This window comes from Nocardiopsis sp. NPDC055824 (assembly GCF_053616335.1).
In genome coordinates this window covers 1-40830 of sequence record NZ_JBSHDN010000039.1, presented here as the reverse complement: position 1 = coordinate 40830, position 40830 = coordinate 1, and the positions used below count along the sequence as shown (strand labels likewise).

Genomic DNA, 40830 nt, shown 5'->3' with positions numbered 1-40830 from the left:
GTGGTCACCAACCTGATGACGCAGACGGTGGAGCAACTGGCGGAGGCGGGGCGGCACCGGGGGTGTTCCGTCGTCCCTGGGACCGCTGACTACTCGGCGGAGCCCTCGGTGGACTCCTGCGCCGGGGCCTCGGCCGGGGCCTCAGCCGGAGCCTCGGACTCGATCGCGGCCTCGACCTCGGGCTTCGGGGTCTCGACCGGGGCCTCGGTCAGCTCCTTGTCGACCTCGGGGGCGTCCGCGTCCGCGGCCGGGGCGGCCTCGGTCTCGGTCTTGCCCTCCAGGAGCTCGCGCTCCCACTCGGCCAGGGGCTCCTCGGCGGCCTTCTGCTCGCCCGTGCCCTCGGAGGCGCCGGAACGGGCCATGAGGCCGTCGGCCACGGCGTCGGCGATCACGCGGGTCAGCAGGCTGACCGAGCGGATGGCGTCGTCGTTGCCCGGGATCGGGTAGTCGACCTCGTCCGGGTCGCAGTTGGTGTCGAGGATCGCGACGACCGGGATGTTCAGCTTGCGAGCCTCGCTGATCGCGATGTGCTCCTTCTTGGTGTCCACGATCCAGACCGCGCTGGGCACGCGGGACATGTCGCGGATACCGCCGAGGGTGCGCTCCAGCTTCTCCTTCTCACGGCGAAGGTTGAGGAGCTCCTTCTTCGTGAGCGCGGAGCCGGCGACGTCGTCGAAGTCGATCTCCTCCAGCTCCTTGAGGCGCTGGAGCCGCTTGTGGACGGTGGAGAAGTTGGTGAGCATGCCGCCCAGCCAGCGCTGGTTGACGAAGGGCATGCCGACACGACGAGCCTGCTCGTCGATGGCCTCCTGCGCCTGCTTCTTGGTACCGACGAACAGGACGGTGCCGCCGTGGGCGACCGTCTGCTTGACGAACTCGTAGGCGCGGTCGATGTGCGCCAGCGACTTCTGGAGGTCGATGATGTAGATGCCGTTGCGCTCCGTGAGGATGAAGCGCTTCATCTTCGGGTTCCAGCGACGGGTCTGGTGCCCGAAGTGGACGCCGCTCTCCAGGAGCTGGCGAGTCGTCACGACTGTGGCCATGACTGGTCCTCCTTGCGGTGGCGGAGAGAGTCTCTCCGCCGTCGGTTGTGCCTGACGCCCCGGCCGCACCGCCATCCCGCCGAAACGGGGTGGACCGTAGGTACGACCCCTCCGTGAGGAGGCGCGTGGACGTGCGTATTGTGATCGGCCCGACGGGCCACGGACGATTCTATCCTCAGCCGGGCACACACCGGACCTGTGCTGCGCCTACGAGTGACCCCGCGCCCCCGTCCGGCGCCCCGGGGCCGGGGTTGTCCACAGTTGCCGGCAAGCCCCTGGCGGCCCCCGTCCCCCTCCCCGACCCTGGAGGCATGGACCTCTCCCGCCTCCTGCTCCCGCTGCTGTTCGCCTCGCTCCTGTGGTCGCCCGCCTCCCCCGCGGCGGGGGACACCGGCTGGCGCTGGCCCCTCTCCCCGGCCCCCGGGGTGCTGCGCCCCTTCGACCCTCCCGAGCAGCGCTGGCTCCCGGGGCACCTGGGCGCGGACCTGGCCGCCGAGCCCGGGCAGGAGGTGTACGCCGCGGGTTCCGGCCGGGTGCGCTTCGCCGGCACGGTGGCCGGGACACCCCTGGTCAGCGTCGCCCACGGGGACCTCCGCACCACCTACCTCCCGGTGGAGTCCGACCTGGCGCGCGGCGACCCGGTCTCCGCCGGGGACCTCCTCGGCGTCCTGGCCGCCGCCCCACCCCACTGCCGTGACCGCCCCTGCCTGCACTGGGGCCTGCTCCGCGGCGACGACTACCTCGACCCGCTCGGCCTGCTCGGCCTCGGCGAGGTCCGGCTCCTTCCCCTCGGTCCGGCCCGGGCCGGACCCCCGCCGGCCCGGTGGCCCCGTGCGGCCGGCGCCCTTCACTCCTGCCGCCTCCGCTCCGGCGGTGCGGCCCCGGGGACACGGGTCGGGCGCGGGCGCGCGTCCCGGAGGCGCTCCCGGCCCGGCGGGCGCGGAGTGGCGGATTTCGCACCGGCCGGCGCCCCTGGGCCCCTGGAAGGAGGCGGTCCCGCGAGTCGGCCGGAGGCGAAGGAGCGCGGCAGCCGTCCCGCACCCGCCGGTGGGCCCCGGGGAGGCGCGCCCCGGAGACGGGCAGAGGGCTCTCCGCCCGCACGCGGGTGCGGCCGATCGGTGTCCTGGCCGGCATCGCGCACCACGACGCCCTCCGCCCGCGCGCGGATGCGATCGCCGGGGTGATGAGGGCGGGCACGGCCGGGACGCAGCCTCCGCCCGCACGCGGGTGCGGCCGGCGGACACGGTGGTCCGCTCAGGCGCGGGGGTGGGCCCGGCGGTAGGTGTCGCGCAGGCGCTCCACGGACACGTGCGTGTAGATCTGCGTGCTGCGCGGGCTGGCGTGGCCCAGGAACTCCTGCACGCTGCGCAGGTCGGCCCCGCCGTTGAGCAGGTGCGTGGCGGCGCTGTGCCGCAGTCCGTGCGGGGCCCCGTCCGCGCCGGCGGCGCGCAGGTACGCGTGCACGTCCTCACGGGCCTGGCGCACCCCCAGCCGGCCGCCGCGCGCGCCGACGAACAGCGCGGCGCCGACGGCGGCCGAGGCCATCTCCGGCCGTCCGCCGGACAGCCACGCGTCGAGGGCGTCCAGCGCGGGAGCGCCCACGGGGACCGTGCGCTCCTTCGCGCCCTTGCCCAGGACGCGCACCGTGTCGCGTTCGCGGTCCACGTCGGCCAGGTCGAGGGCGCACAGCTCGGCGACCCGCACGCCGGTGGCGTACAGCACCTCCACCACCGCCCGGCGGCGCAGGTCGAGGGGGGCGTCCCCCGGGGGCCGGGAGAGGGCCGCGGCGGCCTGCCCCTCGTCCAGCACCGCTGGCAGGGACCGCCGCTGGGAGGGGCCGGACAGGCGCGGGCCGGGATCGGCCGCCAGCACCCCCTCGCGGTGCAGGTACCGGGTGAGGGCGCGCACGGCCGCCACGCGGCGGGAGACGGTGGCTCGGCTCGCCCCCGCGTCGCGGGACCGGGACAGCCAACCGCGCACCAGGAGCACGTCCAGGTCCTCGACCCGGTACCCGTTCTCCTCCAGGAAGGCCAGCAGGGAGCGCAGGTCGGCGAGGTATCCGCGCACGGTGTGGGGTGAGCGGCCCAGCTCACCGGACAGGTGGGCGGCGAAGCGGTCCAGCACGCTCACTCCCGGGGCAGGCAGGCCACGCCCTCGATCTCCACCAGGTACCTCGGGTTGACCAGGCCGCTCACCTCCACCAGGGTCCCGGCCGGGCGGTGCTCCCCGGGAAGGCAGTCGACCAGGGCGCTGCGGAACTCGTCGAGGTCGGCGATGTGGCGGAGGTAGTAGGTGAGTTTCACCAGGTGTCCCAGGTCCGCCCCGTGGCGGGCCAGGACGCGCTCCATGTTGCGGAAGACCTGCCGGGTCTGTCCCTCGACCCCTCCGGCGACGTCCCCGTCGGGGGCCTCGGGGGTCTGTCCGGAGACGAACAGCAGCGGGCCGTCCGCGAGCACGACGTCACTGTACGGTTTGGCCATGGCGGAACCCTACCCGCCATCGCGCCCCGCTATCCGTGCCCGGTTCGGCGCCCGCCGAGCCGCCCCGCGCTGCGGCGCCGCAGCGGGGCCCCGCCCGGCGGCGGCCCCGAGCGGCAGGCCCCGGTCGGCGGGTAGCCCGTGGGGCGGGCTGCCCCACACCGCAGAAGGGCCGTGCGGCGCGAGGGTCCCCACCACAGGCCCCGCACGGCAGGCCCCGCGCGGCAGCCGCCCCCTACGGTCGAAGGCTCTCCCCGCTGCGGGGCACGGAGCCGCGGCCTCCTCCGTCAGCGCGGCAGCCGCCATCCGGCCCGGCACCGTTCGACCAGCCCCGCCGCGGCCAGCAGCCCCAGGGAGCGCATCGCGACGTCCAGGGAGGTCCCGCTCGCAGCGGCGACCACCGCGGGACCGGCCCCCGCCCGGGGTACCGCTTCCAGCACCCGGGCGCTCTCCGCGTCGAGGTGGGCCGAGACCCGCACCGGTCCGCTCTCCGGAGGCAGCTCCCCCACCGCGCCGACCTGGGCGACGACGTCGTCGGCGCAGGTGACACAGCCCGCCTGCCAGTCGCGGAGGAGGACGTGGCAGCCCACCGACATGGCGGAGGTGACCGGACCGGGCACCGCCATGAGCACCCGGTGGAGTTCGACGGCGTGCGAGGCGGTGTTGAGCGCGCCGCTGCGCCTGCCCGCCTCCACGACCACCGTTCCCGGGGTGAGCGCCGCGATCAGCCGGTTGCGGATCAGGAAGTCCTTGGCCCGGGGCGTGGCGCCGACCGGCCTCTCGCTCACCAGCACCCCGGTCCGCGCGATGTCCGCGAACATGCCCGCGTGGCCGCGCGGATAGTCCACGTCCAGCCCGCAGGCCAGTACCACCACGGTGCTCCCGTTGGCGTGGGCGGCCCGGTGCGCGGCGCCGTCGATCCCGTACGCGCCGCCGGAGACCACGACCACGTCCTGCTCCGCCAGCTCGTAGGCCATCTCCGCCGCCACGTGCTCGCCGTAGGCCGTGGCAGAGCGCGCGCCCACCACGGCCACCGAGCGCAGGCACAGGTTGCGCAGGTCCCCGCCGCCGCGTACCCACAGTCCGTGCGAGCGGCGACCGCCGGGGAGGTCGAGGCCGTCCAGCCGGCCGGGCCACTCGGGGTCGCCCGGCGCCACGAACCGGATCCCGGCCGCCGCGGACTCACCGAGCAGCCCGTCGGGGTCGACCCGGGCGGCGGCCGCGCTCCACCCGTCCCAGCGGCGGCGCAGCCGGGCCCACGCCTCCGGGTCGGGGTCCTCGTCCTCCTCCACCGGCACGGACGGCGGGGGCTCCCCCGCCACCAGCCCCGCCCACACCCCGGCCGCACCGTGCTCGGCGAGCATCGCCCCCAGCCACAGGTCCCCCGGCGGCGCGACCGCCGTCAGACAGGCCCGCGCCCGGGCGTCGGCCTCCCCCTGCCAGTCCCGTACGGTCACCGTGCTCCCCTTCCACCCGTGTCCGCTGCGCCCCTCCGGAGCGCACCGGCCCGCACCCCGGGGCGCGGATCGCCGCCCCGCCTCACCATGCCCGCCCGGTCCACAGCGCGAAGGCATAGGCGGTCTCCTCCTCCCCCGGGCGGTCCCGCTCCGCGAGATCGGCCAGCGTCCACGCGACCCGCAGGGCCCGGTCGACCCCGCGGGCGCTGATCTGCCCGGCGTCCATGGCCCGTCCGAGGACGCGCAGCGCGGCGGGCTCGACCGGGAAGTCCCGGCGCAGCCGCGCGCCGGGGATCGCCGCGTTGGTGGTCCAGGGCGTGTGCGCCAGCCGTGCGAGCGCGCGGGCGCGCGCCCTCTCCACCCTGGCGGCGACCACGGCGGAGGACTCCGCGAACGCGCGGTCGGCGAGCAGCTCGGCCCTCGTCACGGGTTGCAGGTCGACCTTGAGGTCGATCCGGTCCAGCAGCGGCCCGGACAGCCGGGAGAAGTACCTGCGCCGCTCCCCCGGCGGGCAGGTGCACATGCTGCCCGGCCTGGCGCAGGGACAGGGGTTGGCGGCCATCACGAGCTGGAACCTGGCGGGGAAGGTCACCGTGGAGGAGGCGCGGGCCAGCACCACCTCCCCCCGCTCCAGCGGCTCGCGCAGGGAGTCCAGCACCCCCCTCCCGAACTGGGGCGCCTCGTCCACGAACAGCACTCCCCGGTGGGCCTTGGACACCCAGCCCGGCCCGGGGTGGCCGCTGCCCCCGCCGATGATCGACGCCCGGGAGGAGGTGTGGTGCGGGGCGGCGAACGGGGGCCGGGTGACCAGGGGCGAGCCCCGGGGGAGCATCCCGGCGACCGAGTGGATGGCGGTGGCCTCCAGCGCCTCGGAGGGGCGCAGTCCGGGCAGGACGGTCGGCAGGCGCTCGGCGAGCAGGCTCTTGCCCGTGCCCGGGGAGCCGAGCATCATGAGGTTGTGCCCGCCCGCCGCGGCGACCTCCACCGCCCGGCGCGCCACCGGCTGGCCCAGCACGTCGGCCAGGTCCGGCCCGGGGTCGTCCGGCTCCCGGGCACAGGGCGCCTCCGGCCCGGCGGCCTCCTCCAGGAAGAACGCCCCGCGCAACCACTGGCACAGGTCCATCAGGCTGCCCACCGCGGTCACCTCCACGTCGGGGACCAGGCGGGCCTCGGCCGCGTTGCCGCGCGCCACGACGAACCCGCGGTAGCCCTGCTCGGTGGCGGAGACCATCGCCGGAAGGACGCCGAGCACCGGGCGCGCCCTCCCGTCGAGTCCGAGCTCGCCGATGAGGACGGTGCCCGCCAGGCGGTCCGGCGGCACCGCGCCCGTGGCGCACAGCACGGCGGCGGCGATGGCGAGGTCGAAGAGGCTGCCCGCCTTGGGGAGGCTGGCCGGGGACAGGCTGATGGTGATCTGACCGCTGGGCCACTCCTCGCCGCTGTTGGCCACGGCCGCGCGGATGCGGTCCCGGGCCTCCCGCAGCGCGGCGTCGGGGAGCCCCACGAGCGTCACCCCGGGGTCGCCGCCGCCCAGGTGCACCTCCACCTCGACGATGTGCCCCTGGACCCCCAGCAGGGTGATGCAGTGGGCGCGGGCGAGGGTCATCACGTCATCCCCCGCTCGTGGGAGACGAACACGCGCCCGCCGGTGATCAGGACGCAGACGCCGTCCACCCGCAGCGACGCGGCCGGGACCCGGTGCCGGGCCGCCCACGCCCTCCCGAGGCGGCGCAGACGGCGCCGCTTGTCGGGTGTGATGGCGTCCACGGGGTGCCCGTACCGCACGGAGGTCCGGGTCTTGACCTCGGCGACGACCAGGACCGGTCCGTCGCGGGCCACGATGTCGATCTCCCCCGACGGCGACCGCCAGTTGCGGTCCACCACCCGCATGCCCGCGCTCCGCAGGAAGACCGCGGCGAGGTCCTCCCCGCGTCCGCCCAGTGCCCTCCGGTATCCGGCCCACCTGTCCACGGTCGACCACCTCCCGTTACAACGGTGGGTGATCGCCGTCCGGCGCGCCAGGGGGAGTTCGTTCCTGTGGACGAACCGGCCGCTGCCCCGGGCACGAGGGCCGCGACGGGGAGCCGCCCCGGGGACCGGTCATGCCCGGGGCACGGTTCGGGTCAGGGCAGCTCGGGACCGCCCCGGCCGCCGTCCGCGGGAGGCATCTCCAGGTCGGACTTCTGGATCTCCTCGACGTTGACGTCCTTGAACGTCACCACGCGCACGTTGCGGACGAACCGCGCCGGGCGGTACATGTCCCAGACCCAGGCGTCCTCCATCACGACCTCGAAGTACATCTCCCCGTTCTCGGTCGAACGCGGCTGGAGGTCGACGTTGTTGGTCAGGTAGAACCTGCGCTCGGTCTCCACGACGTAGCTGAACAGCCCGACGACGTCCCGGTACTCGCGATAGAGCTGGAGCTCCATCTCGGCCTCGTACTTCTCCAGGTCCTCAGAACTCATCCACGCGCTCGCTTTCGTCGCACTCTCCGGTCGTGGTGTGCCGGTCTCCTCATCACGTGTACACCGCCACCGCCCCGGTTGTTCCCCGCGTGGGAGGACCCACGCGTCGGGGGGACATCAAGACGCTCCGAGATCCATCATGCGTCACGGAACGGACTTCTGGGCCCCGTGGAACAGATTTCCTTCGACGGATCGGTCACCGGAACCCTCCGGAGGTCCCGATCCGTCTTCGGACCGGGACCCGTCACGGCGTCACCCGGCCGCGGCGTCGACGGCCTCGAAGCTCTCCGGAACGCCCAGACCGCCGACCTGGTTGAACGGCCAGATGATGACGAACGCCCGGCCCACCACGTGGTCGATCGGGACGGCGCCGCCACCGGGGTTGTTCTGGTTGAGGCGGGAGTCGTAGGAGATCGCCCTGTGGTCCCCCATCAGCCACAGGTGCCCCTCGGGCACCTCGACCGGGCCGAACTCGGTGTGGCTGGCCACGCTTCCCGGGTACAGGTAGGCGTCCTCCTCCAGGGGGACGCCGTTGACCAGGATGCGGTTCTGCTCGTCGCAGCACTCCACGGTGTCGCCGGGGAGCCCGATGACCCGCTTGATGTACTCCTTGCCCGTGGGCGCGGCGCCCAACTGCTGCTGCACCCAGCTGAAGGCGCCGGCGACGGGGTTGGTCGGCTCGGGCACGGTCACGGTGTTCGGGTCGTCCCACGACCCGTTGCCGTTGAAGACGACGACCTCGCCGCGCTCGATGTCGCGGATCTGGTAGACGACCTTGTTCACGAGCACCCGGTCGCCGACGAGCAGCGTGTTCTCCATCGATGTGGAGGGGATGTAGAACGCCTGCATCACCCAGGTCCTGATCACGAACGCCAACACCACGGCGATCACGATCAGGATGGGGAGTTCCTTCCAGAACGACCCCTTCTTCTCACTGCTCTGGGACTTGCTCATCTCGGCGTCCGCCTTCTCCTCCGGCTCCTGACCAACGGCTTCGGAGACACCACTGGCTCCCGAGTCCTCAGGGACTCGGGAGCCAGTGGCGGAGCTTCGCTCCTCCGGGCCGGGCCGGGCGGAATCCTCGTCCTGGACCCCGTCCGCGCCGGGATCCCTCTCGTCTTTGCTCATCGAGCCGAAGCCTATCCTGCCTCCCGTGCGGGAAGAGGGCCGTTCGGCTCCGAAAGGGAGCGGAAGACTACTTGGAGACGGGCTCGCGGCGCTCGCGGATGCGGGCGGCCTTGCCGCGCAGGTCGCGCAGGTAGTACAGCTTGGCGCGACGCACGCGGCCGCGGGCGGCGACCTCGTACTTCTCGATGGCCGGGGTGTGGATCGGGAAGGTGCGCTCCACGCCCACGCCGTAGCTCACCTTGCGGATGGTGAAGGTCTCGCGGTTGCCCGAGCCCTGACGGCGGATGACGACGCCCTTGAAGACCTGGACACGGGTGCGGGTGCCCTCCGTCACGCGGACGTGGACGTTGAGCGTGTCACCCGGGCGGAACTCGGGGACGTCGGTGCGGAGCTGAGCCTTCTCGAGCTCCTGGATGGCGGTGTGCATCTCGCGATTCCTCATCGATAGCGCTCCGCGCCCTGTCCCCGGCGTGGTGCGGGGAGGGTTGCGCGGGCGAGGGCCCGTACGGGTCTGGACATTCGGACCACCCGGTGACCGTCACAGAGGCCGACGTCGTGCCGCCGGCATGCGGATGCCATGGGTCACCAAGGGGGAACCCACCCAGTTTGCCACATGTCAGGTGGCTTCCCGAACGGCCTCCTCGGCGAGGACCTCCCGGTCACGCCGGTCGAGGGCCTCCTCCGGCATGGCGCCGACCAGGTCCGGCCGGTTGCGCGCGGTCTTGCGGAGCGCCTGGTCGCGGCGCCAGCGGTCCACGGCCCCGTGGTTGCCGGACAGCAGCACGGGCGGCACCTCCTGGTCCCGCCACATGACGGGCTTGGTGTACACCGGCCCCTCGACCAGGTTCTCCATGCCGCCGGAGGCGAAGGAGTCCTGGACCGCCGACTCGGTGTTGCCGAGAACACCCGGCAGCAGGCGGGTGATCGCCTCGACCATCACCAGCGTCGCGGACTCGCCCCCGTTGAGGACGTAGTCGCCGATGCTGACCTCCTCGACCGGCATCCGCAGGGCGGCGTCCGCGGCCACCCGGGAGTCGATGCCCTCGTAGCGCCCGCACCCGAAGACCAGCCTCTCCTCCCCCGCCAGGCGCTCGGCGTCCGCCTGCCGGAAGGGGCGGCCGCTGGGTGTGGGCAGGATCAGGCGGGCCGGGGCCCCGGCCACGACCTCGTCGAGCGCCTCACCCCAGGGTTCGGGCTTCATGACCATGCCGGGGCCTCCCCCGTAGGGGGTGTCGTCCACGGTGTTGTGCCTGTCGTGCGTCCAGGAGCGCAGGTCGTGGACCCGCACGTCGAGGAGGCCCGAGGCGCGTGCCCTCCCGATCAGGGAGAGGTCCAGGGGGGCGAAGTAGTCGGGGAAGATGCTGATGATGTCGATGCGCACTGCGCGCCCCTTCAGTCGGCGAGGTCGAGCAGGCCGGGCGGCGGGTCGATGACGATCCGGCCCCCGGCCACGTCGACCTCGGGCACCAGTGCGGCGACGAAGGGCACCAGCACCTCGCCGCCGCCGGGGGTGGCGACGACCAGGACGTCCTGGGCGTGGTGGAGCACGTCGTCGACCGTGCCGACGGCCTCGCCCCCGGTGGTCACCGCGGCCAGGCCGATGAGTTCGTGGTCGTGGAACTCGTCGGGGTCGTCCAGGGGGGCGATGTCCCGTGAGTCCACGAACAGCAGGGTGCCGCGCAGCGCCTCGGCGGAGTCGCGGTCGGCGATCCCCTTGAAGCGCACCAGCAGCCGGTCGCTGTGGCGACGGCTGGACGCGACGGTGAGCGGTCCGGCTCCGGCCGGGTCGGTCTCCATCACGGTGCCGTCGGCGAAGCGGGCCGCCGGGTCGTCCGTCCGCACGTCGACGGCGACGTCGCCCCGGATACCGTGCGCGCGGCCGATCCGGCCCACAACGAGTCGCATGGGAGGTTCCGTCCTTCCGCCCGTCCCACCGTGGAGACGGGAAAACTGTGCCCGGGGCAGGTGCCCCGGGCACAACTACGGGGCGCCGACCGGTCGTGGTCGGCGCCCCAAGAGGCGCGTCAGCGCACTTCGTGCAGGTCCAGCAGGTCCACTCGGACGTAGCGGCCCCCGGCGAGGGAGCCGATCACGGTCCGGAGTGCCTTGGCGGTGCGGCCGTTGCGACCGATCACCTTGCCGAGGTCGTCGGGATGGACCCGGACCTCCAGGACTTTGCCCTTGCGGAGCCGCTTGGCTCTCACCTGGACGTCGTCGGAGTTCGCAACGATCCCCTTCACGAGGTGCTCAAGCGCCTCTTCCAGCACGTCAGGCCTCGCCCTCGGACTTCTCGGCCTCGGCGGTCTCGGCGGGCTTGTCGGCCGCCTTCTCCGCCTTCTTCTCGGTCTTCTTGGCCTTGGTCTTGCCCTCGCCGCCGGGGAGCACGAGCTCCTTCAGCGCGGCCTGGAAGGCGGCTTCCTTGGCCTCGGGGTCCTTGGCCTCGGCGACCTGGAGCGGAGCCGGGGCGGGAAGGCCCTTGAACTTCTGCCAGTCGCCGGTCTTGCGCAGGAGGACCTTGACCGCGTCGGAGGGCTGGGCCCCCACGGACAGCCAGTACTGCGCCCGCTCGGAGTCGACCTCGATGAGGCTCGGGTGCTCCTTGGGGTGGTACTTGCCGATCTCCTCGATCGCCTTGCCGTCACGCTTGGTGCGGGCGTCGGCGACGATGATGCGGTACTGGGGCGTACGGATCTTGCCCATACGCTTGAGCTTCAGTTTGACAGCCACTGGAGTGGTCTTCTCCCGATGAACGGTGTTCGGCGCCCGGCGGCGAAACCACGTGGGGTTGCAGTACCCGCCAAGGCAAGACGTGGGTGGCGGGTTAGTTAGAGGGCTGACCCGTCCACCGTTAGTCGACTACTCATTGTGCCAGACGCGAGCGTGTTCCTCGGACAGGACACAGGCGCCCGCGTGGCCCCGCCGACGCGAACGGCCCGCCCCCTCGCCGGGGACGGGCCGCCTGTGGTCTCCGCTACTGCTTGGGCAGCTTGAAGTTGGACAGGTCCGGCATGTTGGGTCCGCCGAAACCGGGCGGGAGCGTGGGCTGCCCGCCGCCGCCTCCGCCGAGGCCCGGGGGCAGCTGCGGCATCTGCTGGCCGCCCTCCTCCTGGCGCTTCTGGCGCTCGGCCGCGCGCTCGGCCTCCTGCTGGCGGGCCTTCATCGGGTTGCCGCTGCGCTGCTTGCCCTTCTTGGCCTTCTTGGCCTGGGCCTTGGCCTTCTTGCGGTTGCCGCCGCCGACCCCGGGCATCCCGGGCATGCCCGGCATCCCGCCGTTCTTCATCTTGCGCATCATCTTCTGCGCCTCGAAGAAGCGGGTGACCAGGCCGTTGACGTCGCTGACCTGCGTACCCGAGCCGTTGGCGATGCGCAGCCGGCGCGAGCCGTTGATCGACTTGGGGTTGGCCCGCTCGCCCGGCGTCATCGACTGGATGATCGCCTGGATGCGGTCCAGGTCCTTGTCGTCGATGTTGTCGATCTGGTCGCGCATCTGCCCCATGCCGGGCATCATGCCGAGCAGGTTCCCGATCGGGCCGAGCTTGCGGACCATCGACATCTGCTGGAGGAAGTCGTCCAGCGTGAAGTCGTCGTCCGAGGCCATGGTCGAGGCCATCTTCTCGACCTCGGCCTCGTCGAACGTGCGCTGCGCCTGTTCGATGAGCGTGAGGACGTCACCCATGTCCAGGATGCGCGACGCCATCCGGTCCGGGTGGAAGAGGTCGAAGTCCTCCAGCTTCTCGCCGGTGGACGCGAACATGATCGGACGGCCCGTGATGTGCCGGATGGACAGGGCCGCACCGCCGCGGGCGTCACCGTCGAGCTTGGTGAGCGCGACCGCGTCGTAGCCGACGCCGTCGAGGAAGGCCTGGGCGGTGTTGACCGCGTCCTGGCCGATCATCGCGTCGACGACGAAGAGGATCTCGTCGGGGCTGACGGCGTCGCGGATGTCGGCGGCCTGCTGCATCATCTCGGTGTCCACACCGAGGCGGCCCGCGGTGTCGATGATGACGACGTTGTGGTTGTTGCGGCGCGCGTGCTCGACGGAGGCCCGGGCGACCTCGACCGGGTCGCCCACGCCGTTGCCGGGCTCGGGAGCGAACACCGGGGTCCCGGCGCGCTCACCGACCACCTGGAGCTGGGTGACGGCGTTGGGGCGCTGGAGGTCGGCGGCGACCAGCAGCGGCGTGTTGCGGTCCGCCGACAGCCACTTGGCGAGCTTGCCCGCCAGGGTGGTCTTACCGGCGCCCTGGAGGCCGGCGAGCATGATCACGGTGGGCGGGTTCTTGGCGAACCGCACCTGCCGGGTCTCGCCGCCGAGGATCTCGACGAGTTCCTCGTTGACGATCTTGATGACCTGCTGCGCCGGGTTGAGGGCCTTGGAGACCTCCTCGCCGCGGGCGCGCTCCTTGATCCGCGAGATGAACTCGCGGACCACCGGCAGCGCGACGTCCGCCTCGAGCAGCGCGAGACGGATCTCCCGCGCGGTCGCGTTGATGTCCTCCTCGGACAGCCGCCCCTTGCCGCGCAGCGAGGAGAAGACCGATGTCAGCCGGTCGGAAAGCGTCTCGAACACGAGTTTGGCCAGTCCTTCGTCTCGTAAGTGGTTTCCCAGCCTACCCGCCCACCGCCGCCGGACAGTAGTCCGAGGCCGCGGGGCCGGGAACGGGGTGAGGGCGGGGCCCGTGCGCCCCGCCCTCCCTGTCGTCGCCTGTCTCCGCCACCGCGCCCGTACCCGGCCGCCGGTCCGCGGACCGGCGGGGGCGCGGGGCGCTAGTTGCCCCCGTCCTCCGCGGACTCCTCCTCGGAGGGGGCGGCGCCGCCGGCCAGCGTGGCCTCGCGCTGCTCGGCGAGGGCCGCCAGCATCTCCTCCTGCTGGCCGCCGGTCAGGCCGCGGGTGGAGAGCTGGGCCTCACCGTCGATGGTGTAGGTCTGCTGGGTGGAGCTGACGATGTTGTAGTCGGCGCTGCACGAGAGGTCCAGGGTCGCGCCCGCCTCCAGGGTGCCGCCGTCGTCGCAGGTCTGCTCGCCGATGTCGGCGTTGGTGAAGGTCACGTCCATGCGGACGGTCACCTCGCCGCTGCCGTCGCCGCCCGCGTCCCGCACCGTTCCCGACCAGGTGCAGTTGGGCCCGTCCTCGCAGTTCATCTCGGGGTTGCCGTCCCAGCCCACCTCGATCCGGGCGTCCCGGGACCCGGTCAGGTCGTCCTCGGCCGTGGTGATGATGCCGTCGTAGAGCTCCTCGACGGCTGCGGTGTCGGCCTCGGCCAGGTCCAGCCGGACCTGGGGGCCGGTCTCGGCGCCCTCGGGGACGAGCTCCTCGACGGCGATGCGCTGGACCTGCTCGGTCTCCGCGTTGATCCAGACCTGGTTGCGCTCGCCGGCGAGGTCGATCCGGTAGGTGAGCGTGCCGTCCAGGTTCTCCTCGACGGCCTCCTCCGAGTCCAGCTCGATCGCGGCCAGGGTCGCGGAGAGCTCCGGCGGGGCCAGGGTGGTGCTGGGGTTGAGCCCGGCCTGGGCCGCCGAGGAGCGCACCCAGTTCTCGTTGAAGTCGTCGAAGTCCGGACCGAAGACGCCCTGGTCGAGCCAGAAGTCCTCGACCGCGCGGATGAAGAGCTTGCCGTCGGCGGCGAGCACGTCCGCCTCGACGCTGTTGGCCCGGATGGTCCCGCTCGTCGCGCCGGTGTCGGCGACGGTGAGCGAGGCGTCACGGACCTCGGAGGAGCCGACGGTCTCCGCGACCTGCCCGGTGGCGGTGAGCGCCGGGTAGGCGGCCAGGTCCGCCAGCGCGCTCTCCAGGAGGGGCGCCGCGGCCACCGGCTCGGCGGGTTCGGGACTGGGCTCCTCCTCGCCCCCGCCGGGGCGCAGGCTGCTCAGGTCGATGGAGCACGCCGTCAAGCCGAGAACGGCGATCGCGCTCGTCGCGGCAAGCGCGGAGCGCCTGGCCCTGCGACCCCTGAAGTGACTAACCGGCGCCATCTTGCCTCCTGACCCCGACCTGTGGGGCACTGTACGAATCAGCGTGAGTTTCCGGGTGGGCGGCGGGACGACCGGCCCGAGACCCGTCATTGGCGTGGGACGCGGATGCGCGGCGCCTGGTTTCAACCCGGCGCCGCCCGAAGGGCGCCGATACGCACCTGTGATTCGGCCGGCGTCCCCGGCCGGGCGCACCCGTCCCGCGGCATGACAGCCGCACCGCTCAGAGGGTACCGAACCAACACGCAGGCCACGGCCAATACCGGCCTATGAATGCCCATATATGCCACGAAGCACTATAGAAAACAGAAACGGGACCGACGGGGATCTCTCCCCGCCGGTCCCTGGCACCTCACCGCGTCAACGGTGCAGGGCCTCCGGCCTCCACGCTGAGGACTAGGCCTTGACCTGCGGTGAGGCCGCCTCCCCGCCCGGAGGCGTCGGCGGGGAGACAGCTTCTGCCTCGATCTCGTCGAGCTCCTCGAAGGCGTAGGCCGACTCGGCGTGCAGCTCGTGGTCCAGGCCGTTGGTCTCGACCTCCTCGGTGATGCGGAACCCGACGACGAGGTCGATGACCTTGGCGATGACCCAGGTGACGACGAAGGAGTAGATCATGACGCCGACGACCGCGACGACCTGGACGGCCAGGAGGCCGATGCCACCGCCGTAGAGCAGGCCGTCCGAGCCGCCGACCACACCCGCGGCCACGAGTCCGAGGACCACCGACCCGATGATGCCGCCGACCATGTGGATGCCCACGACGTCGAGCGCGTCGTCGTACTTGAACTTGAACTTCCAGCTGATGGCGTAGGCGCACACGGCGCCGGACAGCGCGCCGACGGCGATCGCGCCGAGGGGGGTGACGTTCGCGGCGGCCGGGGTGATGGCCACCAGGCCGGCGATGGCGCCGGAGGCGAAGCCCAGGGCGCTGACCTTGCCGTAGCGCAGGCGCTCGACGAGCATCCAGGCCCCGGTGGCGGCGGCCGTGGCGACCTGCGTGTTGACCAGGGCCAGGGCTGCGGTCTCGTTGGCGGCGTAGGCGGAGCCGGCGTTGAAGCCGAACCAGCCGAACCACAGGAGCGCCGCGCCGAGCAGCACGAACGGAAGGTTGTGGGGACGCATCGACTCGGAGCCGAAGCCCTTGCGGCGGCCGAGGACGAAGGTCAGGGCCAGCGCCGCAGCGCCGGCGTTGATGTGGACCGCGGTGCCGCCGGCGAAGTCGATGACCTCGTAGCCGCCGATGGTCAGGCCGCCGATCCAGCCGTCGCCCCAGACCCAGTGGGCGACGGGGAAGTAGACGAGCAGGGCCCAGACCGGGGCGAACAGCATCCAGGCGCCGAACTTGGCGCGGTCCGCGATCGCGCCGCTGATGAGGGCCACGGTGATCACCGCGAACATCATCTGGAAGCCGGCGTCGACGAGCAGCGGGTAGCCGCCCTCGCCGTCGGCCGCGGGCTCGATCTCGCCGATCAGGTTGCTGAGCCCGACGTAGTCGAAGCCACCGATGAACGCGTTGAGCGGACCGCCGTCGGAGTAGGTGAGCGAGTGGCCCACCACGACCCAGAGGACGCTGACGATCGCGATGCTCGCGAAGCTCATCAGCATCATGTTCAGGACGCTCTTGGCCCGTGACATGCCTCCGTAGAAGAAGGCCAGGCCCGGGGTCATGAGCATCACGAGCGCTGCGCTGATGAGCAGCCACGCCGTGTTGCCGGTGTCAATCATTACGTCGCCTCCGTAGGACGGGCGGGGGATTGTGTCTGTGAGGGCGGCGGTCAGCGAGCGCATCATCGGGCCCGATGCAGATCACCACGCAGGCAACTGTCCGACCGGGGTGTTTCTCCCCGGGACCCGACGTGTTGCGCAGGGGTAAAAGGACAGCCAGAAGTGTTAACGCACCATGAACCGAACCCCCAGCACGCCCGAACGCACGTGCACCGGCACAGAGCGACCCCCGTCACATCAGCCGAGGGAGACCAAATGGTCACTCTCGGTCATATCTCACGCCCGTGAGGACGGCGCCGTCAAGTAGGCGGCGTTCGGTGTTTCACCGGCGTGTCGATCGCATGAAACGGGCCGTCGCGGCGCCGGTGTCCGGGTACGGCCGGGTCCGCGCCGTGTGGACACGGCTGTGGCCGGGCACCCGGTCGGGTGGCCGGCCACGCTCGCGGATCCGCCCCGGCGACGGGGGAGCCGCCTCAGCCCAGGATGGCGTCCACGAAGACCTCGGGGTCGAAGGGCGCCAGGTCGTCCGGCCCCTCCCCGAGCCCGACCAGCTTGACCGGCACGCCCAGCTCGCGCTGGACCTGCACGATGATGCCGCCCTTGGCGGTGCCGTCCAGCTTGGTCAGCGCGATGCCCGTGACGTTCACGACCTCGCCGAACACCCGGGCCTGGCGCAGGCCGTTCTGCCCGGTCGTCGCGTCGAGGACCAGGAGCACCTCGTCGACCTGCGACTTCTTCTCCACGACCCGCTTGACCTTGCCCAGCTCGTCCATCAGGCCGGTCTTGGTGTGCAGGCGCCCGGCGGTGTCGATGATGACCGTGTCGGCACCCTCCTCGATGCCGCGCGAGACGGCGTCGAAGGCCACGCTCGCCGGGTCCGCGCCCTCCTCCTTGCGCACGACCGGGGCCCCCACGCGGCTGCCCCACGTCTGGAGCTGCTCGGTGGCGGCGGCGCGGAAGGTGTCGGCGGCGCCGAGCACGACGCTGCGCCCGTCGCCGACCAGGACCCGGGCCAGCTTGCCGGTGGTCGTGGTCTTCCCGGTGCCGTTGACCCCGACCACCATGATCACGGCGGGGCGGCCGTTGTGGGGTTCGGTGCGCACGGTGCGGTCGGCGTCCGTGCGGATGTGCGCGAGGAGCTCCTCGCGCAGCAGCGCCCGCACCTCGTCGTGGCCGCGGCTGCCGAGCACCTTGACGCGGGTGCGCAGGCTCTCCACGATCTGGGAGGCGGAGGCCACGCCGATGTCGGCGGTGATGAGGGTGTCCTCGATCTCCTCCCAGGCGTCGTCGTCCAGGGTGTCGGAGGAGAGGAGGTTGAGCAGTCCCTGCCCGAAGGAGCTCTGCGACCGGGCCAGCCGCGCGCGCAGGCGCACCATGCGCCCCGCGGAGGGCGGCGGGGTCTCCAGCTCCGGCGCGGCGGGCTCGGCGGCCGGGGCCTCCGGCGGGGCCTGCGAGGGAGGCGTGCGGACGGTTCCGGAGTCCCTGTCCCGGTCCTCCTCGACGGCGGTCGCCCCGGCGGCCCCCGTGGTCTCGGGTCCGGGTTCCTCCTTGCCCGGCTTGACCGGGCGTTGGGTCCTGACCAGGAAGAACCCGCCGACGGCCAGGAGCACGACGGCGATGACGATGGCGGCGATCAAGGTGATGTCCATAGCGTGCACCAGTCTCCCAGAGTGTTCGACGCGTTCGCGTCACGGCCGGGTGGCGTGCCGGGAACGAACGGTGCGCGGGGTCCGCGGCCGGTGTCCGCGAGTGCCCGCGCCGTCGCGCCTCAGGTACTGCGGTGGCGCGTGGTGCGCAGGATGAGAACGAAGAAGGGCGCGCCGAGAAAAGCGGTCACCACGCCGATGGGGAGCTCGGCCGGGGACACCAGGGTCCTGGCCACGATGTCCACCAGGACGAGGAAGGCCCCGCCGAACAGCACGGTCACCGGCAGGATCGCCCGGTAGTTGGACCCCACCAGCCGGCGCACCACGTGCGGGACGACGATCCCGACGAAGCCGATCAGCCCGCTCACCGACACCGCGGCGGCCGTGGCCAGCGACGCCGCGCCGATCACCACGATGCGCACCGCCGCCGGGTTCAGGCCCAGGCTGACCGCCTTGTCGTCGCCGAGGGCGAGCATGTCGAGCAGGTAGCCGCACAGCAGGAGGACGGCCAGGCCGACCACCGCGTAGGGGGCGATCAGCCGGACGTCGTTCCACCCGTCGCGGCCCAGCCCGCCGAGCAGCCAGGCGTAGATGCGCTGGAGCTGGTCGACGCCCATCTGCTGGACCAGGGTCTGGGCGGCGGAGAGGAAGGACGACACGGCCACGCCCGCGAGGACGAGGGAGGCCGTGCCACCGCCCCCCGCGGTGGACCCGAGCAGGTAGGCGGCCGCCACGCCGAGCAGCGCCCCGACGAAGGCGGCGACGGGGACCAGGGCGCGCGGCGAGCCGCCGAGCTCCTGCCCGAACACCATGACCAGGGTCGCGCCGAGCCCGGCCCCGGCGGCGGCGCCGAGGAGGAAGGGGTCGGCGAGGGGGTTGCGGAACACGCCCTGGTAGGCGCCGCCCGCCGTGGCCAGGAGGGCACCGACGATCGCGCCCATCACCACGCGGGGAAGGCGCAGCTCCACGAGCAGGGCCGCCTGCCGCTCGGTCAGGGGCGACTCCACCCCGAACGGCAGGAGGCTGAGGAGGTGCCGGACGATGTCGGCCGCCGACAGGGAGGCCGCTCCGGCGGAGATGCCGAAGAGGCCGGCCGCGACCAGCGCGACCGCTCCCGCGGCCGCCCAGCCGACGGGGACGCCGACACCGCCCTTCACGCTAGTTCCCCGCGTTCTCGGTCACGGCCTCGCCGACCAGCTCGGCGAAGTCGACGACGCGAGGTCCCCAGCGGGAGGCGATGTCGGCGTCGAGCAGGTAGACGGCGTCGTTCCGCACTGCGGTGACGGTGTCGAAGGCCGGGCGCCCGGCGACGTCCTCGACCGTGGACTCGTCGCCGTAGGACAGGAAGACCATGTCGGGGTTCTCCTCGACGATGTACTCCTGTGACAGCTGCGGGTACCCGCCCGCGGAGCCGTCGTCGGCCGCGTCGGCGATGTTGACCAGCCCGAAGGACCGGTAGATCTGCCCGACGAAGGTCTCGGAGGTGGCGGAGAAGGACGTCTCGTCGAGCTCCTGGTAGAAGGTCAGCCCGGCGCCGTCGGCCGTGTCGCACACGCCCTCGACGACCGCGTTGAACTCGCTCTCGACCCGGTCCGCCTCGGCGTCGGCCTCGGCGGTGCGGCCGGTGGCGTCCCCGAGCAGGCGGATCTGCGCGTAGGTGTCCTCCAGGTCCTGGGCGGCGTCGATGACGAGGGTGGGGATGCCCACGGTCTCCAGCTGGGAGGCGGTGTCCTCGGCGCTGCGGGCGAGGACGACCAGGTCCGGGTCGTACTCGGTGACGGCCTCGACGCTGGGCTCGAAGCCGCTCAGCGCCGTGGTGGGGGCCTCCTCCGGGTAGTCGGAGTACTCGTCGGCGGCCTCGACCTGGTCGCCCGCGCCGATGGCGAAGAGCATCTCGGTGTGGCTGGGCGACAGGGAGACGATCCGCCGGGGCTCCTCCTCGAGGGTGACGTCGCCCGTGGCGCCGGTGAGGGTGACGGGGAAGGTGCCGTCGCCCACGGTGGGACGGTCGGGATCGGCCTCGGGGGCGCCGCAGGCGGCGGGCGCGGCGTCGGTCGTCGGCTCGGCCTCGGTCTCACCGTTCTCCGCCCCGCCGCCGCAGGCGGTCAGGGTGAGGGCGGCTCCGAGGAGGACGGCGGGGAAGGGGCGTGCGATCCGCACGGTGCTCCTTGCGGGACGGGGGAAGGAGCACGGTCCTGGCGGAGACTGGCCTGTCCTTCCCACGAGGACGGGTGAGTCGATGCCGGGAGGCGACCTGGCTCGTCCCCGCCGGGGCGGGGCTCCACAGTTGCGGGACAGCGCCGGATTGGACGGCCCCGCAGGGCCGCTGTACCGGACTTCGCTCCTTCGACACCGGACGGGCCGCCCGGAGGCGGCCCGACGTCCCCAGCCTACTCGCGTCCCCCCGGCTCCTCGCTGGCGGGCCGGTGGCCGCCCCGGCCTGCGTCTTCCCCGCATCTGCCCCGCACGGACAGGGGCCTGCGCAGGGCGACGGAACTCCGTACCAGAATTCCTTTTATACCAATACGCGGGAAAAGTGAATTCATGTCCGTTTATGAACCCCTCGCGAAACATCAACCCCTAGTGCAACTTGGCTCCACCATGTGGCCATATTGAGTCTTCGCGAACATTGACACTTTCATGGCACACGGCAATGATCTCGTTGCTATGCGCGCCGATCAAACGAACAAGGACATGAAGCGGCGTATCCCCCTGAGCACCACATATGTCCTTAGTGGGGTATTCCGCTCCCCCGGTGTCCAGCGGCGTGCACCGAGAAGGGATGTGTTGACAAGGTGGTACCCCACCGATCACGCCTGGCGGCGCTCGCCGGGTTGACACTCGTGGCGGGCCTCGCCGCCTCCACACCGGCGAACGCCGACGAGGTCTCCGAACTCGCCCCCCTCCATCCCGCGCCCTCCTCCGAGAACGGTGAACTGACCCACCAGGCCAACGGCCTGTGGTTCATCGAGCTCGAGAGCCCGCCCACCACCGAGGGCACCTCCCCGGCGACGGTGGACGGCGAGCACGAGGACTTCCGGGCCGAGGCCGAGGAACACGGCCTGGAGTACACCGAACGGCACTCGTTCAGCGAGCTGTGGAACGGCCTCTCCGTCCGCATGGACGACACACAGGTCGGCACCGCGCGGGAGATCCCCGGCGTGAGCGCCATCCACCCCGTCCTCACCTACCGGATCCCCGAGACCGGCGAGAACGTCCCCGACCTGGACACCGCGCTCCCCATGACGGGGTCCGACATCGCCCAGAACGAACTCGGGCTGACGGGCGAGGGGCTCCGGGTGGCCATCATGGACACCGGCGTCGACTACACCCACCCCGACCTGGGCGGGGGCGGGTTCCCCAACGACCGCGTGGTCGTCGGGCACGACTTCGTGGGCGACGACTTCAACGCCGGCGACCCCGCGTCCGTCCCCGTCCCCGACGACGACCCCCAGGACTGCAACGGGCACGGCACGCACGTCGCCGGGATCGTCGGCGCCGAGGGAGGGGTCACCGGTGTGGCGCCCGCCGTCGAGTTCGGGGCCTACAAGGTGTTCGGCTGCACGGGGTCCACCACCTCCGACATCATGATCGCCGCCATGGAGCAGGCCCTCGCGGACGACATGGACGTGCTCAACATGAGCATCGGCTCCTCGCACTCCTGGCCCCAGTACCCGACCGCCGTCGCCTCCGACAACCTCGTCGACGAGGGCATGGTCGTCGTCGCCTCCATCGGCAACGAGGGCGCCACCGGCCTGTACTCGGCGGGCGCCCCCGGCCTCGGCGAGGACGTGATCGGCGTCGCCTCCTTCGACAACACGCACATCCAGGCCGCGTCCGTGACCGCCAACCCGAGCGGCGAGGCCCTCGCCTACATGGAGATGGGCGCGGCCGAGCCGCCGCCCGCCTCCGGCGACACCGACGAGCTCGTCCACGTCGGACGGGGCTGCACCGCCCTGGGCGACGAGGTCGCGGACCTGGAGGGCCGGACTGCCCTGATGGTGCGCGGCGAGTGCACCTTCGCCGAGAAGTACGACGCGGCCCTCGACGCCGGCGCCACCGGCGTCGTCATGTACAACAACGTGCCCGGCATGTTCGCCGGCGGCGGCATCGTCGACCGGGGCGCCTTCTCGATCGGTGTCTCCGACGAGGCCGGCGCCCACCTGCTGGAGCTCCTGGAGGGCGACGAGCCCGTCACCCTCACCTGGACGGGCGAGGACATCACCATCCCCAACCCGACCGGCGGGCTGATCAGCTCCTTCAGCTCCTTCGGCCTGGCCGCCGACCTGTCCCTCAAGCCGGACATCGGTGCCCCCGGCGGCCTGATCAACTCCACGTACCCGATGGACCAGGGCGGCTACGCCACCATCAGCGGCACCTCCATGTCGTCGCCGCACGTGGCGGGCGGCGTCGCACTGCTGCTGCAGGCGCGCCCCGACCTGGACTCGCACGAGGTGCGCACCGTCCTCCAGAACAGCGCCGACCCGAAGGCGTGGTGGGGCAACCCCGGCCTGGGCCACCCCGACAACGTGCACCGCCAGGGGGCGGGCATGCTGGACGTCCCCGGCTCCGTGCTCGCCACCACCACCGTGACCCCCGGCAAGCTGTCCCTCGGCGCCACCGGGGAGGCCGTGACCGAGACGGTCACCATCACCAACGACGGTGACGGGGAGGCCACGTACGAGCTCTCCCACGAGGCCGCCCTGGGCACCCACGGCGACACCTTCGCGCCCGGCTACAACGACGGCTCCGCCGAGGTGGCCTTCGACAGCGACTCGGTGACCGTCCCCGCCGGGGGGTCGGCCGAGGTGCGGGTCACCGTCACCCCGCCCGCCCAGGACTTCGAGCAGATGATCTACGGCGGGTACGTCACCGTGTCCGAGACCGGCGGGGAGACCTACCGGGTCCCGTACGCCGCCTACAACGGCGACTACCAGGAGATCGAGGCCATGACCCCGATCAGCGACGGGTCGGGCGTGGTCGCGGACCTGCCGTGGCTGACCAGGATCACGGAGTGCGAGGCCTTCTCCGGCCTGGACTGCGCGAGCGACAGCGGCGGCACGTTCGAGAACCAGCCGGACGGCGCCTCCTACACGATGGAGTGGGTCGACGGCCTTCCCGACGTGCCGTACGTGATCGCGCACTTCGACCACCACGTCACCAGGCTCGACATGGTGGTCATCGACGAGCGCACCGGCCGCCCCGTCCACCCCGACCGCAACGTGGGGGTGTCGGTGGACTACGTGCACCGCAGCGCGACGAGGACGTCGTTCTTCAGCTACCCGTGGGACGGCACGGTCGTGGACAGGCACGGCCGGATCACCGACGTGAGGGACGGCTCCTACCGGCTGGAGGCCCGCGCGCTCAAGGCGCTCGGCGACCCCGACAACCCGGACCACTGGGAGACCTGGACCTCCCCGGTCATCACCATCGACCGCGGGTAGTCCCGCACGCGCCACGGGGCCGTCCTCCCCCCGGGGAGGGCGGCCTCCGCCGTGTCCGGCCCCCGGCCCGCCGGCGCGGACCGGGCCGGGACACGAACGCGGGCACCACGGCGACGAGCGCCGTCCGACCGCCCCCGGGCCGCGGGGACGCCACGGGCGGGCGGAGAGGGGTGCGCGGCCGGAACCGGCCTCAGGCCGGGCGCACGAGCTTCTGGCTGATGACCTGCGAGATGCCGTCGCCCTGCATCGTGACGCCGTACAGCGCGTCGGCCGCCTCCATGGTGCGCTTCTGGTGGGTGATGACGATCAGCTGCGACGAGGCGCGCAGCTCCTCGAAGATCACCAGCAGCCGCTGGAGGTTGGTGTCGTCCAGGGCCGCCTCGACCTCGTCCATCACGTAGAACGGCGACGGGCGCGCCTTGAAGATCGCCGCGAGGAACGCCACCGCGGTCAGGGACCGCTCCCCGCCGGACAGCAGGGACAGCCGCTTGACCTTCTTGCCGGGCGGCCGGGCCTCGACCTCGATGCCGGTGGTCAGCATGTCCTCGGGCGAGGTGAGGAGCAGGCGCCCCTCGCCCCCCGGGAACAGGCGGCCGAAGATCGCCGCGAACTCGCGCTCCACGTCCAGGTAGGCGGACGCGAACACCTCCTGCACGCGGGCGTCCACCTCCTGGACGATGTCCATCAGGTCGCGCCGGGTCTTCTTGAGATCCTCCAGCTGCGCGTTGAGGAACGCGTGCCGCTCCTCCAGGGCGGCGAACTCCTCCAGGGCCAGCGGATTGATCTTGCCCAGCTGGTTGAGCTGGCGCTCGGCGGCCTTGGCCCGCTTGGCCTGCACCTCGCGCACGTACGGCAGCGGCACGGCCTCCTCGCCCGCGTCGGCGGGCGGCGGCACGGGCACGCGCGGACCGTACTCGGCGACGAGTGTGGGCACGTCGACGCCCAGCTCCTCCATCGCCCTGGTCTCCAGCTGCTCCAGGCGCAGGCGCCGTTCGGCGCGGGCCACCTCGCCGCTGTGCGCCGAGCTGGTCAGCTTCTCCAGGTCGACGGACAGCTCGCGGACCCGTGCGCGCACGGTCCTCAGCTCGCCGTCGCGCGCCTCCTTCCCGGCCTCGGCGACGGCCCGCTCGTTCTCGGCGGCCGCGAGGGACACGGCGATCCGCTCCAGGGCCAGCCGCGCGCTCTCGGCCACCGCCCGGGCGACGGTGGCCTGCGCGGCGCGGGCCCGCCGGCGCTCGACGGCGCGCTCCATGGCACGCCGCTCCTCGAAGGCCTGGGCGCGCAGCTGCTCGGCGCGCCCGGCGATCGACCGGGCCCGCTCCTCGGCGGTGCGCACCGCCAGGCGGCGCTCCATCTCGGTGGCCCGGGACCGCGAGGCCCGGACGGCGAGCTCGTCGCGGGTCTGCGCGTCGGGGGCGTCCTCCTCGATGGAGGCGGCCACCTCCTCGGCCTCGGCCAGCTCCTCCTCCAGCCGCGCCAGCTTCTCGGCGTTCTCGTCCCTCGCGGCGGAGGACGTGGCCGCGGCGGCCGCGTAGCGCTCGGACTCCGCCTCCGCCGAACGCGCCTGGCCGCCGAGCTTGCCCAGCCTCTGCGCGGACTCGTTGCGCTTGCGGTCGCTCTGGCGGCGGCGGGCGGTGAGCTCGTCGGCCCGGGCGGCCAGATCGGCCCGTTCGCGCTTCTTGGCCTCGAGTTCGGCGGCGATCCGCTTGGCGCTCTCGGTGGCCGCCTCCAACCTCTCCCCCGCCTCGTCCACCGCGGCCTGGACCTCCAGGAGGCTGGGCGCCCCGGCGGAGCCGCCCTGCACCAGCGCCTCGGTGAACAGGTCGCCCTCGGGGGTGACGGCCCGGACCCCGGGCAGGGCGGCGACGAGGGCGCGGGCCGCGTGGACGTCGTCGGCCAGGGCGGTCCGGTCGAGCAGCGCGGTGACGGCTCCCCGGAGGTGGTCCGGGACCACGACGGCGTCGACGGCGTACCGGACGCCGGCGGGCAGTACGGGCCAGGTCTCGCGGGGCGCGGAGGGCACGGCGTCGGCGACGACGACGCCCGCGCGGCCCGCGTCGCGGGCCCGGAGGAGTTCGAGGGCGGCGACGGCCGTGTCGGGGGACTCCACCGCGACGGCTCCCGCGGCCGCGCCGAAGGCCGCCGCGACCGCGGTCTCGTGTCCGGGGTCGACCTGGACGAGTGCGGCGAACCCGCCCAGCATGCCGGGCAGGCCGGAGTCGAGGAGGGGGCCCGCGCCGTCCTTGTGCGCCAGGCCCAGCTCGAGGGCCTCCTTGCGGGCGAAGAGGGCGGAACGCTCGCCCTCGGCGGTGCGCTCGGCGTCGCGGAGCCGGTTGAGGTCGGTGTCGGCCGCGGAGAGCTGACGGGCCGCCAGTTCCTGTGCGGAGTCGAGTTCGGCGTCGCCCTCGTCCAGCCCGGCGGACTCCTCGGCGGCCATCTCGTACTCCGCCTGCGCCTGTCGGGCGCGCTCCGCGGCCTGCCGGGCGGACTCCTCCAGCCTCGTGGTCTCGTCCTCGTCGGAGGACAGCCGGCCGCGCAGGCCCTCCACCCGGGCGGACAGGCGGACGAGGCCCTCACGGCGCTCGGAGGCGGCGCGGGCGGCGGCCTCCAGCCGCTTCTCCTCGCGGTGCAGCGCGTCCTCGGCGGCGGACCGCTCGGTGACGGTGGCCTCCAGGGCCTCGCGGGCCTCCTCCAGCCGGGTGAGCAGCTCCTCCTCCTGGGCGGCGGCCTCCTCGGCCTCCGTCTCCAGTTCCTCGGGGTCGCGGCGGTGGACGGGCTCGTCCGCGACGTCGGCCAGGTTGCGGTGGCGCTCGTCGGCGAGGCCGCGCACGGCGTCGAGCCGCTCGGTGAGGCGGGAGAGCGCGTGGTAGGTCTCGGAGGCCTGGGCGAGGGCGGGCGCGGCCGCGGTGGCCTGGGCCTCCAGCTCGGTCTCGCGCTCCTGTGTCCGGGCGAGGGCCGTCTCCGCCGCCTGGCGCCGGGTGAGGACCTCCTTCTCGTCGGCCTCCTCCTTGGCGAGCTGCTCGGTGAGGGTGACGATGTCGTCGGCCAGCAGGCGCAGGCGCGCGTCGCGCAGGTCGGCCTGGATGACGGCGGCCCTGCGGGCCAGCTCGGCCTGGCGGCCCAGCGGCTTGAGCTGGCGGCGCAGCTCGGCGGTCAGGTCGTTGACGCGGTCGAGGTTGCCCTGCATCGCGTTGAGCTTGCGGATCGCCTTCTCTTTGCGCTTGCGGTGCTTGAGGATGCCGGCCGCCTCCTCGATGAGGGCGCGGCGCTCCTCGGGGCCGGCGTGCAGGACGGTGTCCAGCTGCCCCTGGCCCACGATGACGTGCATCTCGCGGCCGATGCCGGAGTCGCTGAGCAGGTCCTGGATGTCGAGGAGGCGGCAGGTGTCGCCGTTGATGGCGTACTCCGAGCCGCCGTTGCGGAACATGGTCCGCTTGATGGTGACCTCGGTGTAGTCGATGGGCAGGGCGCCGTCGGTGTTGTCGATGGTGAGGCTGACCTCGGCACGGCCCAGCGCCTGGCGGGTGGAGGTGCCCGCGAAGATCACGTCCTCCATCTTGCCGCCGCGCAGGGACTTGGCCCCCTGTTCCCCCATCACCCAGGAGAGCGCGTCGACGACGTTGGACTTGCCCGAGCCGTTGGGACCGACCACACAGGTGATCCCGGGCTCGAAACGCAGGGTGGTGGCCGACGCGAACGACTTGAAGCCGCGCAGCGTCAGATTCTTCAGATACACGCACACCTCCCACGGCGCTCACCTGCCATTCACGGCACGACCATCCAAGGGTGCCACGAAGCGGTGACCGCGGGGGGTGGTTCCGGCCGACGTCCTCCGATGGAATCGGCCGCTGACCTGGGTCGGGGCCGGGATCGGGGGAGGGGGGATGTCCGGCGGACACGGAGGGTTGTGACAGGGTCCGCCGGGTACAACGGTAAAGGAAGCCGCAAGGGAAAGGAAAATCTGCGGCGTGCGGGCTCTCGCCGGACCGTGGTGGCCGACGGGTTCCTCAGGGACGCCTGGATGACGCGTTCGGCGCCCCCGCCGGTGAACGGAACATCCCGGAAACGGTCGGCCTGTCGGCCGGTACGTCGGTGGCGCGGGTCAGGCGAGCGCGGGCTCGCGGTCGGTCGCGCCGGCGGCGACATCGGTGACGGCCATGTTGAGCTGGTCGTTCTGTGCCTGAAGGCGGCTGATCTCGTCCTCGAGGTCGCGTACCCGCTTCTGCAGCCGCCGCATCTCCGAGACCATCCGAGGGTCGGAGCCGCCGACGTGGCCAAACAGAGCCTTCGCCATGATGTAGGTCCTCCACACTGAGTGACCAGTGGATTCTGCGCATGCGATGTCCCGCGGGATTTCCAACTGGAGTTGTCCTCTACGCGGGTGGAAGGTTGCGCGATGTGCCTTCCAGAGTCTCACTCTGCGCGCCGCCGGTCAAGATTGGATTACGACAGTACGTAACGACCACAACCCAGCGAGAGACGATCTGGGCACGTGGTGGCGCACGATTCAAACGTGACGACCCCCGGCTCCGCCGGCGTGTGCGGGCCTCCAGGGGTCCCGCACGATGATCGCCCCACACCCCCCGGAACCCTTGCCACGAGCCCTCTGGGCCGCCGCGGTTCCGCGGTGTGCTCGAATCGCGTTACGCCTCCAGCATACTCACCGCTCGACGAAACCGGTGAACCTGCCCCCAGCCGGAGCCCAACGTTCGACCACGGAGTCCACACGACCGGGTGTACCGCCGCCCCGGAGATGGCCAAGAAGGCGTTCACAGGCATCCCTCGGGCCTTCGGCGACCACCTCGACCCGGCCGTCCTCGAGGTTCGTGGCGGCCCCGGTCAACCCCAGTTCAAGGGCGCGAGCACGCGTCCACCAGCGGAAACCCACTCCTTGGACGTGTCCCCGCACCCAGGCGGTCATCCGCACGGATGCGCTCTCGTTCCCCACGGTCCGACCTGCTTCCTTACCCGACAGACAGAGTTCTCTCACCGACACGCCCAAGGTCCGGCACCGGGACGTCCAGGACTCCGTCAGGAGCACGGCAAGAGTGCTCCCGGAATCCACCGGGTCACCCGCCGGGCCCGTGCCCTGGTCCCGTGTCCCCTCAGGAGCGCGGTCGCGGCCGCTTCTGGCAGCGCGGACAGCTGAACGAGGAGCGGTTCATGAACGCCTCGCGCACGATGGCCGTGCCGCAGCGGCCGCACGGCCGGTCCCTCCGCCCGTAGGCGTTGAGCCCGCGTGAGAAGTAGCCGCTCTCCCCGTTGACGTTGACGTACAGGCCGTCGAAGGTGGTCCCTCCCACCTCCAGCGCCTCGGTCATCACGTCGCGCGCGTGCCCCAGCAGCTCCGTCGCCCGGCCGCCCGACAGGGCCCGCGTGGAGTGCGCCCAGTGCAGGCCGGCCCGCCACAGCGCCTCGTCCGCGTAGATGTTGCCGACGCCGCTGATGAGCGACTGGTCCAGCAGCGCCCGCTTGACCTCGGTGTCCCTCGCGCGCAGCGCCCGCACGAACGCCTCCGGGACGAACGCGGGGTCCAGCGGGTCCAGGGCGATGTGGTCCACGGACGACGGCACGTCGACGCGCTCGCCGGGAACGTCCACCATCACGTGGCCGAAGGTCCGCTGGTCCACGAAGCGCAGTTCGGCGCCGTCCGAGAGGGGCAGGCGCACCCGCAGGTGACGCTCGTCGGGCTTGCCCGCGGGCTGGACCAGCATCTGCCCGCTCATCCCCAGGTGGGCGAGGAGCATCTCGCCGCTGTCCAGGACGAGCCACAGGTACTTCCCGCGCCGGCGTGCCGACGTGGGGACACGGCCCTCCAGACGGGCGGCGAAGTCGGCGGCGCCGGGCTCGTGGCGCCGTACCGACCTGGGGTGCAGGACCTCGACGGCGCCGATGGAACGGCCGACCGCGTGTTCGGCCAGTCCGCGGCGGACGACCTCGACCTCGGGCAGTTCGGGCATGGCCGCCTCAGCCCCGGCCCTCGCCGGAGGTGTTGTCCCCGGCGGTCTCGGCGGCCCGTGCCTCGGACCTGGCCTTGATGGCCTTCCACGCGGACTCGGCGGCCTGCTGCTCGGCCTCCTTCTTGCTGCGGCCCTCGCCCAGGCCGTAGCTCTCCCCCGCGACGCGGACCGTGGCCCGGAAGGTCTTCTGGTGGTCGGGGCCGCTCTCGTCCACGTGGTACTCGGGGACGCCGAGCATCTCGGCCGCGGTGAGCTCCTGGAGGGAGGTCTTCCAGTCCAGGCCCGCCCCCAGCCCGGAGGCGGTGGCGATGAGCGGGTCGAAGAGCCTGTGCACGAACTCCGACGCCACGTCCAGACCCCTGTCCAGGTAGACGGCGCCAATGATGGCCTCGAGGGTGTCGGCGAGGATCGAGGACTTGTCCCGGCCCCCGGTGCCCTCCTCGCCCCGGCCGAGGCGGATGTAGGCGCCGATGCCCAGGCCGCGGGCCACGTCGGCGAGCGCGCGCATGTTGACGACGGCGGCCCGCAGCTTGGCGAGCTGCCCCTCGGGCAGGTCGGGGTGCTTGCGGAAGAGGGTGTCGGTCACCACCAGGCCGAGGACGGAGTCGCCCAGGAACTCCAGGCGCTCGTTGGTCGGCAGCCCGCCCTTCTCGTAGGCGTAGGAGCGGTGGGTCAGGGCCCGGAGCAGGATCTTCGAGTCGACCTCGACCCCGATGGCCCGATGGAAAGCCCGGGCCTCGGAGACGGAGAGTTGGCTAGCCACTCGTTCACTTCCCTGTTCGTACGCGCCGTGGAGCGGCGCGCGGACGGCTGGAGTCGGGTGTGGACCCCGCGGCCCGTCAGGGGTGCTCGAAAACGAGGTGACCGTCGCGGGAGCGTCCGCTCCCCCGGCAACCACCACGAACTCGGGAACCCGAGGGGCCCGGATCTCTGGTGTGGTGCTCGGTGTTCCTGTTGCTTGTCGTCGTGTGCCCGCTGTCTCTGGGATCACTCTACAAACCCCGGCGCCGCGCTGTCTCGCGAGCGCCCGCCCGGTCAGGGCGCCGGCGGCCTCCCCGCCCCGGCAAGCACGACGGGGCGGACCCGTGGAGGGTCCGCCCCGAGATGAGTCGGGAATCGGGTACCGGGACCCGAAGCCTGTCATCCGCGCCTAGGCCGGGTTGATGACCTGGCGGTTGTTGTAGGTGCCGCACGTCGGGCACGCGATGTGGGGCTGCTTCGGGTCACGGCAGCGCGGGCAGTTGACCAGCACCGGGCGCGAAGCCTTCCACTGGGAACGGCGGGTCCGGGTGTTGCTCCGCGACATCTTCCGCTTCGGGACGGCCACTTCAATCCTCCTGGGTCACCCCCGCGCGGTCGCGGGAGGTCGCTTATCTGGTCACCCCGCGCGCTGTGGCGGGGAGGGTGTGCTCCGGTCGTCGCCGGCGCCGACAGGCGCCGTCCGCGATCGGTTCACGAGCTCATCGTTCGCCGGGGTCGTCCGCGAGATCGCGGAGCGCCTCCCAACGGGGGTCGACGTTGTCACCGTGGCCGTGGTCGGGGCCGACCTCGGCGAGTTTGGCCCCGCACTCGGAGCACAGGCCGGGGCAGTCCGGTCCGCACAGCGGTGAGAGTGGGAGCGCCAGCACGACGGCGTCTCGGACCACCGGTTCGAGGTCGAGCAGATCGCCCTCTAGATAGTAGTCCTCATCCTCGTCGGCCGCGTCCTCGTCCGCCCCGGAGACCTTGTCGTCCTCGTCGCCGGGGTAGCGGTACATCTCCTGGAAGCCCGCCTCCATGTCGTCGGACAGGGGGTCGAGGCAGCGCGAGCACTCCGCGGTGAGCTGGCCGCGCACGGTGCCGGTGACGAGGACGCCCTCCATCACCGCCTCCAGCCGCAGGTCCAGCTCGACCTCGCTGCCCTCGGGCACGGCTGCCATCGCCGTCGCGAACGCCTCGGGGACGGTCACGATGCGGTTGACGGTCCGCATCGACCCCGGCTGGCGGCCCAGCTGGCGGGTGTCGACCACGAACGGGTCGCGAGGATCTAGACGAGACAGGGTAATCGCGCTTTCACGAGAAGACGGGTCGCCGGGCGCGCGGAAGGCGTCGTGACGACGGCCGCGACCAGCGCGAGCGCACACCGAGAACCGGCGACGCCCATGGTCAAACCCTGATCCTACCTATCATGTCCCCGACCACCCAAATCAGGCCCCGATCAGCGCTGTGCCAGGGCCTTCCGGAACAGGGTCGGGCGCCGTCCGCGCCGCCGCGGGGCGGGACCGGGACCCGCGCGTGCGGCGGATCCGCGGGCCGGAGCCCCTCAGCCCTGGGAGTCCCTCTTCGCGTACTTCTCCCGCAGGCGGCCCTGGACGTAGGGGGTGACCAGGCTGGAGACGTCGCCCCTGTGCTGGGCGATCTCGCGCACCAGGCTGGAGGACAGGAACGAGTACTGGGGGTTCGCCGTCATGAACACCGTCTCCACACCCGAGAGGCGGTAGTTCATCTGGGCGATCTGGAGCTCGTAGTCGAAATCGCTGACCGAGCGCAGGCTGCGCACGATGGTCTCGATGCCGTTCTCGCGGCAGAAGTCGACGAGGAGGCCGTCGAACTCGCTGATCCGGACGTTGTCGAACTCCGCGGTGCCCTCCTCCAGCATGTCCAGCTTCTCCGGGACGCTGAACAGCCCGCGCTTGTTGACGTTGTTGAGCACGGCGGCGACGACCTCGTCGTACTGCTTGGCCGCCCTGCCGATGATGTCGATATGACCGTAGGTCACCGGGTCGAAGGACCCCGGACAGACGACACGGCGCACGGTGGATCGCCCCTCTCAAGAACTACCTTCGGGTAACGCGATGGTAGGGGCTCACTCCTGCGCCAATCCGGGCAACACCCACTTAGTGTCCGCATTCACGCACGGTCCGGACTCTCGTGCGCTTGTCGCACGACAACCGCCCCGGACTCACCCCCCGCCCCCGGGGACCCCTACCCCGCATGTGCGAAAACAGACACTCTGCCCGCTTTCGACCGGTTCTCGTCGTGGCCGGAGGCGCTCGTGGGGGGCGGACGGGGGTGTGCGGGAACGCACCGGGGAGGGGCGCGGAACCGCGGGGACCGGGGGCGGGGCGCCGCAGGCGGGCGCGGGGGCGTGTGGGTGACGGGCCCTGGAGGAACCGCGCCGCAGGCGTCAGTCGAGGGCGGTGGAGGGTGACGGGCGGGCGTACCAGAGAACCGCCTCCCCGTACCCGCGGCTGCGGTCGAGCTCCAGCCCCGGGGGCCACGCGGGTTCGGCGCCGCGCTTGGAGCGCTCGACGACGACGAGGGCGTCCGGGGTGAGCCAGCCGCGCCCGGCGAGGTCACCGAGGACTCCGGCGACCTCGTCGTCGGTGACGGCGTAGGGCGGGTCGGCCACCACGAGGTCGTAGGGCGCGCCGGGGTTGTCCTGGCCGACGACCCGTTCCACCCGGTCGGACGCCAGGCGCGCTCCGGAGAACCCGAGCACCGCGATGTTGTCCCGGATCACCTGGGCGGCCTTGCGGTCGGCCTCCACCAGCAGCGCGTGGGCGGCGCCGCGGGACAGGGCCTCCAGGCCGATCGCCCCGGAGCCCGCGTACAGGTCCAGGACGCGGAGGCCGTCGAGCGGGCCGAGGTCGGACCGGGCGGAGGAGAACAGCGCCTCGCGGGCGCGGTCGCTGGTGGGGCGGGTGTTGCGGCCGTCGGGCGCGGAGATGCGCCGTCCGCGGGCCGTCCCGGCGATGATGCGGGTCATGCCCCCACGGTAGCGGCCGGGGGCGGCGGGCCGCGGTGCCGACCGGGGGCAGCACGGTGCGGGCGGAGCCGGCGGCCCCCTGATACCACGGTAGGCCGGTCGGCGGGGCCCGCCAGACCCGTCGCCCGCCTGTGGACGGGCGGGTCGGCGGGCGGGGCCCGGTGCGCCGCAGGGGCCGGGACTCCGCCGGGGCGGAGCCGGATCCCGGAACCCCACGGGGGCGGGCCCGGACGCCCGGCGGGTCGCGCCGGACACGGGGCCGGGGCGCGGCGGAGCGGAGTGTCCCGTCCGGGGCAGGAGAACCCCGGACAGCCCCGGCCGCCTCGCGCCCGGCCCCTCGCCTCCCCGGTCAGGTCTTGTCGAGGTACTCCGCCCGCTCCTCCGGGAGGAGCGCCTCGAGGGCCTCGGCCAGCGGGGGGTGGGCCTCCAGCCCGGGGTCCTCGGCCACGTAGGCGGTGGCCTCCTCCCGGGCCTCGCCGATCAACTCCTCGTCCTTGAGCAGGGTGAGCATCCGCAGGCTGGAGCGGGCCCCCGACTGGGAGTCGCCCAGGACGTCGCCCTCGCGCCTCATCTCCAGGTCCACGCGGGACAGCTCGAACCCGTCGGTGGTCGCCGCCACGGCCGCCAGCCGCTCCCGGGCCGGCGAGCCCTCCTCCGCGTCGGTGACCAGCAGGCACAGCCCGGGCAGCCCGCCCCGCCCGACCCGGCCCCTCAGCTGGTGGAGCTGGGAGACCCCGAACCGGTCCGCGTCCATGATGACCATCACAGTGGCGTTGGGCACGTCCACGCCGACCTCGATGACGGTGGTGGAGACGACCGCGTCGGTCTCCCCCGCGGAGAAGCGGCGCATGACGGCGTCCTTGTCGTCCGGGGCCATCCGGCCGTGCAGACTCTCCACACGCAGACCGGAGAGCGGGCCCTCCGCGAGCCGGGCCGCCACCTCCAGCACGGCGAGCGGGGGGCGCCCGCCGGGGGCGTCCCCCTCCGGGGCGGCGCCGACCTCCTCGCCGGCCTCCCCGGCGTCGTCGTCGCCGATCCTCGGACAGACCACGAAGGCCTGGTGGCCCTCGGCCGCCTCCTCCCTGATGCGCTCCCAGCCCCGGGTCAGGAAGTGCGGCTTCTCCGCGGCGGGCACCACGTGCGTGGAGACGGGGGCCCGCCCGGAGGGCAGCTGTGTGAGGGCGACCACGTCGAGGTCCCCGTAGACGGTCATCGCGACGGTGCGCGGGATCGGCGTGGCGGTCATCACGAGCACGTGCGGACGGCCGTCCACGGCCTTCTCCCGCAGGGCGTCGCGCTGCTCCACACCGAACCGGTGCTGCTCGTCCACCACCACGAGCCCCAGGTCCGCGAAGGACACGTGCTCCTGGAGGAGGGCGTGGGTGCCGACGACGATCCCCGCGGCGCCGGAGGCGGCGTCCAGCAGGGCCTCCCTGCGGGCGGCCGCGTTCATGGAACCGGTGAGCAGGGCGACCCTGGTCGCGGTGTCGGCCCCGTCGATCTGCCCGGCGCGTCCGAGGGCGCCGAGCATGGCGTTGACGGAGCGGTGGTGCTGCTGGGCGAGGACCTCGGTGGGGGCGAGCATGACCGCCTGGCCGCCGGAGTCGACCACGCGGAGCATCGCGCGCAGCGCCACCAGGGTCTTGCCCGCGCCCACGTCGCCCTGGAGCAGGCAGTGCATGGGGTGGGAGGCGTCGAGGCGCCGGGCGAGGCGTTCGCCGACCTCCCTCTGGCCGTCGGTGAGCGTGAACGGGAGCTGTGCGTCGAAGGCGTCGAGGATCCCCCCGTCCACCCCGGGCCGGGGCTTGGCCGGCAGCTCCTCGGCCTGCCTGCGGCGGCGGGCGAGCGCGAGCTGGAGCACGAACGCCTCGTCCCACTTGAGGCGGCGCCGGGCCGCGCCGACGTCGGCCCACTCCGCGGGCCGGTGGATGCGGCGCAGCGCGTCGGCGACGCCGAGCAGCCCGCGGCTCCCGCGCAGCCCGGGGGGGAGCGGGTCGGGGAGGCTGTCGACGTCGGCGAGGACGGTGGCGACCGTGCGCGCGATCGTCGTGGAGTCCAGGCCCTTGACCGCCGGGTACACGGGGATGAGCTCGTCGGCGTAGGCCTGGGCCCGCTCCTCCGTGTCGCCCTCCTCGTCGAGGAGCTCGTACTGGGGGTGGTCGAGCTGGCGGCGGCCCTTGAAGGTGGACACCCGCCCGGAGAACATGGCCAGCCGCCCGGGGACGAGCGCGTTCTGGTGGTACGAGCCCCGGTTGAAGAAGGTCAGGTGCAGGCGGCCGGTGCCGTCGGTGACGGTGGCCTCCATCATGTCCATGCGCCGGCGCCCCTGCCTGGCGGGGACGGTCCGCCTCCTCGCGTCCAGGACGCGGGCCTGCACGGTGACCTCCTCCCCCTCGCGCAGCGCGGCGAGGTCGGTGAGGTCGCCCCGCCGGTCGTACCTGCGCGGGTAGTAGCGCAGCAGGTCACCGAGGGTGTGCAGGTCGAGCTTCTCGGCGAGCGCCTTCGCCGTCTTGCCCCTGAGCGGTCCCCTGCTCAGCGGTTCGTCCCAGGTAGTCACGTCTGTTCCCGTCCAGGCGTCTCTGGATCGCTGGTCACCGCAACGGTAGACCCCCGCTGCGACGCTCGGGCGCCCACCGCGTCGTCGTCCGCCGGGATTCCGGGGGCCGGCCGTCGGCGGGCCCCGTCGGCGGCCGGGCGTCCGCCCCACCGGACCGGGGTATACTCGTCAGAGTTCATCGCGTTTTCGCCATGCCCGCCATGGGGGATTCGATGCGCCGGTGGGTGCTGGGGTCCTCGACCACACCACGTTCCACCGTTGCGCGTACGGGCGCTGGCCAGCGGTCTGATCCGTGTACGGCCTTGTCCTTCGTGTACTCTTCCACGGTTGGCGTCCGCGCCGACCTGTCCGCCCGACCTCTCCCGGTCGGATGAATCTTCGCGTGCGGCGACGTGCGCGATCCTGAGCGCTTGAATGGAGTTACCGTGGCTTCCGTATGCGACGTTTGCGGCAAGGGACCAGGGTTCGGTAACAGTGTTTCCCACTCGCACCGTCGCACCCGCCGCCGCTGGAACCCCAACATCCAGACTGTTCGCACCCGTGTCGGTGGCACGCCCAAGCGCGTGAACGCCTGCACCTCGTGCATCAAGGCCGGCAAGGTGACCCGCTAGGGTCCCCGCACCGCTGCATGTTCCTCGATGGCCCTCCGACCACGGTCGGGGGGCCTTCGTCGTGCCTCCGCCCCGACGGTACGGGACCGGGCGCGGCGGCCCGGCCGCACGGGGGCGGCCGTGCTCCGGCCGCCGGGGTCACAGCTCGCAGACGTGCCCGTTGAGGGAGCAGCGCACCGGGCTCTGCGGAACGCCCAGGGCCTCGAAGGTCAGGGTGGCGGAGGCTCCCGGGTCCAGCCCGTCCCGGTCCCCGGGCTGCCGGGCGAGGATGCCGTCGTCGATCGGCTCCCAGTCGGCGTCGGTCACGTCGGTGATCTCGGCGCTGTCGAAGGCCAGGGCCAGTTCCCAGGCGTCGAGCCTGGTCCGCGAGGTGTTGGTGACGGTGACGTGGCCGGTGAACCCGGCCGACGTCGTCCCCAGCACCTGGTAGGCGACCGTGGTGGGCTCCGCGCCCGCCTGGTTCTGCGGGACCCGGGGCCGGTCGGCGGCCGACTCGTCCCCCTCCGTCCCCGGGGAGGCGTCGTGGGTCGGCTGGGCCCCGTCCTGCGTCCCCGGCGTCCGGCTCGACCCCGGCGCGCCGCCGAACTGCAGATAGATCTGCGTGGTGCTGTAGCCGAACAGGATCAGCCCGAGGATGACACCGGAGACGACGAGCACGTTGAGGAGCCGGGGCGGTTCGACGCGTTTGGGCACCGTGCTCTCGATGAGGCCGCCGAGCCGTCGCAGCGCGCCGACGTCCGTCGGCTCACTGCGGTGCGCACCCCGCCGGGTGCCGTTCTGCCAGCCATGGCGCCCCATAAACCGCCTCTCGACGCTCCGCTGCCCGCCCGTCGCCCTCGGTCACGCCGGGATGTCTTCTCCGCCCGTTCCCGGGCCGCTCCTCATGGGGCTTTCCGGGGCCGCCGCGCCACACGGACCCGGGCGGTCAGCCCGGAACGAGACGCGGGCCGCGTTGGCAAAGCCTAGCGTGACAGCCAAACAGGACAAATCCAAAGGGGCTCACCCTTCGCGGAAATGATCCCAGCCCCTGTTCCGGGGCGCACGCCCGTCCACTGTGACAGGGTTCTCGTCCCCCGCCCCGCCACCGCCAGGCGTCCCTGCCGCGGGATCGGTGACCGACCCGATCCGGTGCCAGTGGCCCGGCAGGGCGGTGCCCGGGGGGAACGCCGCGACCAGCGCGTGGTCCTCCCCTCCCGCGACCATGAGGGCGACCGCGGCCTCCGCCGCCGCCCCGGGCCCCTCGGCGCCGAGAACGGCGACCGCCTCCAGGAGTGCGGGGTCGGGGCGCAGCGCCGCCGAGTCCAGGTCGATGCGTACGCCGCCGGCCCGGCAGACGTGCCCGAGGTCCTGCACGAGGCCGTCGCTCACGTCGAGCATGGCGGTGGCGCCGAGCCGGGCCGCCTCGACGCCCCGCGCGTAGGGCGGGCTGGGGCGGCGGTGCTCGGACAGGCACTCGGCCGGGCCGTCGATCCCCCGTTCCAGCAGGGCCAGGCCGGCGGCGGACAGCCCGAGGTGACCGGTGTAGGCGACCACGTCGCCCGGCCGGGCCCCGTCCCGGCGGACGGGCGCCCTCCCCTGGAGGTCGCCGAGGGCGGTGACGGCGATGGTGAGGGTGTCCGAACCGACCATGTCGCCGCCCACGACGGCCCCGCCCGCGACCGCGCACTCGTCGCGCACACCGGCGGTGAACTCCTCCGCCCAGGCCACGGGGAGGTCGGAGGGGGCGGCGAAGCCGATGAGGAGGCCGGTGGGACGGGCGCCCATCGCGGCGATGTCGGCGAAGTTCTGGGCGACGGCCCGGTGGCCGACGTCCCGGGCGGTGGACCACTCCCTCCGGAAGTGGCGCCCCTCGACCAGCAGGTCGGTGGTCGCGACCGTTCGGCCGTCGGGCGCCGCGACGACCGCCGCGTCGTCGCCGGGTCCGAGGATTACATCGTCCGTCGTGGGGAATTGGCTCGTCACGCGCGTGATCAGAGCGAACTCCCCCAGGCCCCCAATGGTGTTCTGCACAGGGATCAGGGTACGGTGACGCTCCGGCGCAGCGGTCCGGACCCACGTCCGTCATCCGTTCGTCATCGGCCGCACCCCCGGCTCGGCCGGGAACCGCTCACCGCCCACACCCGGCGCACACGAAGGAGTTCTCATGGTGCAGGCATACATCCTGATCCAGACCGAGGTCGGTCAGGCTGCGGAGGTGGCGGAGCGGATCCGGGGCATCGAGGGGGTCGAGACGGCCCACGACGTGACCGGGCCCTACGATGTGATCGTCCAGGCCGAGGCCTCCGACATCGACTCGCTGGGCACCCTCGTGGTGGCGCGGATCCAGCGGTTGGACGGGATCGCCAGGACCCTCACCTGTCCCATCGTCAACATCTGACGCGCTCCGCCGCGTCGGCGGCACCCCGGGGGTTGCTTGTGCTGAAGCGGTTCGCCGGAGCGGCTCTGGTCGTCGCGCTCGTGGCCACGGGCTGCGGCGCACAGACCGTGCGGATGGAGCCCCCCGAGGCGGACGAGGCGACCGCGCGGACCTGCGCGGGGCTCGTCGAGGCGCTGCCGGACACACTGCTGGAGGCCGAGCGCGCCCGGGTGCGCCCCGATTCGGAGCTCACCGCGGCCTGGGGCGACCCGGCCATCGGACTGCGCTGCGGGGTCCCGCGGCCCGTGGTCCTCGCTCCGGACTCCCTCCTCCAGGAGGTCAACGGCGTGGCCTGGCTGCCCCAACCGGAGGACGCCCCCACCCTGTACACGGTCGTCGGGCGCGAGGCCTACGTCGAACTGTCGGTCCCGCCGGCCCACGGCGCCCCGGCTGGGGCCCTGAGCACGGTCAGCGACCTGGTCTCCGAGCACGTCCCGCCCCTGCCCGACGGCGAGCTCTGACCGGTCCCGGACACACGGGCGGGGGCCGCCGGCGTACGGCGGCCCCCGCGGTCGTCGGACCCGGCCGAGGGGCCGGGTCCTCCTCTCAGGCGTTCACGGAGCGGACGGGGACGCCGTCACTCCTCTTCCTCCATGGGCTGCTCCTCGGAGCCCTCGGCCGGCGCGTCGGGGTCCTCCTCGCCGGAGCCCTCGCCGCCCTCGGCTCCCCCACCGGTGAGCAGGGACTCGACCTCGGCCGCCGTCTCCGCGACCTGGCCGGAGCAGGAGGCCCCCGGCTCGGGCACGTCGGTGCCGCGCTCGTAGAGGCGCACGAACCGCTGGAGCATCTCGTCGTCGGCGGTCTCGGCCGTGATCTGGCGGCCCCAGCTCGAGGCGACGATCGGCGCCTCCATCTCACCCTCGTAGGGGCTGATGACGAGGTAGTCGCCCGCGCTGTACATGCCCACCAGCTGCTCGACCTGGTCCTCGGGGAGGCCGGGCTCGTAGTTGATCCACACGGCGCCGTGCTCCAGGGAGTGGACCGCGAACTCGGGGGTGACCGGCTCGGGGTACACGCCGCAGTTCTGCCAGGCGCTCCAGTGGTCGCCGCCCACGGGCGGGGACTGCTCGTAGTCGACCGGCTGGCCCGTCTCGACGTGCTCGTACGAGGGGACCTCGTACTCGGCCACGTTGGACACCGACCGGCTGCGGACCTCCATGAAGACGAGGAAGGCGATCAGGCCCACCACCAGAACCACAGCGGTGACGACCCCGGAAATGGTAAGGATCTTACGGCGGCGCTCCTCTTTGAGGCGTTGCGCCTTGAGCTCGGCTGCGCGTTGGCGGCGCTCCTCCGCCGTCTTCTTCTTTGCCACGGGGTCTCCTGAGGTGGGTGGTGACATAAGGGACTTATCTATCCTCTACTTTGGCACCACAGTTGGGCGATTTGACCAGGATGGTTCCTATGGAACAGACGAACGGCCCCGATTCGGGAGCCGCCGACGGCGTCGGGGAAGCCGACGGAACCCCGGACGAGGACGAGCGCTCCCGGGCGGAGCGGCTCTCGGAGGAGGGCGCGTCCCCGCAGGTGTCATGGCGTTCGGTACCGACCTGGACCGCGGTGATCCTCGTCGCACTGGCCCTCGCCGCGGGGTATCTCCTCGGGCGCCCGTCCTACCCGCTGGACACGGGGGCGGACGCCGGATTCCTGCGTGACATGAGCGCTCACCACGCCCAGGCGGTGGACATGTCGATGGTCATCCTGGACAAGACCGAGGACCCCGAGCTGCACACGGTCGCCACCGACATGACCCGTACGCAGCAGGCGCAGATCGGCATCATGCAGGGCTGGCTGATGGCCTGGGACCTGCCCGCCCGGGGGGCCCAGCCTCCGATGACCTGGATGGAGGGGCACGACCACGGCGACGGCGGCGGGGAGGTCCCCGACACCATGCCGGGTCTGGCGAGCCCCGAGGACCTGGAGGCCCTGGAGGAGGCCGAGGGCGTGGAGGCCGAACTCCTGTTCCTCGAACTCATGATCGCCCACCACCGGGGCGGCATCGAGATGGCCGAGGCCGAGGTGGACCTGGGCGGCGAGGAGATGGTCACCCGGTTCGCCCAGGGGATGATCGACGCCCAGCAGTCGGAGGTGAACCTCATGGAGGGCATGATCGACGAGCGGAGCGGCTCCGGCGGGGACTGACCGACCGCTCCCGCACACGACGACGGCGCGCACCCGACCAC

Annotated in this window: 38 protein-coding genes; 6 read left to right on the top strand and 32 right to left on the bottom strand. The window is 72.7% G+C overall.

The window, feature by feature from the left end; translation table 11 throughout:
- Positions 1-89: 89 nt before the first annotated feature.
- Complete coding sequence (gene rpsB, locus ACWGL3_RS11260; protein WP_267946437.1) at positions 90-1043, bottom strand: 30S ribosomal protein S2; 954 nt, start codon at positions 1041-1043, stop codon at positions 90-92.
- A 311-nt stretch (positions 1044-1354) separates the two neighbouring features.
- Here rpsB and ACWGL3_RS11255 point away from each other — a divergent pair, with 311 nt between their 5' ends.
- Positions 1355-2227 carry a M23 family metallopeptidase gene (locus ACWGL3_RS11255; RefSeq protein ID WP_267946438.1) on the top strand — a complete coding sequence of 291 codons (873 nt, stop codon included), beginning with the start codon at positions 1355-1357 and terminating at the stop codon, positions 2225-2227.
- 70 nt (positions 2228-2297) lie between these two features.
- Here ACWGL3_RS11255 and ACWGL3_RS11250 read toward each other — a convergent pair whose 3' ends face one another.
- From ACWGL3_RS11250 to ACWGL3_RS11165, 18 genes are all read right to left on the bottom strand, one after another.
- Positions 2298-3167, bottom strand: coding sequence for a tyrosine recombinase XerC (locus ACWGL3_RS11250; RefSeq protein ID WP_267946439.1), 870 nt, complete (start codon positions 3165-3167; stop codon positions 2298-2300).
- A gap of 2 nt (positions 3168-3169) precedes the next feature.
- The gene (locus ACWGL3_RS11245) at positions 3170-3523 is read right to left on the bottom strand and encodes a RidA family protein (RefSeq protein ID WP_267946440.1); all 354 of its coding nucleotides are present in this window, start codon (positions 3521-3523) and stop codon (positions 3170-3172) included.
- Between the two features lie 284 nt (positions 3524-3807).
- Positions 3808-4977, bottom strand: coding sequence for a DNA-processing protein DprA (locus ACWGL3_RS11240; RefSeq protein ID WP_267946441.1), 1170 nt, complete (start codon positions 4975-4977; stop codon positions 3808-3810).
- A gap of 82 nt (positions 4978-5059) precedes the next feature.
- Positions 5060-6583 (bottom strand): YifB family Mg chelatase-like AAA ATPase, encoded by a 1524-nt coding sequence (locus ACWGL3_RS11235; protein WP_267946442.1) that lies wholly within the window; start codon positions 6581-6583, stop codon positions 5060-5062.
- Complete coding sequence (locus tag ACWGL3_RS11230; RefSeq protein ID WP_267946443.1) at positions 6583-6948, bottom strand: YraN family protein; 366 nt, start codon at positions 6946-6948, stop codon at positions 6583-6585. Before ACWGL3_RS11230 ends, ACWGL3_RS11235 begins: the two co-directional genes overlap by 1 nt.
- Positions 6949-7100: 152 nt before the next feature.
- Entirely contained in the window at positions 7101-7442 is a 342-nt protein-coding gene (locus ACWGL3_RS11225; RefSeq protein ID WP_267946444.1) for a DUF2469 domain-containing protein, read from the bottom strand.
- Between the two features lie 252 nt (positions 7443-7694).
- Positions 7695-8570: a signal peptidase I gene (gene lepB, locus ACWGL3_RS11220; RefSeq protein ID WP_452461212.1), complete on the bottom strand. Its 876-nt coding sequence runs from the start codon at positions 8568-8570 to the stop codon at positions 7695-7697.
- A 67-nt stretch (positions 8571-8637) separates the two neighbouring features.
- Positions 8638-8997 carry a 50S ribosomal protein L19 gene (rplS, locus tag ACWGL3_RS11215; RefSeq protein ID WP_267950508.1) on the bottom strand — a complete coding sequence of 120 codons (360 nt, stop codon included), beginning with the start codon at positions 8995-8997 and terminating at the stop codon, positions 8638-8640.
- Positions 8998-9186: 189 nt separating this feature from the next.
- Complete coding sequence (gene trmD / locus ACWGL3_RS11210) at positions 9187-9951, bottom strand: tRNA (guanosine(37)-N1)-methyltransferase TrmD (RefSeq protein WP_267946446.1); 765 nt, start codon at positions 9949-9951, stop codon at positions 9187-9189.
- A gap of 11 nt (positions 9952-9962) precedes the next feature.
- Positions 9963-10475 carry a ribosome maturation factor RimM gene (gene rimM / locus ACWGL3_RS11205; RefSeq protein ID WP_267946447.1) on the bottom strand — a complete coding sequence of 171 codons (513 nt, stop codon included), beginning with the start codon at positions 10473-10475 and terminating at the stop codon, positions 9963-9965.
- A 119-nt stretch (positions 10476-10594) separates the two neighbouring features.
- Positions 10595-10837 carry an RNA-binding protein gene (locus tag ACWGL3_RS11200; protein ID WP_073704564.1) on the bottom strand — a complete coding sequence of 81 codons (243 nt, stop codon included), beginning with the start codon at positions 10835-10837 and terminating at the stop codon, positions 10595-10597.
- Between the two features lies 1 nt (position 10838).
- On the bottom strand, positions 10839-11297 hold the full coding sequence (rpsP, locus tag ACWGL3_RS11195) for a 30S ribosomal protein S16 (RefSeq protein ID WP_267946448.1): 459 nt from the start codon (positions 11295-11297) through the stop codon (positions 10839-10841).
- A 244-nt stretch (positions 11298-11541) separates the two neighbouring features.
- Positions 11542-13140 carry a signal recognition particle protein gene (gene ffh / locus ACWGL3_RS11190; RefSeq protein WP_267946449.1) on the bottom strand — a complete coding sequence of 533 codons (1599 nt, stop codon included), beginning with the start codon at positions 13138-13140 and terminating at the stop codon, positions 11542-11544.
- Between the two features lie 197 nt (positions 13141-13337).
- Positions 13338-14543: a hypothetical protein gene (locus ACWGL3_RS11185; RefSeq protein WP_267946450.1), complete on the bottom strand. Its 1206-nt coding sequence runs from the start codon at positions 14541-14543 to the stop codon at positions 13338-13340.
- Between the two features lie 393 nt (positions 14544-14936).
- On the bottom strand, positions 14937-16265 hold the full coding sequence (locus ACWGL3_RS11180) for an ammonium transporter (RefSeq protein ID WP_267946451.1): 1329 nt from the start codon (positions 16263-16265) through the stop codon (positions 14937-14939).
- 473 nt (positions 16266-16738) lie between these two features.
- The gene (ftsY, locus tag ACWGL3_RS11175) at positions 16739-17914 is read right to left on the bottom strand and encodes a signal recognition particle-docking protein FtsY (RefSeq protein ID WP_267946452.1); all 1176 of its coding nucleotides are present in this window, start codon (positions 17912-17914) and stop codon (positions 16739-16741) included.
- 119 nt (positions 17915-18033) lie between these two features.
- Positions 18034-19068, bottom strand: coding sequence for a FecCD family ABC transporter permease (locus ACWGL3_RS11170; RefSeq protein ID WP_267946453.1), 1035 nt, complete (start codon positions 19066-19068; stop codon positions 18034-18036).
- 1 nt (position 19069) lies between these two features.
- Positions 19070-20071: an ABC transporter substrate-binding protein gene (locus ACWGL3_RS11165; RefSeq protein ID WP_452461211.1), complete on the bottom strand. Its 1002-nt coding sequence runs from the start codon at positions 20069-20071 to the stop codon at positions 19070-19072.
- A 635-nt stretch (positions 20072-20706) separates the two neighbouring features.
- Between ACWGL3_RS11165 and ACWGL3_RS11160 the strand changes: the two genes are divergently transcribed.
- Positions 20707-23355, top strand: coding sequence for a S8 family serine peptidase (locus ACWGL3_RS11160; RefSeq protein WP_267946455.1), 2649 nt, complete (start codon positions 20707-20709; stop codon positions 23353-23355).
- Between the two features lie 190 nt (positions 23356-23545).
- Here the strand turns inward: ACWGL3_RS11160 and smc are convergent, their stop codons facing one another.
- The 10 genes from smc to recG all read right to left on the bottom strand — a co-directional run bounded on the left by smc (position 23546) and on the right by recG (position 35620).
- Positions 23546-27091, bottom strand: coding sequence for a chromosome segregation protein SMC (gene smc / locus ACWGL3_RS11155; protein WP_267946456.1), 3546 nt, complete (start codon positions 27089-27091; stop codon positions 23546-23548).
- A gap of 366 nt (positions 27092-27457) precedes the next feature.
- Complete coding sequence (locus ACWGL3_RS11150) at positions 27458-27649, bottom strand: hypothetical protein (protein WP_267946457.1); 192 nt, start codon at positions 27647-27649, stop codon at positions 27458-27460.
- Positions 27650-28015: 366 nt separating this feature from the next.
- Positions 28016-28276 (bottom strand): acylphosphatase, encoded by a 261-nt coding sequence (locus ACWGL3_RS11145; RefSeq protein ID WP_267950509.1) that lies wholly within the window; start codon positions 28274-28276, stop codon positions 28016-28018.
- Between the two features lie 184 nt (positions 28277-28460).
- A complete protein-coding gene (mutM, locus tag ACWGL3_RS11140) occupies positions 28461-29315 on the bottom strand; it encodes a bifunctional DNA-formamidopyrimidine glycosylase/DNA-(apurinic or apyrimidinic site) lyase (protein ID WP_267946458.1) in 855 nt (284 codons plus the stop codon).
- Positions 29316-29322: 7 nt separating this feature from the next.
- Complete coding sequence (gene rnc / locus ACWGL3_RS11135; protein WP_267946459.1) at positions 29323-30078, bottom strand: ribonuclease III; 756 nt, start codon at positions 30076-30078, stop codon at positions 29323-29325.
- A gap of 387 nt (positions 30079-30465) precedes the next feature.
- Positions 30466-30642: a 50S ribosomal protein L32 gene (gene rpmF / locus ACWGL3_RS11130; protein ID WP_121187691.1), complete on the bottom strand. Its 177-nt coding sequence runs from the start codon at positions 30640-30642 to the stop codon at positions 30466-30468.
- 133 nt (positions 30643-30775) lie between these two features.
- Positions 30776-31324 carry a YceD family protein gene (locus ACWGL3_RS11125; RefSeq protein ID WP_267946460.1) on the bottom strand — a complete coding sequence of 183 codons (549 nt, stop codon included), beginning with the start codon at positions 31322-31324 and terminating at the stop codon, positions 30776-30778.
- 293 nt (positions 31325-31617) lie between these two features.
- Positions 31618-32109: a pantetheine-phosphate adenylyltransferase gene (coaD, locus tag ACWGL3_RS11120; RefSeq protein ID WP_267946461.1), complete on the bottom strand. Its 492-nt coding sequence runs from the start codon at positions 32107-32109 to the stop codon at positions 31618-31620.
- Positions 32110-32481: 372 nt separating this feature from the next.
- On the bottom strand, positions 32482-33063 hold the full coding sequence (gene rsmD, locus ACWGL3_RS11115) for a 16S rRNA (guanine(966)-N(2))-methyltransferase RsmD (RefSeq protein ID WP_267946462.1): 582 nt from the start codon (positions 33061-33063) through the stop codon (positions 32482-32484).
- A 349-nt stretch (positions 33064-33412) separates the two neighbouring features.
- Complete coding sequence (recG, locus tag ACWGL3_RS11110; RefSeq protein ID WP_267946463.1) at positions 33413-35620, bottom strand: ATP-dependent DNA helicase RecG; 2208 nt, start codon at positions 35618-35620, stop codon at positions 33413-33415.
- 425 nt (positions 35621-36045) lie between these two features.
- Here recG and rpmB point away from each other — a divergent pair, with 425 nt between their 5' ends.
- Positions 36046-36231 carry a 50S ribosomal protein L28 gene (rpmB, locus tag ACWGL3_RS11105; protein WP_013151263.1) on the top strand — a complete coding sequence of 62 codons (186 nt, stop codon included), beginning with the start codon at positions 36046-36048 and terminating at the stop codon, positions 36229-36231.
- 138 nt (positions 36232-36369) lie between these two features.
- Here rpmB and ACWGL3_RS11100 read toward each other — a convergent pair whose 3' ends face one another.
- Together ACWGL3_RS11100 and ACWGL3_RS11095 are read right to left on the bottom strand one after the other, a co-directional pair.
- Complete coding sequence (locus ACWGL3_RS11100) at positions 36370-37029, bottom strand: cellulose binding domain-containing protein (protein WP_267946464.1); 660 nt, start codon at positions 37027-37029, stop codon at positions 36370-36372.
- A gap of 201 nt (positions 37030-37230) precedes the next feature.
- Complete coding sequence (locus tag ACWGL3_RS11095) at positions 37231-38241, bottom strand: thiamine-phosphate kinase (protein WP_267946465.1); 1011 nt, start codon at positions 38239-38241, stop codon at positions 37231-37233.
- Positions 38242-38374: 133 nt separating this feature from the next.
- On the opposite strand from ACWGL3_RS11095, the gene ACWGL3_RS11090 reads away from it, so the two are divergent.
- Together ACWGL3_RS11090 and ACWGL3_RS11085 are read left to right on the top strand one after the other, a co-directional pair.
- Entirely contained in the window at positions 38375-38608 is a 234-nt protein-coding gene (locus ACWGL3_RS11090) for an Lrp/AsnC family transcriptional regulator (protein ID WP_267946466.1), read from the top strand.
- Between the two features lie 38 nt (positions 38609-38646).
- Positions 38647-39108: a DUF3515 domain-containing protein gene (locus ACWGL3_RS11085; RefSeq protein ID WP_452461210.1), complete on the top strand. Its 462-nt coding sequence runs from the start codon at positions 38647-38649 to the stop codon at positions 39106-39108.
- A gap of 116 nt (positions 39109-39224) precedes the next feature.
- On the opposite strand, the gene ACWGL3_RS11080 is transcribed toward ACWGL3_RS11085, so the two are convergent.
- Entirely contained in the window at positions 39225-39962 is a 738-nt protein-coding gene (locus tag ACWGL3_RS11080) for a DUF3105 domain-containing protein (protein ID WP_267946468.1), read from the bottom strand.
- An 89-nt stretch (positions 39963-40051) separates the two neighbouring features.
- On the opposite strand from ACWGL3_RS11080, the gene ACWGL3_RS11075 reads away from it, so the two are divergent.
- The gene (locus tag ACWGL3_RS11075) at positions 40052-40789 is read left to right on the top strand and encodes a DUF305 domain-containing protein (RefSeq protein ID WP_267946469.1); all 738 of its coding nucleotides are present in this window, start codon (positions 40052-40054) and stop codon (positions 40787-40789) included.
- Positions 40790-40830 lie beyond the last annotated feature (41 nt).

Coding starts and splice junctions, on each gene's coding strand:
- ACWGL3_RS11235 (WP_267946442.1), bottom strand. CDS start 6,583: ATGACCCTCGCCCGCGCCCACTGCATCACCCTGCTGGGGGTCCAGGGG.
- ACWGL3_RS11090 (WP_267946466.1), top strand. CDS start 38,375: ATGGTGCAGGCATACATCCTGATCCAGACCGAGGTCGGTCAGGCTGCG.
- ACWGL3_RS11255 (WP_267946438.1), top strand. CDS start 1,355: ATGGACCTCTCCCGCCTCCTGCTCCCGCTGCTGTTCGCCTCGCTCCTG.
- ACWGL3_RS11150 (WP_267946457.1), bottom strand. CDS start 27,649: ATGGCGAAGGCTCTGTTTGGCCACGTCGGCGGCTCCGACCCTCGGATG.
- ACWGL3_RS11245 (WP_267946440.1), bottom strand. CDS start 3,523: ATGGCCAAACCGTACAGTGACGTCGTGCTCGCGGACGGCCCGCTGCTG.
- ACWGL3_RS11145 (WP_267950509.1), bottom strand. CDS start 28,276: ATGACCGCCTGGGTGCGGGGACACGTCCAAGGAGTGGGTTTCCGCTGG.
- rplS (WP_267950508.1), bottom strand. CDS start 8,997: ATGCACACCGCCATCCAGGAGCTCGAGAAGGCTCAGCTCCGCACCGAC.
- ACWGL3_RS11185 (WP_267946450.1), bottom strand. CDS start 14,543: ATGGCGCCGGTTAGTCACTTCAGGGGTCGCAGGGCCAGGCGCTCCGCG.
- rpsB (WP_267946437.1), bottom strand. CDS start 1,043: ATGGCCACAGTCGTGACGACTCGCCAGCTCCTGGAGAGCGGCGTCCAC.
- rsmD (WP_267946462.1), bottom strand. CDS start 33,063: ATGACCCGCATCATCGCCGGGACGGCCCGCGGACGGCGCATCTCCGCG.
- ACWGL3_RS11100 (WP_267946464.1), bottom strand. CDS start 37,029: ATGGGGCGCCATGGCTGGCAGAACGGCACCCGGCGGGGTGCGCACCGC.
- ACWGL3_RS11180 (WP_267946451.1), bottom strand. CDS start 16,265: ATGATTGACACCGGCAACACGGCGTGGCTGCTCATCAGCGCAGCGCTC.
- ftsY (WP_267946452.1), bottom strand. CDS start 17,914: ATGGACATCACCTTGATCGCCGCCATCGTCATCGCCGTCGTGCTCCTG.
- ACWGL3_RS11075 (WP_267946469.1), top strand. CDS start 40,052: ATGGAACAGACGAACGGCCCCGATTCGGGAGCCGCCGACGGCGTCGGG.
- lepB (WP_452461212.1), bottom strand. CDS start 8,570: ATGAGCAAAGACGAGAGGGATCCCGGCGCGGACGGGGTCCAGGACGAG.
- ACWGL3_RS11225 (WP_267946444.1), bottom strand. CDS start 7,442: ATGAGTTCTGAGGACCTGGAGAAGTACGAGGCCGAGATGGAGCTCCAG.
- mutM (WP_267946458.1), bottom strand. CDS start 29,315: ATGCCCGAACTGCCCGAGGTCGAGGTCGTCCGCCGCGGACTGGCCGAA.
- rimM (WP_267946447.1), bottom strand. CDS start 10,475: ATGCGACTCGTTGTGGGCCGGATCGGCCGCGCGCACGGTATCCGGGGC.